Annotated in this window: 60 protein-coding genes and 4 tRNA genes (1 of these 64 running past the window's edge); 56 read left to right on the top strand and 8 right to left on the bottom strand. The window is 48.4% G+C overall.

Going from position 1 to position 56,563, the window contains the following annotated elements; translation table 11 throughout:
- Positions 1 to 121 precede the first annotated feature (121 nt).
- From BLU97_RS12980 to BLU97_RS12725, 52 genes are all read left to right on the top strand, one after another.
- Positions 122 to 204, top strand: a tRNA-Tyr gene (locus BLU97_RS12980).
- A gap of 15 nt (positions 205 to 219) precedes the next feature.
- Positions 220 to 292: transfer RNA gene (locus BLU97_RS12975), tRNA-Gly, on the top strand.
- 10 nt (positions 293 to 302) lie between these two features.
- A tRNA-Thr gene (locus BLU97_RS12970) sits at positions 303 to 374 on the top strand.
- A gap of 64 nt (positions 375 to 438) precedes the next feature.
- The gene (tuf, locus tag BLU97_RS12965) at positions 439 to 1,623 is read left to right on the top strand and encodes an elongation factor Tu (RefSeq protein WP_028906902.1); all 1,185 of its coding nucleotides are present in this window, start codon (positions 439 to 441) and stop codon (positions 1,621 to 1,623) included.
- 86 nt (positions 1,624 to 1,709) lie between these two features.
- Positions 1,710 to 1,782 (top strand) — tRNA-Trp (locus BLU97_RS12960).
- 16 nt (positions 1,783 to 1,798) lie between these two features.
- Positions 1,799 to 1,990: a preprotein translocase subunit SecE gene (secE, locus tag BLU97_RS12955; RefSeq protein WP_013063860.1), complete on the top strand. Its 192-nt coding sequence runs from the start codon at positions 1,799 to 1,801 to the stop codon at positions 1,988 to 1,990.
- A gap of 17 nt (positions 1,991 to 2,007) precedes the next feature.
- Positions 2,008 to 2,553, top strand: coding sequence for a transcription termination/antitermination protein NusG (nusG, locus tag BLU97_RS12950; protein WP_013064805.1), 546 nt, complete (start codon positions 2,008 to 2,010; stop codon positions 2,551 to 2,553).
- A gap of 95 nt (positions 2,554 to 2,648) precedes the next feature.
- Positions 2,649 to 3,089, top strand: coding sequence for a 50S ribosomal protein L11 (gene rplK, locus BLU97_RS12945; protein ID WP_013064963.1), 441 nt, complete (start codon positions 2,649 to 2,651; stop codon positions 3,087 to 3,089).
- Between the two features lie 22 nt (positions 3,090 to 3,111).
- Entirely contained in the window at positions 3,112 to 3,804 is a 693-nt protein-coding gene (gene rplA, locus BLU97_RS12940) for a 50S ribosomal protein L1 (RefSeq protein ID WP_074761928.1), read from the top strand.
- A gap of 20 nt (positions 3,805 to 3,824) precedes the next feature.
- Positions 3,825 to 4,340, top strand: a complete 516-nt coding sequence (gene rplJ / locus BLU97_RS12935; protein ID WP_074761927.1) for a 50S ribosomal protein L10 — start codon at positions 3,825 to 3,827, stop codon at positions 4,338 to 4,340.
- A gap of 48 nt (positions 4,341 to 4,388) precedes the next feature.
- Entirely contained in the window at positions 4,389 to 4,769 is a 381-nt protein-coding gene (gene rplL / locus BLU97_RS12930; RefSeq protein ID WP_013063286.1) for a 50S ribosomal protein L7/L12, read from the top strand.
- 77 nt (positions 4,770 to 4,846) lie between these two features.
- Complete coding sequence (rpoB, locus tag BLU97_RS12925; RefSeq protein ID WP_074761926.1) at positions 4,847 to 8,659, top strand: DNA-directed RNA polymerase subunit beta; 3,813 nt, start codon at positions 4,847 to 4,849, stop codon at positions 8,657 to 8,659.
- Positions 8,660 to 8,705: 46 nt separating this feature from the next.
- Positions 8,706 to 13,037 (top strand): DNA-directed RNA polymerase subunit beta', encoded by a 4,332-nt coding sequence (gene rpoC / locus BLU97_RS12920; protein ID WP_074761925.1) that lies wholly within the window; start codon positions 8,706 to 8,708, stop codon positions 13,035 to 13,037.
- 277 nt (positions 13,038 to 13,314) lie between these two features.
- A complete protein-coding gene (gene rpsL, locus BLU97_RS12915) occupies positions 13,315 to 13,695 on the top strand; it encodes a 30S ribosomal protein S12 (protein WP_013063973.1) in 381 nt (126 codons plus the stop codon).
- Positions 13,696 to 13,851: 156 nt separating this feature from the next.
- Positions 13,852 to 14,328, top strand: a complete 477-nt coding sequence (gene rpsG, locus BLU97_RS12910; RefSeq protein ID WP_013063135.1) for a 30S ribosomal protein S7 — start codon at positions 13,852 to 13,854, stop codon at positions 14,326 to 14,328.
- Between the two features lie 34 nt (positions 14,329 to 14,362).
- Complete coding sequence (gene fusA, locus BLU97_RS12905; RefSeq protein WP_074761924.1) at positions 14,363 to 16,489, top strand: elongation factor G; 2,127 nt, start codon at positions 14,363 to 14,365, stop codon at positions 16,487 to 16,489.
- An 81-nt stretch (positions 16,490 to 16,570) separates the two neighbouring features.
- Positions 16,571 to 16,876: a 30S ribosomal protein S10 gene (gene rpsJ / locus BLU97_RS12900; protein WP_013064715.1), complete on the top strand. Its 306-nt coding sequence runs from the start codon at positions 16,571 to 16,573 to the stop codon at positions 16,874 to 16,876.
- 220 nt (positions 16,877 to 17,096) lie between these two features.
- Positions 17,097 to 17,456 carry a BlaI/MecI/CopY family transcriptional regulator gene (locus tag BLU97_RS12895; protein ID WP_074762074.1) on the top strand — a complete coding sequence of 120 codons (360 nt, stop codon included), beginning with the start codon at positions 17,097 to 17,099 and terminating at the stop codon, positions 17,454 to 17,456.
- A 28-nt stretch (positions 17,457 to 17,484) separates the two neighbouring features.
- A complete protein-coding gene (locus tag BLU97_RS12890; protein ID WP_074761923.1) occupies positions 17,485 to 19,092 on the top strand; it encodes a TonB family protein in 1,608 nt (535 codons plus the stop codon).
- Between the two features lie 18 nt (positions 19,093 to 19,110).
- Entirely contained in the window at positions 19,111 to 20,214 is a 1,104-nt protein-coding gene (locus tag BLU97_RS12885) for a tetratricopeptide repeat protein (protein ID WP_074761922.1), read from the top strand.
- A gap of 24 nt (positions 20,215 to 20,238) precedes the next feature.
- Complete coding sequence (locus tag BLU97_RS12880) at positions 20,239 to 21,129, top strand: GLPGLI family protein (protein ID WP_074761921.1); 891 nt, start codon at positions 20,239 to 20,241, stop codon at positions 21,127 to 21,129.
- Complete coding sequence (locus tag BLU97_RS12875; protein WP_139209028.1) at positions 21,126 to 23,630, top strand: TonB-dependent receptor; 2,505 nt, start codon at positions 21,126 to 21,128, stop codon at positions 23,628 to 23,630. Before BLU97_RS12880 ends, BLU97_RS12875 begins: the two co-directional genes overlap by 4 nt.
- 730 nt (positions 23,631 to 24,360) lie before the next feature.
- A complete protein-coding gene (gene rplC / locus BLU97_RS12870) occupies positions 24,361 to 24,975 on the top strand; it encodes a 50S ribosomal protein L3 (RefSeq protein WP_013064246.1) in 615 nt (204 codons plus the stop codon).
- A 1-nt stretch (position 24,976) separates the two neighbouring features.
- Positions 24,977 to 25,606, top strand: coding sequence for a 50S ribosomal protein L4 (rplD, locus tag BLU97_RS12865; protein WP_033149488.1), 630 nt, complete (start codon positions 24,977 to 24,979; stop codon positions 25,604 to 25,606).
- 16 nt (positions 25,607 to 25,622) lie between these two features.
- Positions 25,623 to 25,970, top strand: coding sequence for a 50S ribosomal protein L23 (rplW, locus tag BLU97_RS12860; RefSeq protein ID WP_013065472.1), 348 nt, complete (start codon positions 25,623 to 25,625; stop codon positions 25,968 to 25,970).
- Positions 25,971 to 25,975: 5 nt separating this feature from the next.
- A complete protein-coding gene (rplB, locus tag BLU97_RS12855; protein ID WP_013064908.1) occupies positions 25,976 to 26,803 on the top strand; it encodes a 50S ribosomal protein L2 in 828 nt (275 codons plus the stop codon).
- A 21-nt stretch (positions 26,804 to 26,824) separates the two neighbouring features.
- Positions 26,825 to 27,091, top strand: coding sequence for a 30S ribosomal protein S19 (gene rpsS / locus BLU97_RS12850; protein WP_013065476.1), 267 nt, complete (start codon positions 26,825 to 26,827; stop codon positions 27,089 to 27,091).
- A 40-nt stretch (positions 27,092 to 27,131) separates the two neighbouring features.
- Complete coding sequence (gene rplV, locus BLU97_RS12845; protein ID WP_013064877.1) at positions 27,132 to 27,539, top strand: 50S ribosomal protein L22; 408 nt, start codon at positions 27,132 to 27,134, stop codon at positions 27,537 to 27,539.
- A 2-nt stretch (positions 27,540 to 27,541) separates the two neighbouring features.
- Positions 27,542 to 28,264 (top strand): 30S ribosomal protein S3, encoded by a 723-nt coding sequence (rpsC, locus tag BLU97_RS12840; RefSeq protein ID WP_013064542.1) that lies wholly within the window; start codon positions 27,542 to 27,544, stop codon positions 28,262 to 28,264.
- Between the two features lie 25 nt (positions 28,265 to 28,289).
- The gene (rplP, locus tag BLU97_RS12835) at positions 28,290 to 28,718 is read left to right on the top strand and encodes a 50S ribosomal protein L16 (protein ID WP_013065278.1); all 429 of its coding nucleotides are present in this window, start codon (positions 28,290 to 28,292) and stop codon (positions 28,716 to 28,718) included.
- A gap of 6 nt (positions 28,719 to 28,724) precedes the next feature.
- Positions 28,725 to 28,919 carry a 50S ribosomal protein L29 gene (gene rpmC, locus BLU97_RS12830; RefSeq protein ID WP_013065209.1) on the top strand — a complete coding sequence of 65 codons (195 nt, stop codon included), beginning with the start codon at positions 28,725 to 28,727 and terminating at the stop codon, positions 28,917 to 28,919.
- Between the two features lie 2 nt (positions 28,920 to 28,921).
- The gene (rpsQ, locus tag BLU97_RS12825) at positions 28,922 to 29,188 is read left to right on the top strand and encodes a 30S ribosomal protein S17 (protein WP_013063072.1); all 267 of its coding nucleotides are present in this window, start codon (positions 28,922 to 28,924) and stop codon (positions 29,186 to 29,188) included.
- A 2-nt stretch (positions 29,189 to 29,190) separates the two neighbouring features.
- Positions 29,191 to 29,556: a 50S ribosomal protein L14 gene (gene rplN / locus BLU97_RS12820; RefSeq protein WP_013065032.1), complete on the top strand. Its 366-nt coding sequence runs from the start codon at positions 29,191 to 29,193 to the stop codon at positions 29,554 to 29,556.
- Positions 29,557 to 29,587: 31 nt separating this feature from the next.
- Positions 29,588 to 29,905, top strand: a complete 318-nt coding sequence (gene rplX / locus BLU97_RS12815; RefSeq protein ID WP_013065652.1) for a 50S ribosomal protein L24 — start codon at positions 29,588 to 29,590, stop codon at positions 29,903 to 29,905.
- Positions 29,905 to 30,462, top strand: a complete 558-nt coding sequence (gene rplE / locus BLU97_RS12810; protein ID WP_013065667.1) for a 50S ribosomal protein L5 — start codon at positions 29,905 to 29,907, stop codon at positions 30,460 to 30,462. Before rplX ends, rplE begins: the two co-directional genes overlap by 1 nt.
- 5 nt (positions 30,463 to 30,467) lie before the next feature.
- Positions 30,468 to 30,770 (top strand): 30S ribosomal protein S14, encoded by a 303-nt coding sequence (gene rpsN / locus BLU97_RS12805; RefSeq protein ID WP_013063532.1) that lies wholly within the window; start codon positions 30,468 to 30,470, stop codon positions 30,768 to 30,770.
- Positions 30,771 to 30,849: 79 nt separating this feature from the next.
- Positions 30,850 to 31,245: a 30S ribosomal protein S8 gene (rpsH, locus tag BLU97_RS12800; protein WP_013064141.1), complete on the top strand. Its 396-nt coding sequence runs from the start codon at positions 30,850 to 30,852 to the stop codon at positions 31,243 to 31,245.
- Between the two features lie 14 nt (positions 31,246 to 31,259).
- The gene (rplF, locus tag BLU97_RS12795) at positions 31,260 to 31,829 is read left to right on the top strand and encodes a 50S ribosomal protein L6 (protein ID WP_028902368.1); all 570 of its coding nucleotides are present in this window, start codon (positions 31,260 to 31,262) and stop codon (positions 31,827 to 31,829) included.
- 34 nt (positions 31,830 to 31,863) lie between these two features.
- Positions 31,864 to 32,208, top strand: a complete 345-nt coding sequence (rplR, locus tag BLU97_RS12790; RefSeq protein WP_033149489.1) for a 50S ribosomal protein L18 — start codon at positions 31,864 to 31,866, stop codon at positions 32,206 to 32,208.
- Positions 32,209 to 32,214: 6 nt separating this feature from the next.
- A complete protein-coding gene (gene rpsE, locus BLU97_RS12785; RefSeq protein WP_028902366.1) occupies positions 32,215 to 32,727 on the top strand; it encodes a 30S ribosomal protein S5 in 513 nt (170 codons plus the stop codon).
- A gap of 14 nt (positions 32,728 to 32,741) precedes the next feature.
- On the top strand, positions 32,742 to 32,918 hold the full coding sequence (gene rpmD / locus BLU97_RS12780) for a 50S ribosomal protein L30 (RefSeq protein ID WP_013063208.1): 177 nt from the start codon (positions 32,742 to 32,744) through the stop codon (positions 32,916 to 32,918).
- Between the two features lie 26 nt (positions 32,919 to 32,944).
- Positions 32,945 to 33,391 (top strand): 50S ribosomal protein L15, encoded by a 447-nt coding sequence (gene rplO / locus BLU97_RS12775; RefSeq protein ID WP_074761920.1) that lies wholly within the window; start codon positions 32,945 to 32,947, stop codon positions 33,389 to 33,391.
- Between the two features lie 8 nt (positions 33,392 to 33,399).
- Positions 33,400 to 34,740, top strand: coding sequence for a preprotein translocase subunit SecY (gene secY, locus BLU97_RS12770; RefSeq protein ID WP_013063504.1), 1,341 nt, complete (start codon positions 33,400 to 33,402; stop codon positions 34,738 to 34,740).
- Between the two features lie 6 nt (positions 34,741 to 34,746).
- Positions 34,747 to 35,547 (top strand): type I methionyl aminopeptidase, encoded by an 801-nt coding sequence (gene map / locus BLU97_RS12765; RefSeq protein WP_013064374.1) that lies wholly within the window; start codon positions 34,747 to 34,749, stop codon positions 35,545 to 35,547.
- A 9-nt stretch (positions 35,548 to 35,556) separates the two neighbouring features.
- Positions 35,557 to 35,775, top strand: a complete 219-nt coding sequence (infA, locus tag BLU97_RS12760; protein WP_004341775.1) for a translation initiation factor IF-1 — start codon at positions 35,557 to 35,559, stop codon at positions 35,773 to 35,775.
- Positions 35,776 to 35,790: 15 nt separating this feature from the next.
- Complete coding sequence (gene rpmJ / locus BLU97_RS12755) at positions 35,791 to 35,907, top strand: 50S ribosomal protein L36 (protein ID WP_009160995.1); 117 nt, start codon at positions 35,791 to 35,793, stop codon at positions 35,905 to 35,907.
- A gap of 112 nt (positions 35,908 to 36,019) precedes the next feature.
- Entirely contained in the window at positions 36,020 to 36,400 is a 381-nt protein-coding gene (gene rpsM / locus BLU97_RS12750; protein WP_013065210.1) for a 30S ribosomal protein S13, read from the top strand.
- 32 nt (positions 36,401 to 36,432) lie between these two features.
- Complete coding sequence (gene rpsK / locus BLU97_RS12745; RefSeq protein ID WP_013063216.1) at positions 36,433 to 36,822, top strand: 30S ribosomal protein S11; 390 nt, start codon at positions 36,433 to 36,435, stop codon at positions 36,820 to 36,822.
- 40 nt (positions 36,823 to 36,862) lie between these two features.
- Positions 36,863 to 37,471, top strand: a complete 609-nt coding sequence (rpsD, locus tag BLU97_RS12740; protein WP_013064747.1) for a 30S ribosomal protein S4 — start codon at positions 36,863 to 36,865, stop codon at positions 37,469 to 37,471.
- A gap of 14 nt (positions 37,472 to 37,485) precedes the next feature.
- Positions 37,486 to 38,478, top strand: a complete 993-nt coding sequence (locus BLU97_RS12735) for a DNA-directed RNA polymerase subunit alpha (protein ID WP_013064365.1) — start codon at positions 37,486 to 37,488, stop codon at positions 38,476 to 38,478.
- A gap of 30 nt (positions 38,479 to 38,508) precedes the next feature.
- Positions 38,509 to 39,003, top strand: a complete 495-nt coding sequence (rplQ, locus tag BLU97_RS12730; RefSeq protein ID WP_013065636.1) for a 50S ribosomal protein L17 — start codon at positions 38,509 to 38,511, stop codon at positions 39,001 to 39,003.
- Positions 39,004 to 39,135: 132 nt separating this feature from the next.
- Positions 39,136 to 39,822: a glycine zipper domain-containing protein gene (locus tag BLU97_RS12725; protein WP_028906924.1), complete on the top strand. Its 687-nt coding sequence runs from the start codon at positions 39,136 to 39,138 to the stop codon at positions 39,820 to 39,822.
- Between the two features lie 8 nt (positions 39,823 to 39,830).
- On the opposite strand, the gene BLU97_RS12720 is transcribed toward BLU97_RS12725, so the two are convergent.
- From BLU97_RS12720 to BLU97_RS12695, 6 genes are all read right to left on the bottom strand, one after another.
- Entirely contained in the window at positions 39,831 to 40,343 is a 513-nt protein-coding gene (locus BLU97_RS12720; RefSeq protein ID WP_074761919.1) for a septal ring lytic transglycosylase RlpA family protein, read from the bottom strand.
- Between the two features lie 53 nt (positions 40,344 to 40,396).
- Positions 40,397 to 41,734: an NADP-specific glutamate dehydrogenase gene (gene gdhA / locus BLU97_RS12715; protein ID WP_074761918.1), complete on the bottom strand. Its 1,338-nt coding sequence runs from the start codon at positions 41,732 to 41,734 to the stop codon at positions 40,397 to 40,399.
- A gap of 106 nt (positions 41,735 to 41,840) precedes the next feature.
- Positions 41,841 to 42,578, bottom strand: coding sequence for a LytR/AlgR family response regulator transcription factor (locus tag BLU97_RS12710; RefSeq protein WP_028906927.1), 738 nt, complete (start codon positions 42,576 to 42,578; stop codon positions 41,841 to 41,843).
- Between the two features lie 2 nt (positions 42,579 to 42,580).
- Positions 42,581 to 43,630, bottom strand: coding sequence for a sensor histidine kinase (locus tag BLU97_RS12705; protein ID WP_074761917.1), 1,050 nt, complete (start codon positions 43,628 to 43,630; stop codon positions 42,581 to 42,583).
- 77 nt (positions 43,631 to 43,707) lie between these two features.
- Positions 43,708 to 46,164 (bottom strand): outer membrane beta-barrel family protein, encoded by a 2,457-nt coding sequence (locus tag BLU97_RS12700; protein WP_074761916.1) that lies wholly within the window; start codon positions 46,162 to 46,164, stop codon positions 43,708 to 43,710.
- A 130-nt stretch (positions 46,165 to 46,294) separates the two neighbouring features.
- Positions 46,295 to 47,578: an O-acetylhomoserine aminocarboxypropyltransferase/cysteine synthase family protein gene (locus BLU97_RS12695; RefSeq protein ID WP_074761915.1), complete on the bottom strand. Its 1,284-nt coding sequence runs from the start codon at positions 47,576 to 47,578 to the stop codon at positions 46,295 to 46,297.
- Positions 47,579 to 47,721: 143 nt separating this feature from the next.
- On the opposite strand from BLU97_RS12695, the gene BLU97_RS12690 reads away from it, so the two are divergent.
- Positions 47,722 to 48,696: an LD-carboxypeptidase gene (locus BLU97_RS12690; RefSeq protein ID WP_081353027.1), complete on the top strand. Its 975-nt coding sequence runs from the start codon at positions 47,722 to 47,724 to the stop codon at positions 48,694 to 48,696.
- Positions 48,697 to 48,700: 4 nt separating this feature from the next.
- Here the strand turns inward: BLU97_RS12690 and BLU97_RS12685 are convergent, their stop codons facing one another.
- Positions 48,701 to 49,117, bottom strand: coding sequence for a DUF6078 family protein (locus BLU97_RS12685; RefSeq protein WP_139209027.1), 417 nt, complete (start codon positions 49,115 to 49,117; stop codon positions 48,701 to 48,703).
- Between the two features lie 73 nt (positions 49,118 to 49,190).
- Between BLU97_RS12685 and BLU97_RS12680 the strand changes: the two genes are divergently transcribed.
- Positions 49,191 to 50,747: a carboxylesterase/lipase family protein gene (locus BLU97_RS12680; RefSeq protein WP_074762072.1), complete on the top strand. Its 1,557-nt coding sequence runs from the start codon at positions 49,191 to 49,193 to the stop codon at positions 50,745 to 50,747.
- Position 50,748: 1 nt separating this feature from the next.
- Here BLU97_RS12680 and BLU97_RS12675 read toward each other — a convergent pair whose 3' ends face one another.
- On the bottom strand, positions 50,749 to 54,732 hold the full coding sequence (locus BLU97_RS12675) for a hybrid sensor histidine kinase/response regulator transcription factor (RefSeq protein ID WP_074761912.1): 3,984 nt from the start codon (positions 54,730 to 54,732) through the stop codon (positions 50,749 to 50,751).
- Between the two features lie 180 nt (positions 54,733 to 54,912).
- Between BLU97_RS12675 and BLU97_RS12670 the strand changes: the two genes are divergently transcribed.
- On the top strand, positions 54,913 to 55,920 hold the full coding sequence (locus BLU97_RS12670) for a glycoside hydrolase family 43 protein (RefSeq protein WP_074761911.1): 1,008 nt from the start codon (positions 54,913 to 54,915) through the stop codon (positions 55,918 to 55,920).
- 32 nt (positions 55,921 to 55,952) lie between these two features.
- On the top strand, positions 55,953 to 56,563 hold the beginning of the coding sequence (locus tag BLU97_RS12665) for a hypothetical protein (protein WP_074761910.1). Its footprint extends 1,399 nt past the window's final position; only the first 611 of its 2,010 coding nucleotides appear in the window; its start codon is at positions 55,953 to 55,955; its stop codon lies beyond the right edge, outside the window.

Raw genomic sequence — 56,563 nt, 5'->3', positions numbered from 1 at the left:
AATCCGACAAGAGGCTCAAAGAGAATCGGAGGATAGGCGAAAGTCAATTATCCTCGGACTCAAAATGAAAGAAGGAAATAGGGAGTTGGTCCTCCTTCGCTCTCCAGAGCGTAAATGACATGGGTGTTTTCCAGAGTGGCCAAATGGGGCAGACTGTAAATCTGCTGTCTTTCGACTTCGGTGGTTCGAATCCATCAGCACCCACTTCAAGAGATGTTTGCGGAAATAGCTCAGTTGATAGAGCACTAGCCTTCCAAGCTGGGGGTCGCGGGTTTGAGCCCCGTTTTCCGCTCAAAGAACATGCTGTAATAGCTCAGTGGTAGAGCACTTCCTTGGTAAGGAAGAGGTCCTGAGTTCAACTCTCAGTTACAGCTCTCTTGCGATTAGAAGGAGGAAACTGAAAATTCGTAATAATTAACAAAATTAATAACAAGTAAAATGGCAAAAGAGAATTTTGTGCGCACCAAACCGCACGTAAACATCGGTACTATCGGTCACGTTGACCACGGTAAGACAACTCTGACAGCTGCTATCACAACTGTGCTGGCAAAGGCTGGTCTCTCTGAGGTTAAGTCATTCGATCAGATTGACAACGCTCCCGAGGAGAAGGAGCGTGGTATCACTATTAACACCGCTCACGTTGAGTACGAGACTGCTACTCGTCACTACGCTCACGTTGACTGCCCAGGACACGCTGACTATGTAAAGAACATGGTAACTGGTGCTGCTCAGATGGACGGTGCTATTCTTGTTGTAGCTGCTACTGACGGTCCTATGCCTCAGACTCGTGAGCACGTTCTGCTCGCTCGTCAGGTAAACGTTCCCCGTCTGGTTGTATTCCTGAACAAGTGCGATATGGTTGAGGATGAGGAGATGCTGGAGCTCGTTGAGATGGAGGTTCAGGAGATTCTCGCTCAGTACGAGTTCGAGGAGGATACTCCTATCATTCGTGGTTCTGCCCTTGGTGCACTGAACGGTGTTGCTAAGTGGGAGGAGAAGGTAATGGAGCTCATGAACACTTGTGATACATGGATCCAGGAGCCTCCTCGTGCAACTGACAAGCCATTCTTGATGCCTGTAGAGGACGTATTCTCAATCACAGGTCGTGGTACAGTTGCTACTGGTCGTATCGAGACTGGTGTTATCCACGTAGGTGATGAGGTTGAGCTGCTCGGTCTTGGTGAGGACAAGAAGTCAGTTGTAACTGGCGTTGAGATGTTCCGTAAGATTCTTGACGAGGGTCAGGCTGGTGATAACGTAGGTCTGCTGCTCCGCGGTATCGATAAGAACGAGATCAAGCGTGGTATGGTACTCTGCCACCCAGGTCAGATCAAGCCATTCAAGAAGTTCAAGGCTTCTATCTACGTTCTGAAGAAGGAAGAGGGTGGTCGTCACACTCCATTCGGAAACAAGTATCGTCCTCAGTTCTATCTCCGCACAATGGACTGCACAGGTGAGATTTCACTGCCCGCAGGTGTTGAGATGGTAATGCCTGGTGATAACGTAGAGATCACTGTTGAGCTTATCTACGCTGTAGCTCTGAACCCAGGTCTGCGCTTCGCTATCCGTGAGGGTGGTCGCACAGTAGGTTCTGGTCAGATCACAGAGGTTTACGAGGACTAATCCTCAGTAAGCTCTAGATAATCTAGAATTTTCTAGTAAACACTAGATAATCCAAGCCCCCGTTTTTAATGGGCGGGGGCTTACTTACGGGAATAGCTCAGTTGGTAGAGCATCGGTCTCCAAAACCGAGGGTCGTGGGTTCGAGTCCTCCTTCCCGTGCTAAATAAGAAATAATATGTTTAAGAAGTTTATCGATTATTGCAAAGCTTGTTACGACGAGTTGGCACATAAGACAACTTGGCCTTCTCGCAAAGAGTTGACTCATAGTGCAGTAGTGGTGCTTTCAGCATCGCTAATTATTGCATTGGTAGTATGGGCCATGGACTTTGTGTTCAAGTCGGTAATGAGTATGGTTTATCCCGGTTAATAAACGTTGTTTGAGAGATGGCTCAGTCAGGAATGAAATGGTACGTACTTCGCGCTGTTAGCGGTAAAGAGGCCAAGGTAAAGGAATACCTTGAGGCCTTGATGAAGCGTGACTCTTTCCTCCAAGCAAACGTTGGTCAGGTGTTACTGCCTACCGAGAAATATGCTCAGCTGCGTAATGGTAAGCGTGTGGTTAAGGAGAAGCTGTTCTTGCCAGGTTATGTGTTGGTAGAGGCCAACCTCCAGGGTGAGATGGCTCACACACTGCGCTTTATGCCTAATGTGTTAGGCTTCTTGGGTGGTTTGGATAATCCAACCCCTGTAAAGCAGAGTGATATTAACAGAATCCTTGGTACTGCCGAGGAGACGGAGATAAAGAGTGAAGAGATTGGTGTACCTTATGCTGTGGATGAAGCAGTTAAGGTAACAGATGGACCTTTCAGCGGATTCAGCGGAATTATCGAAGAGGTGAATGCCGAGAAACACAAGCTGAAAGTTATGGTTAAGATTTTCGGTCGCAAGACTCCTCTGGAGCTTGGATATAATCAGGTAGAAAAGGAATAGGGTGAATGTTACGGTTCGCCTGTTCTCTATATCGGTAGAGGGAGGCTTCCACTCCTGATGCTTATATAACAAAATTCAATTAATAACAAACAGAAATGGCTAAAGAAGTTGCTGGATTAATCAAATTACAGATTAAAGGTGGCGCTGCGAATCCCTCACCTCCAGTAGGACCTGCACTGGGTTCTAAGGGAATTAACATTATGGGATTCTGCAAAGAGTTCAACGCCAGAACCCAGGATAAGGCAGGAAAGATTATTCCTGTTGTTATCACCTACTACACTGACAAGTCATTCTCTTTCGAGCTGAAGACTCCTCCCGCAGCTGTACAGCTGAAGGAAGCTGCTAAGCTGAAGAGCGGTAGTGCTGAGCCAAACCGTAAGAAGGTAGCCAAGGTTACTTGGGATCAGGTTCGCGTTATCGCCGAGGATAAGCTGAAGGACTTGAACTGCTTTACCGTAGAGTCGGCTATGAAGCTGATCGCTGGTACAGCGCGTAGTATGGGTATCACTGTAGAAGGGGAGTTCCCTGGTAAATAATTAATAACTTCAATTAGAGACAATGAGTAAACTGACAAAAAATCAAAAGTTGGTCGCTGATAAGGTTGAAGCAGGGAAAGCATACTCTTTGAAGGAAGCCGCCGCACTGGTGAAGGAAATTACCACCACTAAGTTCGACGCTTCAGTTGATATCGATGTACGCTTGGGCGTTGATCCACGTAAGGCTAACCAGATGGTTCGTGGCGTTGTATCGCTGCCAAACGGAACTGGTAAGGTTACACGTGTGCTCGCTCTCTGTACTCCTGATCAGGAGGCTGCTGCTAAGGAAGCAGGTGCCGACTACGTTGGTCTTGACGAGTATATCGAGAAGATCAAGGGTGGTTGGACAGACGTTGATGTAATCATCACAATGCCTTCTTGCATGGGTAAGCTCGGTCCTTTGGGCCGTGTGCTCGGTCCCCGCGGACTGATGCCAAACCCCAAGAGTGGTACTGTTACTATGGATGTTGCTAAGGCAGTTAAGGAAGTTAAGCAGGGTAAGATTGACTTTAAGGTTGATAAGGCAGGTATTGTGCATACATCAATCGGTAAGATCAACTTCAGCGCAGATCAGATCTTTGAGAATGCTAAGGAGTTCATCTCTACCATTATCAAGCTGAAGCCCGCCGCTGCTAAGGGTACATACATTAAGAGTATCTTCCTCTCAAGCACTATGAGCATGGGTATCAAGGTAGATCCTAAATCAGTTGAATAACTCGTTAAAAGATTAGACAAATGAAAAAGGAAGTAAAAGATACTATCATCGTAGAACTTGGAGAGAAGCTGAAGGCATATCCTCATTTCTATCTTGTTGACCTTGCCGGTCTCGATGCCGCTAAGACAAGCGAGCTCCGTGAGAAGTGCTTCAAGAATGAGATTAAGTTGCTGATGGTGAAGAACACTCTTCTCCAGAAGGCATTTGAGGCTTCAGAAATTGATTTCACTCCACTTTATGAGTGCTTGAAGGGTAACACAGCTGTTATGTTCGCACAGACAGCTAACGTTCCTGCTAAGCTGATCAAGGAGTACAAGAAGGAAGGTATCCCCGCCCTGAAGGGTGCATATGCTGAGGAGAGCTTCTTCGTAGGTGCTGACAAGCTTGATGAGCTCGTAGCAATCAAGAGCAAGAACGAACTGATCGCCGAGGTTGTAGCTCTGCTGCAGTCTCCAATCAAGAATGTTGTTTCTGGCTTGAACGCTGGTGGCAAGGTTCACGGTCTGCTTGACGCTATCGCTGAGCGTAACAAATAAGCGAAATAAGTAACATTCAAATTAAAAACAATTAAAATTTTAAATAAAATGGCAGATATTAAAGCTATTGCAGAAGAGTTGGTAAACCTTACTGTAAAAGAAGTTAATGAGTTGGCAACTGTCCTGAAGGACGAGTATGGAATTGAGCCCGCCGCTGCAGCTGTTGCTGTTGCCGCTGGTCCTGCTGCAGCTGGTGCTGCTGATGCAGCTGAGGAGAAGACTTCATTCGACGTAGTTCTGAAGTCAGCCGGTGCTGCTAAGCTGCAGGTTGTAAAGGCCGTTAAGGAGGCTTGTGGTCTTGGTCTGAAAGAGGCTAAGGATCTCGTAGACGGTGCTCCTGCTACCGTTAAGGAGGGTCTGAGCAAGGAAGAGGCTGAGAACCTGAAGAAGACCATCGAGGCCGCTGGTGCCGAGGTTGAGCTGAAGTAATCAGTTACATACAAATAGCAATCGGTTAGGGACTCCCCAGTCGGGGGTTCCTAGCCTTTTTATTTAAATTATAATTTATGGCTTCAAAAATAATAGATAACAGAGTAAACTTTGGCAGCGTCAAAAATCCGATGCCATTCCCGGATTTCCTTGATGTGCAATTAAAGTCGTTCAAAGACTTCCTGCAGTTGGATACTCCGCCTGAGGAACGCAAGAATGACGGCTTGTATAAGGTGTTCGCTGAGAACTTCCCTATCACCGACACACGTAATAATTTCGTTCTTGAGTTCTTGGATTACTATATCGACCCACCTCGTTACAGCATCGATGAGTGCTTGGAGCGTGGTTTGACTTATAGCGTGCCCCTGAAGGCTAAGCTGAAACTGTATTGTACTGATCCGGATCATGAGGATTTCGGAACTGTGATTCAGGATGTATTCCTGGGTCCTATCCCTTACATGACCGCCAATGGTACATTCGTTATCAATGGAGCCGAGCGCGTAGTCGTTTCACAGTTGCACCGTTCACCTGGCGTATTCTTCGGCCAGAGCGTACACGCTAACGGTACCCTGCTGTATTCGGCTCGTGTTATCCCATTCAAGGGTTCATGGATCGAGTTTGCTACCGACATTAACAATGTCATGTACGCATACATCGACCGTAAGAAGAAGTTGCCCGTAACAACTCTGCTGCGTGCTATCGGTTTCGAGGCCGATAAGGACATCCTGCAGATCTTCAACCTGGCCGAGGAGGTTAAGGTTAACAAGAAGAGCCTGAAGGCTGTGGTTGGCTGCAAGCTTGCTGCCCGCGTACTGAAGAGCTGGAACGAGGACTTCGTTGATGAGGATACTGGTGAGGTTGTATCAATCGAGCGTAACCAGATGATTATGGAGCGTGAGACTGAGATTACCGAGGAGAACATGATGGATATCCTTGAGAGTGGCGCACAGACTATCCTGGTGCACAAGGACGCATCTGTTGCTTCGGATTACAGCATCATCTTCAACACACTGGCCAAAGACCCATCTAACTCTGAGAAGGAAGCTGTGCTCTACATCTATCGTCAGTTGCGTAATGCCGATCCTGCCGATGATGCCAGCGCACGTGAGGTTATCCAGAACCTGTTCTTCTCTGACAAGCGTTACGATCTGGGTGATGTTGGTCGTTACCGTATCAACAAGAAGCTTGGTTTGAACACCGATATGGATGTTCGCGTTCTGACCAAGGAAGATATTATCGAGATTATCAAGTATCTGATTCAGTTGGTTAACTCTAAGGCTACTGTCGACGATATCGACCACCTGTCGAACCGTCGCGTACGTACCGTAGGCGAGCAGCTGGCTAATCAGTTCTCTATAGGTCTGGCTCGTATGAGCCGTACCATCCGTGAGCGCATGAACGTTCGCGATAACGAGGTGTTCACACCAACCGATCTGATCAACGCCAAGACTATCTCTAGCGTTATCAACTCGTTCTTCGGTACCAACCCTCTGTCGCAGTTCATGGACCAGACCAACCCTCTGGCCGAGGTTACTCACAAGCGTCGTCTCTCAGCCCTGGGTCCTGGTGGTCTGAGCCGTGAGCGTGCCGGATTCGAGGTTCGTGACGTACACTATACACACTATGGTCGTCTGTGTCCTATCGAGAGCCCTGAGGGACCAAACATCGGTCTGATCTCATCTCTCTGTGTATATGCTAAGATCAACGAGCTCGGATTCATCCAGACTCCTTACCGTAAGGTAGAGAATGGTGTTGCCGACCTGAGCGACAATGGTATCGTTTACCTCACCGCTGAGGAGGAGGCTGAGCACATCATCGGTCAGGGTAACGCACCTCTGAACGACGATGGTACATTTATCCGCTCGGTTGTTAAGTGTCGTCAGGATGCCGACTTCCCTGTAGTTCCACCTACAGACGTTGACCTGATGGATGTATCACCACAGCAGATTGCCTCTATCGCTGCATCTCTGATTCCATTCCTGGAGCACGACGATGCTCACCGTGCGCTGATGGGATCTAACATGATGCGCCAGGCCGTACCTCTGTTGCACAACGAGGCACCTATCGTAGGTACCGGTATCGAGAAGCAGGTATGTGAGGATTCACGTACCATGGTTACTGCCGAGGGTGATGGTGTTATCGAGTACGTTGATGCTACAACCATCCGTATTCTGTACGATCGCACCGAGGACGAGGAGTTCGTAAGCTTCGAGCCCGCCCTGAAGGAGTACCGTATCGCTAAGTTCCGTCGTACCAACCAGAATATGACCATCGACCTGCGTCCTATCTGTGAGAAGGGACAGCGCGTAAAGGCCGGTGATATCCTGACTGAGGGTTACGCTACCGAGGACGGTGAGCTGGCTCTGGGCCGCAACCTGCTGGTAGCCTACATGCCTTGGAAGGGATACAACTATGAGGATGCTATCGTGCTTAACGAGCGCATTGTTCGCGACGACGTACTTACCTCTGTACACGTTGATGAGTACTCACTCGATGTACGTGAGACCAAGCGTGGTGTTGAGGAGTTCACAGCTGATATTCCTAACGTAAGCGAGGAAGCTACCAAGGATCTGGACGACAATGGTGTTATCCGTGTTGGTGCCCGTGTTGAGCCAGGCGATATCATGATTGGTAAGATTTCACCTAAGGGTGAGAGCGATCCTTCGCCTGAGGAGAAGCTGCTCCGTGCCATCTTCGGTGATAAGGCTGGTGATGTGAAGGATTCTTCACTCAAGGCTAACCCATCACTGAGTGGTGTCGTTATTGATAAGAAGATGTTCCAGCGTGCCATCAAGGACCGTAAGTCTAAGCAGCAGGATAAGCTCGTGCTTGCTAAGATCGACGAGGAGTACGAGGCAAAGGTTGAAGACCTGAAGGATATCCTGATCGACAAGCTCATGGAGCTCACTAAGGGTAAGACCTCACAGGGTGTTAAGGACTACACCGGTGCCGAGATCATCACCAAGGGTAGCAAGTTCACTGCTACAGCCCTGCGCAACCTTGAGTATGGCGACGTACAGATTAGCAACTGGACAACAGATGAGCATAAGAACGAGCTGATTGCCAAGCTGATTATCAACTTCATGAAGAAGTATAAGCTGCTTGATGCTGAGATGAAGCGTAAGAAGTTCGCTATTACCATCGGTGATGAGCTGCCAAACGGCATCCTGCAGATGGCTAAGGTTTACATTGCCAAGAAGCGTAAGATCGGCGTAGGTGATAAGCTGGCCGGACGTCACGGTAATAAGGGTATCGTATCTAAGATCGTACGTCAGGAGGATATGCCATTCCTCGAGGATGGTCGTCCAGTCGACCTGGTACTGAACCCTCTGGGTGTGCCTTCTCGAATGAACCTTGGTCAGATTTTCGAGGCTATCCTCGGTGCTGCCGGTAAGAAGCTCGGTGTTAAGTTCGCTACTCCTATCTTCGACGGTGCTAAGCTCGAAGACCTTGCTGAGTGGACTGACAAGGCAGGTCTGCCACGCCTGTGCTCTACCCACCTGTATGATGGTGAGACCGGTGAGCGTTTCGACCAGCCTGCTACAGTAGGTATCACCTACTTCCTTAAGCTCGGTCATATGGTTGAGGATAAGATGCACGCCCGTTCAATCGGTCCGTACAGCTTGATTACTCAGCAGCCTCTTGGTGGTAAGGCCCAGTTCGGTGGTCAGCGATTCGGAGAGATGGAGGTTTGGGCCCTCGAGGCCTTCGGCGCCAGCCATGTTCTTCAGGAGATCCTGACAATCAAGTCGGATGATACCGTAGGTCGCTCTAAGGCTTACGAGGCTATCGTTAAGGGCGAGCCAATGCCTACACCAGGTATCCCCGAGTCTCTCAATGTGCTGCTGCACGAGTTGCGTGGTCTTGGTTTGAGTATTACCCTCGACTAAGTGAGTTAAGTATTAAGAGTTAAGAATTAAGAGAAAGATAATATATATGGCTTTCAAGAAGGATTCAAAAATAAAGAATAATTTTACGAAGATTACCATCGGACTTGCTTCTCCTGAAGAGATTCTGGAGAGCAGCTTCGGTGAGGTTACCAAGCCAGAGACCATCAACTATCGTACCTATAAGCCTGAGCGCGATGGTTTGTTCTGCGAGCGCATCTTCGGTCCTACCAAGGATTACGAGTGTGCCTGCGGTAAGTACAAGCGCATCCGTTATAAGGGTATTGTCTGCGACCGTTGTGGTGTAGAGGTAACAGAGAAGAAGGTTCGTCGTGAGCGTTCTGGTCACATCGAGCTCGTTGTGCCCGTAGCACACATCTGGTACTTCCGTAGTCTTCCTAATAAGATAGGTTACCTGCTGGGTCTGCCCACCAAGAAGCTCGATGCAGTTATCTACTACGAGCGCTACGTGGTTATCCAGCCAGGTGTAATGGCAGGCCGTAAGGATGCCGAGGGTAACGATGCCCTGGGTTCTAACAAGTTCGACCTGCTCTCAGAGGATGAGTACTCAGAGATTGTAGAGAATCAGCTTTCACCCGATAACGAGTATCTCGACGATAGCGATCCTAACAAGTTCATCGCAAAGATGGGTGCCGAGGCTATCTACGACCTCCTGACACGTATCGACCTCGACTCACTGTCGTACGAACTGCGCGACCGTGCTAACAGCGACTCTTCAGTTCAGCGTAAGAACGAGGCTCTGAAGCGTCTGCAGGTAGTAGAGGCTTTCCGTACATCAGTTGAGAAGGGCATCAATCGCCCCGAGTGGATGATCATGAAGATTATCCCTGTTACTCCTCCTGAGCTTCGTCCTCTGGTACCACTGGATGGTGGACGTTTCGCTACATCTGACTTGAACGACCTCTATCGTCGTGTCATCATCCGTAACAACCGTCTGAAGCGTCTGATGGAGATTAAGGCTCCTGAGGTGATTCTCCGAAACGAGAAGCGTATGCTGCAGGAGGCTGTGGATTCACTCTTCGACAACAGCCGTAAGTCGTCTGCTGTTAAGAGCGATAGCAACCGTCCTCTGAAGTCACTCTCTGACTCACTGAAAGGTAAGCAGGGACGTTTCCGTCAGAACTTGCTGGGTAAGCGTGTTGACTATTCAGCCCGTTCGGTTATCGTTGTAGGTCCTGAGCTGAAGATGGGTGAGTGCGGTCTGCCAAAGCTGATGGCTGCCGAGCTGTATAAGCCATTCATCATCCGTAAACTCATCGAGCGCGGTATCGTGAAGACTGTTAAGAGCGCTAAGAAGATTGTTGACCGTCGTGAGCCAGTTATCTGGGATATCCTTGAGAACGTGATGAAGGGTCACCCTGTACTCCTGAACCGTGCACCAACACTGCACCGTCTGGGTATCCAGGCCTTCCAGCCAAAGATGATCGAGGGTAAGGCTATCCAGCTGCACCCACTGGCATGTACTGCGTTCAACGCCGACTTCGACGGTGACCAGATGGCTGTACACCTCCCATTGAGTAACGAGGCTATCCTCGAGGCTCAGCTGCTCATGCTGCAGAGCCATAACATTCTGAACCCTGCCAACGGTGCACCTATCACCGTGCCTTCACAGGATATGGTACTTGGTTTGTACTACATTACCAAGATCCGTCCAGGTGCTAAGGGTGAGGGACTTACCTTCTATGGTCCTGAAGAGGCTATCATCGCACACAACGAGGGTAAGTGCGAACTGCACGCCCAGGTTAAGGTTATCGTTGATGATATCGTCGACGGTCAGCCTGTTCGCCACATGGTAGAGACTTCAGTAGGTCGTGTAATCGTAAACGGCATCATTCCAAAGGAGGTTGGTTACGTTAATAAGATTATTTCTAAGAAGAGTCTGCGCGACATTATCGGTGCTGTAATTAAGAATGTAGGTTTCGCCGAGGCTTGTGAGTTCCTTGATGGAATCAAGAACCTGGGTTACCGCATGGCTTACGTGGCCGGTCTGTCGTTCAACCTCGATGATATCATTATTCCTAAGGAGAAGGCTGAGCTGATTGCCAAGGGTAATGAGGAGGTACAGCAGATTACCGACAACTATAACATGGGATTCATCACCGACAACGAGCGTTATAATCAGGTTATTGATACCTGGACCCACGTCAACAACGATATCGGTAACATCCTGCTGAAGCAGATGACCGAGGCCGACCAGGGATTCAACGCTGTATTCATGATGCTTGACTCAGGTGCCCGTGGTAGTAAGGACCAGATTAAGCAGCTTTCAGGTATCCGTGGTCTGATGGCTAAGCCTCAGAAGGCCGGTGCCGAGGGTCACCAGATTATTGAAAACCCAATCCTTTCTAACTTTAAGGAGGGTATGTCGGTGCTCGAGTACTTTATCTCTACTCACGGTGCTCGTAAGGGTCTGGCTGATACCGCTATGAAAACAGCCGACGCTGGTTACCTGACACGTCGATTGGTTGACGTATCGCACGATGTGATCATTACCGAGGAGGACTGCGGTACCCTGCGTGGTTTGCAGTGCACAGCCCTGAAGAGCGGCGACGAGATTATCTCAAGCCTGTCAGAGCGTATCTTAGGTCGTGTATCTGTTCACGATGTGATCAATCCTAAGACCGGTGAGGTGATTGTAGCCGCTGGTGAGGAGATCACCGAGTCAGTAGCCGAGGCTATCGAGGCATCTGATATCGAGATGGTCGAGATCCGTTCAGTGCTCACTTGTGAGTCGAAGAAGGGTGTCTGCATGAAGTGTTACGGACGTAACCTCGCTACCCGTCGTATGGTACAGAAGGGTGAGGCTGTTGGTGTGATTGCCGCTCAGGCTATCGGTGAGCCAGGTACACAGCTTACTCTGCGTACGTTCCACGCCGGTGGTGTGGCTGCCAACGCCGCAGCAAATGCAAGCATCGTATCTAAATATGATCGCGCTATGATCGAGTTTGAAGAGGTTCGTACCGTTCCATTCGATGAGGATGGCCGCGAGTGTCAGATGGTTGTAAGCCGTTTGGGTGAGATGCGTTTCGTTGATCCTAACACCAAGATCGTTCTCTCTACCGTTAACGTACCTTACGGTTCGTCACTCTACTTTGGTCACGGCGACGAGGTTGCCAAGGGCGACAAGATTGCTCAGTGGGACCCATTCAACGCCGTTATCGTTACCGAGTACGCTGGTACCCTGAAGTTCAACGATGTGATCGAGGGTGTTACCTTCCGTGCCGAGACCGACGAAACCACTGGTCTGACTGAAAAGATTGTTACCGAGTCGCGCGACCGTACTAAGGTTCCTACCTGTGATGTAATCGGTGCCGATGGCGAGGTAATCGGAACATATAGCTTCCCTGTAGGTGGACACGTTGTTGTTGAGGATGGCCAGACAGTTGCAACTGGTGAAACCCTCGTTAAGATTCCACGTGCTGCTGCCAAGGGTGGTGATATCACCGGAGGTCTGCCCCGTGTAACCGAGCTGTTCGAGGCTCGTAACCCATCTAACCCTGCTGTTGTATCCGAGATCGATGGTGAGGTAACCATGGGTAAGGTAAAGCGTGGTAACCGTGAGATTATCGTAACCTCTAAGACTGGTGAGCAGCGTCGTTATCTCGTATCGCTGTCGAAGCAGATCCTGGTACAGGAGCACGATGCCGTACGTGCTGGTACACCACTCTCTGATGGTGTTATCACTCCAGGCGACATCCTGGCCATTAAGGGTCCCACCGCTGTACAGGAGTACATCGTGAACGAGGTTCAGGACGTATACCGTCTGCAGGGTGTAAAGATTAACGATAAGCACTTCGAGATCATCGTTCGTCAGATGATGCGTAAGGTACAGATCAACGAACCTGGTGATACCTCGTTCCTCGAGCAGGAGATTGTCGACAAGCTCGACTTCGCTGAGGAGAACGATCGTATCTGGGGTAAGAAGGTTGTTACCGATGCCGGTGACTCCGAGAACCTGCAGAAGGGTCAGATTGTTACCGCCCGCAAGCTGCGCGACGAGAACTCTATGCTGAAGCGTCGTGACCTCCGTCTGGTACAGGTTCGTGATGCAGTGCCCGCTACATCTACTCAGATTCTGCAGGGTATCACACGTGCCGCTCTTCAGACCAAGTCGTTCATGTCGGCTGCATCGTTCCAGGAGACAACCAAGGTACTTAACGAGGCTGCTATCCGTGGTAAGGTAGATCACCTGGTAGGTATGAAGGAGAACGTTATCTGCGGACACCTGATTCCTGCTGGTACCGGTCTGCGTGAGTTCGAGAAGATTATCGTTGGTTCAAAGGAGGAGTATGAGCGCATTCAGGCTAACCGCAAGAACGTTCTCGACTTCGCTGATGAGACTATTCTCGAGGAGAAATAAGGCTATCTTTGATTAGCAAAATATGTTATGAGTGCTGCACGTATGTGCGGCACTCTTTTTTATTCATTTTGGGTATAATCTACTATTAATTAATTCAAAAAACGTTATTTCTTGTTAAATCGAAGGTTTAAACTTGCATTTTCTCCATATAAGTTAGGTGGAATCGGAAAATAGTTGTACCTTTGCAGCCCGAAACGCCCCTATTAAGCGAGATAGGGTGTGTAAAGCGCTGATTATAAATAAAATAACATATATATAAATTAAAAATTAAAGTATTATGCCTACAATTTCACAATTGGTAAGAAAAGGCAGAAAGGTAATTGTTGACAAGTCAAAGTCACCTGCTTTGGACAACTGTCCTCAGCGTCGTGGTGTCTGCGTACGTGTTTACACAACAACACCTAAGAAGCCTAATTCGGCTATGCGTAAGGTAGCCCGTGTTCGTCTGACAAATCAGAAGGAAGTTAACTCTTACATCCCTGGAGAGGGACACAACCTGCAGGAGCACTCAATCGTGCTTGTTCGCGGTGGTCGTGTAAAGGACCTGCCAGGTGTACGTTACCACATCGTTCGCGGTACTCTTGATACTGCTGGTGTAGCTAACCGTACACAGCGCCGTTCTAAGTATGGTGCTAAGCGTCCAAAGGCTAAGAAGTAAAATGACCGGAGATGGTCAGTCAGGCCAAAAAGAAACAAAAAATTTAATCCGTTTTGCTGGAGATAATGTTATAAAGGTTGAGTAAATGTCCGAGCGAAGTGACGTTGAAGAACAAGTAAGAACAGCCCTCAAGCAGAATTTTAATTCAAAAACAAAATGAGAAAAGCAAAACCAAAGAAGCGTGTGATCCTGCCAGATCCCGTATTCAACGATCAGAAGGTGTCTAAGTTTGTAAACCACCTGATGTTTGATGGTAAGAAGACCAAGTCTTATGAGATCTTCTACAATGCACTGGAGACAGTGAAGAGCAAAATGAACAACGAGGAGAAGTCTGCCCTGGAGATCTGGAAGCAGGCTCTCGACAACATTACCCCACAGGTTGAGGTAAAGAGTCGCCGTATCGGTGGTGCTACTTTCCAGGTACCTACTGAGATCCGTCCCGACCGTAAGGAGAGTATCTCAATGAAGAACATGATTCAGTTCGCTCGTAAGCGTTCTGGTAAGTCAATGGCCGATAAGCTGGCTGCTGAGATCATGGACGCCTTCAACAATCAGGGTGGTGCCTTCAAGCGTAAGGAGGATATGCATCGCATGGCCGAGGCTAACCGCGCATTTGCTCACTTCCGTTTCTAATAAATAAGGTAAGAAGTTAAAAGGATACAAAACAATGGCAAACCGCGATTTACATTTAACAAGAAATATCGGTATTATGGCTCACATCGATGCCGGTAAGACAACCACTTCTGAGCGTATCCTGTTCTACACAGGTAAGACTCATAAGATTGGTGAGGTACACGATGGAGCTGCTACCATGGACTGGATGGCTCAGGAGCAGGAGCGTGGTATTACTATCACATCTGCTGCTACTACCTGTAACTGGACATGGAATGGTAAGAACTTCAAGATCAACTTGATCGATACTCCGGGACACGTTGACTTTACCGCTGAGGTAGAGCGTTCACTCCGTGTATTGGATGGTGCTGTTGCTACTTACTCTGCTGCCGACGGTGTTCAGCCTCAGTCAGAGACTGTATGGCGCCAGGCCGACAAGTACAACGTACCTCGTATCGGTTACGTTAATAAGATGGACCGTTCAGGTGCTGACTTCTTCGAGACTGTTCAGCAGATGAAGGACATCCTGGGTGCTAACCCTGTTGTTATCCAGGTGCCCATCGGTGCTGAGGAGAACTTCAAGGGTCTGGTTGACCTGATCAAGATGAAGGCTATCCTGTGGCACGATGAGACCATGGGTGCTGAGTACGATGTTGAGGATATCCCCGCCGACCTGGAGGCTGAGTGCGACGAGTGGCGTAACAAGCTGCTTGAGGCTGCTGCTGAGTACGACGAGGCTCTGATGGAGAAGTACTTCGACGATCCTAACTCAATCACTGAGGACGAGATCATCGCTGCTATCCGTAAGGGTACTATCTCAATGCAGTGTACTCCTATGCTGCTCGGTTCTTCTTATAAGAACAAGGGTGTGCAGCCTCTGCTCGACTACGTATGTGCATTCCTGCCCGCACCTGTTGACGTAGAGGTTATTAAGGGTACCAACCCTGATACCGATGAGGAAGAGGATCGTAAGCCTTCTGAGGACGAGCCTACATCGGCTCTGGCCTTTAAGATTGCTACCGACCCATACATGGGTCGTCTGGTATTCTTCCGCGTTTACTCTGGTAAGATCACTGCCGGATCATACGTTTACAACCCACGTTCGGGTAAGAAGGAGCGTATCAGCCGTCTGTTCCAGATGAACTCAAACAAGGAAATTCCAATGGAGAGCATCGACGCTGGTGATATCGGCGCAGGTGTAGGTTTCAAGGATATCCGTACTGGTGATACCCTCTGCGCTGAGGATGCACCTATCGTACTGGAGTCAATGAGCTTCCCCGATACTGTAATCTCTATCGCAGTTGAGCCTAAGTCTCAGGCCGACGTTGCTAAGCTCGATAACGGTCTTGCTAAGCTGGCCGAAGAGGACCCAACATTCACCGTACGTACCGACGAGCAGAGTGGTCAGACCATTATCTCTGGTATGGGTGAGCTTCACCTCGATATCATTATCGACCGTCTGAAGCGTGAGTTCAAGGTTGAGTGTAACCAGGGTAAGCCTCAGGTTAACTACAAGGAGGCCATCACCAAGACTGTTAACCTCCGTGAGGTTTACAAGAAGCAGTCGGGTGGTCGCGGTAAGTTCGCTGATATCATCGTAAACGTTGGTCCTGTTGACGACGATTGGGATATCGCTAAGGACGGCGGTCTGCAGTTTGTTAACGAGGTTAAGGGTGGTAACATTCCTAAGGAGTTCATCCCATCTATCCAGAAGGGATTCGAGAACGCTATGAAGAATGGTATCCTCGGTGGTTACCCAATGGATTCACTGAAGGTTACTGTACTCGACGGTTCGTTCCACCCCGTTGACTCTGACCAGCTCTCATTCGAGATCGCTGCTCTGCAGGCATACAAGAACGCATGCGCTCAGGCTAAGCCCGTACTGATGGAGCCTATCATGAAGCTCGAGGTTGTAACACCTGAGGAGAACATGGGTGACGTTATCGGTGACCTGAACAAGCGTCGTGGCCAGGTAGAGGGTATGGAAGAGGCTCGTAGCGGTGCCCGTGTTGTTAAGGCTCAGGTGCCCCTGTCAGAGATGTTCGGTTATGTAACCGCTCTGCGTACCATCACTTCAGGTCGTGCTACCAGCTCAATGGAGTACGATCACCACGCTCCTCTGTCAAGCTCTATCGCTAAGGCAGTTCTGGAGGAGGTTAAGGGCCGTGCCGACCTCGTATAAAGATAACAAATGGGTGCTGCTGAGCAAATGACTCTTTAGCAGCACCCCCTTTTAAATAACAATTAAACAATTAAAACGACAATGAGTCAGAAAATTCGTATCAAGCTGAAGAGCTACGACCACAAACTCGTAGACAAGTCAGCCGAGAAGATTGTGAAGGCTGTTAAGGCCACAGGTGCTATCATCAGCGGTCCTATCCCCCTTCCTACACACAAGCGTATCTACACCGTTAACCGCTCTACCTTCGTTAACAAGAAGGCTCGTGAGCAGTTCCAGCTCTCAGACTACAAGCGTCTGATCGACATCTACAGCTCAACTGCTAAGACTGTTGACGCTCTGATGAAGCTCGAGCTCCCCAGCGGTGTTGAGGTTGAGATCAAGGTATAGTTTTATCTTTATCTGATTATAAAGCAGCGTATCCCCAAGGATGCGCTGTTTTTTTTGTTTTGATAGCCTGAATAATCGTTAAAACCAAACTTAACTAATTAATTTAGTTTAAAAACTATATCTTTTAGTTGTATATAACGAAAACTTTTAGTTACTTTGCATTCGGATATTGATTACAACGCGCAATTTGATTTTCGAACTTAAAGCAAACTGTAGTAAAATGAAAAAGTTAACAAACAAGGAAAAGGAGATCATGGATTTGTATTGGCAGCACGGTCCGATGTTCGTTAAGGAGCTCTTGGAGTACTACGACGAGCCGCGCCCGCACTTCAATACGCTATCTACGATGGTACGCATTCTGGAGAAGGAAGGCTATCTTGATCATAAGCAGTTTGGTAATACCTATCAGTACTACCCCCTCATCACCGAGGCGGAGTGCGGTCGTAAATCCATTGCCGGTGTTATCAAGAACTACTTCAATAACTCCTACCTCTCAGCAGTATCTGCTTTCGTTAAGGAAGAGAAGATTTCTGTTGAAGAACTCCGGGAGCTTCTCGATCAGATAGAAAAGAACCAATAGTCGAAATCGTAAATAACTAAATTGTCCAATGATAGATTTTCTGACCTACGATCTGAAAGTGGCAGCCATCTTGGCGGTATTCAATATGTTCTACCGTGTGTTGCTGGCCCGCGAAACGTTCCACCGTGTTAATCGTGTGGTGCTTCTGGCTACAGCTGTGGCATCGTTTGTACTGCCGCTGTGCGTTATCACCCTGCACAAAAACATCGTGGTAGAGTCGGCCCCCAGTGTGTCGTTTGGCGCCCTTGAGGCTGTGGCCGATATGTCGTCCGATGCCGGTATGTATCCGCTTTGGCAGTCTGTGGCCATTGTTCTGTTCTTCATCGGCATGGCAGCTACGCTTGGTCATACCCTCTGGTCGTTGTTCAGAATCGTAAAACTCATTAAGCATAGTCAAAAGTATCCGCAGTCTGATGGTACCGTGATCTGTGTGACCGGTAACCCCGATCTGGCGCCATTCAGTTGGATGCATTATATCGTGATGAACCGCAGCGATTACCTGGCTAACGATGCGGCAATTCTCACACATGAACGAGGGCATATCCGTTACCACCACTCGTGGGATCTGCTCTTTGTTGATACCCTCACCGCCCTCCAGTGGTTTAATCCCGCCATCTGGATGCTGCGCAGCGATCTGCGTGCCATCCATGAATACGAGGCCGATGGTGCAGTACTCTCTCAAGGGATCAATGCGCGTCAATATCAATACCTGTTAATCACAAAAGCCGCAAGCATTGGTGGGTACTCCCTTGCTAACGGTATCACCCACAGTACCCTCAAAAACCGAATTAATATGATGTTACATACTAAATCACCCCGTCAGCGCTACCTTAAACTGTTGGCACTCCTGCCTATCGTAGCTGTAGCGCTCGCTGTTAATGCCGAGACCGAGACGCATTATGTCTACACCCAGCCCCAGCAGCAAACACCCGTTAAGAAAGGTGTAAAGGCTGGTACCATTAAGATGGGTAGCCAGACGATCAAGGTTGTCAAGGCCGACGAACAGTCAAAGACCGATGCTTCAACCGCTCAGACCAGCAAGCCGCGCCCCTTCGATGTGGTAGAGTATATGCCGCAGTATCCTGGTGGCGCATCAGCTCTCTTCGAGTTCCTTTCTAAAACCGTTAAGTATCCTGCCGCAGCCGAAAAGGCTGGTACCCAGGGCCGTGTCATCGTTACCTTCGTCGTTGAGCAGGATGGCTCTATTGCCGAGCCAACGGTAGTTAAGTCGGTTAGTCCCGAACTCGATGCCGAGGCAGTGCGTGTTATCAACACCATGCCTAACTGGGAGCCTGGAACGCAGAATGGCAAGGCCGTACGTGTAAAATATACCGTGCCTATCACTTTTGCACTCCAGGGTGGTCAATCAACTTCATCGAATGTCGACAAGGGTAATCCTGAAGGAAAAAATGTGTTAGGCCCGCTGGTAATTGTAGGCTATGATAAGACCAGTGCTACTGAACTCGAAACGGCTCCGTTGGTGATTCTTGATGGTAAGACTGTGGATTACACAGCGATGAAAGCCCTCGATCCGGGCACCATCAGTCACATGGAGATCCTGAAGGATAAGACTGCCACCGATAAGTATGGCGATAAGGCCAAGAACGGTGTTATCCTGATTACTACTAAGAAATAAAATCTCTCTCTCTTTATCATGAAGATAGTGTTAACTATTGTAGCCCTCGCTCTCTTGGCGGTTTCTCCCGCCAAGGGCGAGGTTCTCGACTCGCTTACCATCTGCCTGCAGTCTGGCGACAGCTGCATGCAGCAGTATAATACTTTCGAAGCGCTGAAGTGCTATCAAAAAGCTTTTGGCCTGAGGGATACATTGATAACCCGCACCAAACTGGCCGACTGCTACTATAAGCGTGCTAATTATCGTCAGGCAGCCGAACTGCTCAAGAATATCCCCGAGGATAGTCTGTCGCACGAAGCCTTCCGTCAGTTGGCATTCAGCTATCAGAAACAAGGTGATAACGACTCCTTTGTGTATTGGGCTCAACAGTTGGTCGCTCGTTTTCCTATGGATGGTGAAGTGGTGGCTGGTTTGACGAATGGTTATACCAAAGCTAGTCAACCCGAAAAAGCCGTGATATGCGGTCTGAAATACTCGCTGAAAGACTCTACTAATGTCCTGGTCAACAGAGCATTGGCCGATGCCTGGTTTGTGAATCGTAGCTTCACTGCTGCAGCCATGATGTACGAGCATTTGTTAGAACAGGGTGATTCAACTTTTAATACCCTTTATTCGGCAGGCATGAGCTACTCGCAGTTAGATGATCTTGAGCGTGCCTACAAGTATCTGCAGCTGGCTTTCCTTGTGAGTGGCATGCAGCATGCAGGTTGTGCCTATCGCTTGGGCGTGGTGTGTGTTGATACCCAGCGCTATCCCGAAGGACTGAACTATCTGTCTTTAGCTAAGGAACTGATGCTTCCCGATACTACCATCATGAAAGCAATCACCTTGTCGGAGGGTGAGGGCTATTACCTCACTCATAAATACGAAGAGGCTGTAGCCGCTTGGAAGGAGCACCTGTTGTATAATCCCTCATCGGTAGCTACCTATTATAACATCGCTAATGCCTATGCCTATCTGTTAAAGGACGAGGAGCAGGGTAGGGCCTACTATCAGCAGTTTGTTGAGAAGGCCGCCGAGGTTGACAAACCAACCGAAAAGCTATCGGAGATGATAGAGAAAGCCAAGGAGATGCTGCGTGTCTATGACCTACGCGAGAAATTCAAAGCAAGAAAAAAATAATAACTTAAAAAACTGTTATAAACAATGAGAATATTCATGATTTCTATCCTGCTGGCTTTCAGTATGATGGCGCAGGCACAGCAGATTGGTGGCATGGTGATTGATAAGAGCCAGATGAAAATGCCAGCCAAGGAGGCTAAGAAGAAAGGTAAGAACGATACGTTGGCAGTTGCTAATGCAACCTATCGTATCACCTACCAGTCGAAGGCTGTTAACGATACCCTTACCAAACCCTATAAATATCGCGACGATGAGATGCGTCTTGATATCAGTGCCGATGGCGTGTCGAAGTTCTACAGCTATTCGGCTGCGGTTCGCATGAAGTTGATGCGTGAGAAGATAGAAAAGGGGGATTTTGACCTGAGAGACCTGCCCAAGGCTGGTATCCTGTCGATGGTGTTCTATAAGAACTATCCAGAGAAAGGTAAAACCTTGATGTTAGATGTGGCGGGTGAAGCAAAGTGTCAGATTGAGGAGAAGATGGAAACACCCGAATGGACCATACTGCCCGATTCTACGGCTGATATCATGGGTTATACCTGTCAGTTGGCTACCACCCATTTCAAAGGCCGCCAGTGGTACGCCTGGTACACCGAGGATATCCCTCTCGACGAGGGACCATGGAAACTGCGCGGTCTGCCTGGTCTCATTCTCAAGGCCTACGACAGCAGTCGTCAGTTCATCTTCGACGGACAGGGAATGGAACAGCCCGATGGCGAACCGATTACCTTCATCAAGATGAAACGTGAGAAAGTGAGTCAGAAGGACTTCCGTCGTTTGAAGGAGAGCTACGATCCGAATGATGTACTCAAGCAGATGGCGGGCACTGGGGCTAAGATTGTGATCATGAACTCCGACGGCTCGAAACTCGATAAGATTGATCGCCCCAAGTTTAATCTCATAGAGTTGCAGTGAAAAACGGTGTCATTCTGTTGATGCTGTTGCTGATGCAGGCGCTTGGTGCCTCTGCACAGGTAACGGTGCATGGCTTAGTCGAGGATTCTGCCACCCACGAGCGGTTGGTCAGTGCCAGTGTGATGTATCTGCGTAAGGGTAAGACCGTTAAGTTTGCCCGGACCAATGCTGATGGCGAGTTTGCCATCACGGTTGATCAGGTTGCCATGGGTGACCAGCTGCAGGCCACCATGCTCGGCTTTGGCAAACGCAGGCGTGGCGTGCCTATGAAAAGCGCTAACAAGCCTGTTGTACTCTCATTGCCATCCGAGGCCTTCGCCTTGAAAGAGGTAAAGGTACAGGGCAGTCGTATTACGGGGCGCGACACCATCACCTTCGACCTGACACGTTTTACCAGCGACCGCGACAACTCTCTGAAGGATGTGCTGAAAAAACTGCCAGGCGTGGATGTGGCATCGAACGGCAAGATATACTATAATAACCAACAGGTAAAGCGCTTTACCGTCGAAGGGCTCGATCTCACGGGTGGCCGCTATAACCAGCTCACGGAGAATATCCGTGCCAAGGATGTGGAGAAAGCCGAGATTGTAGAGCACGACCAGCCTATCAAGGCCTTGCGTGATAAGGTTTATACCGAAGATGTGGGTATGAACGTTACTTTGAAGGACGAGGCGCGCGACCGTTTGATGGCCACACTGATACCCTACCTGTTGGTAGGCGATCCAACGCATGTGGGAGGTACGGCCAATATCCGACAGATAGGCAAGAAGAAACAGCTGATGTACGATGTGGCCTACGACCGCAAGGGCATCGACCTCAGTGAGTCGTATCAGATCTTAGGCGGTAATTACAACCGTCTGGATGGTGGTCGCATTCCCTCGTGGTTCAGTGTGCCATCGCTCTCGGCACCACTCGACGAGGAGCGCCTGCGTTTCAATACCTCGCAGCGCTATGGCATCAACAGCGTCAGGAAAACAAAGAATGATGGCGAACTGCGCGTGGCTGCCCAGTACGACCGTAGTGTGATGCGGCAATCCACCGAGAACCGTACGGCCTACTATCTTGATGGCGAGTCACCCACCGTTACCACCGAACAGCAGCAGAAGACCATTATTACCGATAACTTCTCGGCTGAGGTAGAGCGTAAGGTAAATACCGAAAAAGCCTATGGCAACGAGATGCTTAGCATAGGTGCCCGCCAAGGCGATGGCCTGTCGCTATTCGGCACTAACGAGCCTGTGCAGCGCATCCGTGTGCCACAGCTCGCTCTCGAGGGCTCGCTGTATCGTATGTATTCGTTAAAGAGTGGGGCACAGCTCACCTGGAAATCTGTCCTCGACTACCATCATAGCGTGAGCGACCTCTATCTCGATGCTGATCGCAATCGTCTGCGCACCAACCTCTGGCACACCGCCCACCTGCTGGGCTGGCAGCGTAAGAGTGGTAAGATAACGCATACCTACAACCTGTTTGTCGAGGGTGAGGATGTTTATGTAAACCACACCGACAACCTGCACCTCACCATCGAGGCGCGCCCTCGCTGGCAGTATCGCACCGATAAAGTCACGTTCTCACTATCGCCCACGCTTACTTTCCAGCGTTACGTCCGTCAGCAGCAGTCTATGCTCTATCTGCATCCCGTGCTCTCTGCTTATTGGAACCCTGATACCCGTTCCGAAATTCATCTCGGTAGTGCCTACGTACAAACGATGGGTGGTATGCAGAACTATGCCCTCGACAGTTATCGCCGTGATTATCGCACGTGGTACAAAGCTGCCGACTTGATACCCGTCAACCGTCAGGTTTATGCCTCGTTGGGCTATCGGTATAAGCGTCCTATCCGCGAACTCTTTGCCACTGTCAATCTCACGGTGCAGCGCAGTTGGAACAACACCACCAACGATATGCAGATTATCGATGGCTGCTATTACTATACCCTGAAGGAGCTCCATAGTCAGAACGACTTTCTGAGTGGCGGTGCCAGCATACAGAAAGGCTTCTATGCCATCAAGACCAAGTTGAGCCTGGGCATCAATGGCTCGTTAAGCAAAGGTCGCCAGCTGTCGGCAGGTGAGTGGTACAGTTATACCACCCAGTCGCTTACGCTTACGCCGGGTGTTATTGTTTCGCCCGCTTGGTGCGAGTTCGACTACAGTGCCAGTTTCTCGCTCAATGGCAATAAAACGACTGGCAGTTCGCATACCACGCTGTTCAACTGGCGCCAGCAGCTGGTGCTCACTTCCACTATCGGCAAGGTTGATCTCTCGTGGAAGTTTGTGCATCACCGCAACGAGCTGCAGGCCGGCAACACCCTGAACACCCTGCTCAGCGATGCTTCGGTTACCTGGCGATTGAAGACTGTCCGACTGAAGGCCGCTCTCAATAACCTGTTCAACAAGCAAGCCTACGAGGAGACCATCTACACGGGTATCGCCACCTCAACCACCAACTACCTCCTCCGTCCCCGCGAGCTCATCCTCTCCGCCGAGTTCTCGTTGTAATTAATCTTTTTGATGTAAAATATGAAGAAGGTGTAATAGTCTAAGTTGTTGAACATCAGTAATTTAACGTGCTAATTTGATTAAAGTGTGATTTGGTGAATTTATAATATGCAACATTTTCTATTCAAAAATATTAATGTTATACATTTTCCTTTTTTCTATAATAAAAGTTATATATATCTAATTCACTAAATCACATATTATATGTAATGTATTAAATATCAGTAAGTTAGAGATAGTTTTATTTTTAATGGCGATTATGTTAGAAGCATATAGACTGTTGGGATGGCACTTATGCCTTGCTCAGACGTATCGAACGACTCGCTCGGATTATCTCTATACCCTTATAGGGATTATCCGAACAACTGATAGAGATTATCTGGACAGTTCACGCAGATTATCTGAACAACTCATACCTTACCTCGGCTTCCAAAAGTCAGAAATGTTGTGTTTTTGGAGGTGTAAAATATAAAAATACTTAAAAGTTACTACTAAGTGCTAACAAAGTTTGCGTATATTATATATTATTTGTACCTTTGCACCCGCAAAAGTGAGTATTGCGCTGGCCGTGGAGCTAACAATGCCCTGATAAATAGCGACTTAGCCTTCGAAAACGAAGTAGTTGAAGTTCCTTTTTAAGTGGGTGTTTTGTGTGCACGGAAGTTGCGAGAGCCACTTAAAAAGGAACATTTATTATATATTTTATAAACATTATTAATTTTAAACTGAAATGCCAGGATTAATTGGAAGAAAAATCGGAATGACATCCGTTTTCAGTGCCGACGGTAAGAATGTACCGTGCACTGTTATCGAAGCTGGTCCTTGTGTTGTAACTCAGGTTAAGTCTGTAGAGAAGGATGGCTATGAGGCTGTTCAGCTCGCCTTCGGTGAGAAGAAGGAGAAGAATACCACAAAAGCAATGATGGGTATCTTCAAGAAGGCTAACACTACACCAAAGGCCCACTTGGCCGAGTTCAAGTTTGATACCGAGTTGAATCTCGGTGACACCGTTACAGTCGACATCTTCGAGGGTGCCGAGTTTGTTGACGTTGTAGGAACTTCAAAAGGTAAAGGTTTTCAGGGCGTTGTGAAGCGTCATGGTTTTGGTGGCGTAGGCCAGGCTACTCACGGTCAGGACGACCGTCTGCGTAAGCCAGGTTCTATCGGTGCCTGTTCTTATCCCGCCAAGGTATTCAAGGGAATGCGCATGGGCGGCCAGATGGGAGGCGATCGAGTTACTACTCAGAACCTCAAAGTGTTAAAGGTAATTCCAGAGCACAATCTTATCCTTGTTAAGGGTAGCTGCGCTGGTTATAATGGTTCAACTGTTTTAATTAACAAGTAAGATGGAAGTTAGCGTATTGAATATCAAAGGTCAGGAGACCGGACGTAAGGTAACTCTGAACGAGGCTATCTTCGGTATTGAACCTAATGACCACGTTCTCTACCTGGACGTTAAGCAGTATCTCGCTAACCAGCGTCAGGGTACAGCTAAGTCAAAGGAGAGAAGCGAGATTTCTGGTTCTACTCGTAAGCTTGGACGTCAGAAGGGTGGCGGCGGTGCCCGTCACGGAGATATCAACTCACCTCTGCTGCGTGGTGGTGGTCGTGTGTTTGGTCCTACACCTCGTGACTACAGCTTCAAGCTGAATAAGAAGGTTAAGGCTCTTGCTCGTAAGTCAGCTCTGTCATACAAGGCTCAGGAGAATGCAATCGTAGTTGTTGAGGACTTCACCATGGAGGCTCCTAAGACTAAGGAGTTCATCAACATTGCAAAGAACCTGAAGGTTGACGGCAAGAAGACTCTCTTCGTAATGTCAGGTACTAATAACAATGTATATCTGTCGGCTCGCAATCTGCAGGGCACAGAGGTAATGGAGGCTTCACTGGTTAACACCTACAAGGTGCTGAACGCTGATGTACTCGTTATCACTGAGAAGTCGCTGGAGACAATCGACGGTATCTTAAACAAGTAAAAGGAGGACTAAGGATATGGCATTTATCATTAAACCCCTGGTCACTGAGAAGATGACCAAGATTACAGACAAGTCTTCTGTAGAGAAAACTTATAAGGTAAAGGGCGAGGAGCGTACCAAGAAGGCTGAGGCCAAGTATGGTTTCATCGTTCGTCCTGAGGCTAATAAGCTTGAGATTAAGAATGAGGTTGAGGCTCTGTACAATGTTACAGTAATCGACGTGAACACTGTTCGTTACGCCGGCAAGCGTAGCTCACGCTACACTAAGGCTGGTCTGATCAAGGGTCAGAAGAACGCGTTCAAGAAGGCAATCGTTACTCTTAAGGAGGGCGATGTAATTGATTTTTATAGCAATATTCAGTAATAAAAATGGCAGTACGTAAATTAAAGCCCGTAACTCCGGGTCAAAGACACAAGATTATTGGCACGTTCGAGGATATTACTGCATCCGTGCCAGAGAAGTCTCTCGTTTACGGTAAGCGTTCAACCGGTGGTCGAAACAACACCGGTAAGATGACTGTTCGCTACATGGGCGGTGGTCACAAGAAGAAGTATCGTCTGATCGACTTCAAGCGAGAGAAAGATGGTGTTCCAGCTGTAGTAAAGACAATCGAGTACGATCCTAACCGTTCAGCTCGCATTGCACTTCTTTTCTACGCTGATGGTGAAAAACGTTATATCATTGCTCCTAATGGACTGCAGGTTGGTGCAACTCTGATGTCGGGTGCTGATGCAGTACCCGAGGTTGGTAACGCCCTTCCTTTGGCAAACATCCCTGTAGGTACAGTCATCCACAACATTGAGATGCGTCCTGGTCAGGGGGCCAAGCTGGTTCGTTCGGCTGGTAATTTCGCTCAGTTGACTTCTCGTGAGGGTAGCTATTGTGTAATCAAGCTTCCTTCAGGCGAGACTCGTCAGATTCTCTCAGCTTGTAAAGCAACTGTAGGTAGTGTAGGTAACTCAGATCACGCTCTGGAGGCATCAGGTAAGGCTGGTCGCTCTCGCTGGTTGGGTCAGCGTCCTCACAACCGTGGTGTAGTTATGAACCCACATGATCACCCAATGGGTGGTGGTGAAGGACGTCAGTCTGGAGGTCACCCACGTTCACGTAAGGGCTTGTACGCTAAGGGTCTTAAGACTCGTGCACCTAAGAAGCTTTCAAACAAGTACATTATTGAAAGAGCTAACAAGAAGTAAACAAGTTAATTAGAGTAAATTATGAGTCGTTCATTAAAGAAGGGTCCATACATCAACGTATCACTCGAGAAGAAGATTCTCGCTATGAATGAGAGTGGTAAGAAGAATGTCGTTAAGACATGGGCCAGAGCATCAATGATCTCACCCGATTTCGTGGGACACACTGTTGCAGTTCATAACGGTAACAAATTTATCCCTGTTTACGTTACAGAAAACATGGTTGGTCACAAGCTCGGAGAGTTTGCACCTACACGTCGTTTCGGTGGTCACGCCGGTAACAAGAAGTAATCCCAGGGAGAATTAAGAATTAAAAAATTAAAGAATTAAAATGGGAGCAAGAAAACATATTAAGGCTGAAGAAAGAAAAGCAGCACTTAAGACACAGTATTTTGCCAAGCTCAACGGCTGCCCCTCTTCACCCCGCAAGATGCGCTATGTTGTGGACATGATCCGCGGCATGGAGGTAAATCGCGCTCTGGGTGTACTCCGTTTCTCGAAGAAGGCAGCTGCAGCTAATGTAGAGAAACTCCTCCGTTCGGCCATCGCTAACTGGGAAGCCAAGAACGATCGCAAGGCTGAGGATGGTGAGCTGTTCATCACTCGCGTATTCGTTGACGAGGGTGTTACAATGAAGAGAATGAGACCTGCACCACAGGGTCGCGGCTATCGTATCCGCAAGCGTTCTAATCACGTGACTCTGTTTGTTGATGCTAAAACTAATGATGTAAAAGAATAAGTATGGGACAGAAAGTTAATCCAATTAGCAACCGTCTTGGAATCGTAAGAGGTTGGGATTCAAATTGGTTCGGAGGCAAGGACTTCGGAGATAACCTGGTAGAGGATCAGAAAATCCGTAAGTACCTGAACGAGCGTCTGGCTAAGGCCAGCGTATCGAAGATTGTCATCGAGCGCACATTGAAGCTGGTTACCATTACTATTTGCACAGCCCGTCCAGGTCTCGTCATTGGTAAAGGTGGACAAGATGTCGACAAACTGAAGGAAGAACTGAAGAAGCTCTATGATAAGGAGATTCAGATTAATATCTTCGAGGTAAAGCGTCCTGAGCTCGATGCCACGATTGTTGCCAACAACATCGCTCGCCAGGTAGAGGGTAAGATCGCTTATCGCCGTGCCATCAAGATGGCTATCCAGAACACAATGCGTGCTGGTGCCGAGGGTATTAAGGTTCAGATTTCAGGTCGTCTTAATGGAGCTGAAATCGCACGTAGCGAGATGCTGAAGGAGGGTCGTACTCCTCTGCACACTTATCGTGCTGACATTGACTACTGCCACGCTGAGGCTCTGACCAAGGTTGGTATTCTGGGTATCAAGGTATGGATTTGCCGTGGTGAGATCTACGGAAACGTTGACCTCGCACCTAACTTCACTCAGGAGAAATCAAATGGTCGCTCTAACGGCGGTAATGGTCGTGACAGAAAGTTCCGTAATAAGAAGAAGTAATAACGATTTAAAGTAGAAACTTATTATGTTACAGCCCAAAAGAGTAAGATATAGAAGACCTCAGGATGGACGCGGCAACAAAGGCAACGCCCACAGAGGAACAACACTGGCTTTCGGATCTTTCGGTATCAAGACATTGGATGCCAAGTGGATCGACAGCCGCCAGATTGAGGCAGCCCGTGTTGCTATCAATCGTTATATGAACCGTGAAGGTCAGGTATGGATTCGCATCTTCCCTGATAAGCCAATCACTCGCAAGCCTGCTGACGTGCGAATGGGTAAAGGTAAGGGAGATCCCGCAGGATGGGTTGCACCTGTTACACCAGGCCGTATTCTCTTTGAAGTAGAGGGTGTACCTTTCGACATCGCTAAGGAGGCTCTTCGCCTCGGTGCTCAGAAGCTGCCCGTAAAGACTAAGTTTGTTGTAAGACGTGATTTCGATAAAAACGCTTAATTGAGTATGAAGATTAAAGAAGTAAGAGAGCTCGAGACCAAGGATCTGGCAGAGCGCATTGAGGCTGAGGTTGCAAAGTACAACCAGATGAAGTTGAACCACGCAATCACTCCACTTGAGAATCCATCTCAGATTAAGGCCGCTCGTCGCGATATCGCACGAATGAAATCAGAACTTCATCAGAGAGAACTTAATAAATAACAATGGTCCAGATGGAAACAAGAAATTTAAGAAAGACAAGACAGGGTGTCGTTATCAGCAACAAGATGGATAAAACCATTGTTATTGCAGCCAAGTTCAAGGAGAAGCACCCTATGTATGGTAAGTTTGTCCAGAAGACAAAGAAGTATCACGCACACGATGAGAATAACGAGTGCAATGTAGGTGATACAGTGCTCATTATGGAAACCCGTCCTCTGTCAAAGACAAAGAGATGGAGATTAGTTAACATCGTAGAAAAAGCTAAGTAATTATGATACAGACAGAATCAAGACTTACAGTAGCTGACAACAGCGGTGCACGCGAGGCTCTCTGCATCCGTGTATTGGGCGGTACCAAGCGCCGTTATGCCAGCGTAGGTGATATCATCGTTGTGTCTATCAAGAACGCGATCCCTACAAGTGATGTAAAGAAGGGTGCAGTATCAAAGGCTTTGGTTGTTCGCACTAAGAAGGAAATCCGTCGTGCTGATGGTTCTTACATCCGTTTCGACGACAATGCCTGCGTACTGCTGAACAATGCAGGTGAGCTCCGCGGTAGCCGTATCTTCGGCCCCGTTGCCCGTGAGCTCCGTGCCGTGAATATGAAGGTCGTTTCTTTGGCACCTGAGGTACTGTAAAAAGGTAAACAAGTAAAAAAGTAAAGAAGAAATGGCAAAGTTCAATATTAAGAAAAACGATACAGTCATCGTTCTGGCCGGTGAGGACAAGGGCAAGACTGGTAAGGTACTGAAGGTTCTGACCGACAAGCAGCGTGCTCTCGTAGAGGGTATCAACATGGTGAACAAGAGTGCCAAGCCAAGCGCCAAGAATCCTCAGGGAGGCTTTGTGAAGATGGAGGCTCCTATTCACATTTCGAATATTAGTTTGATTGATCCGAAGAGTGGCAAGGCTACCCGTGTTGCTATCAAGCGCGAGGGTAAGAATGTCGTTCGTATCGCTAAAAAGTCAGGAGAGGAGATTAAGTAATGGCAAATACAGCACAGTTAAAGAAAGAGTACAAGGAGAAGATTGCTCCTGCTCTTCAGAAGCAGTTCAACTACACTTCTGCAATGCAGATTCCTGTCCTGAAGAAGATCGTAGTAAACCAGGGTCTTGGTGATGCTACTCAGGATAAGAAGATCATCGAGGTTGCTATCAACGAGATTACCGCTATCTGTGGTCAGAAGGCAGTTGCTACATATTCTAAGAAGGATATCGCAAACTTCAAGCTTCGTAAGAAGATGCCTATCGGTGTGATGGTAACTCTTCGTCGTGAGCGCATGTACGAGTTCCTCGAGAAGCTCGTTCGCATCGCTCTCCCTCGTATCCGCGACTTCAAGGGTATCGAGAGCAAGTTCGACGGCCGTGGTAACTACACACTGGGTATCCAGGAGCAGATTATCTTCCCAGAGATCAATATCGATTCAGTTGACCGCATTCAGGGTATGAACATCACCTTCGTTACATCGGCTCAGACCGACGAGGAAGGTTTCGCACTGCTGAAGGCTTTCGGTCTTCCATTCAAGAACGCTAAAAACGATTAAGAGATATGGCAAAAGAATCAATGAAAGCCCGCGAGGTAAAGCGCGCTAAGCTCGTTGCTCGCTACGCTGAGAAACGTGCAACTCTGAAGAAGGTGATCGCTACTACTGAGGATCCCGCAGAGGCTTATGAGGCAGCTCGCAAGTTGCAGAGCATCCCTAAGAACGCTAACCCTATCCGTCTGCACAACCGTTGCAAGATCACAGGTCGTCCAAAGGGATATATGCGTCAGTTCGGTCTTTCTCGTATCCAGTTCCGTGAGATGGCATCAAACGGTCTGATTCCTGGAGTAAAGAAGGCCAGCTGGTAATCTACCTGATTTAAGCAAAAAAGAGATTTATTAATTTAATATTGTCGGGGTAGTCCCGATTAATTAAAACATTTATTTTATGACAGATCCAATAGCAGATTATCTGACAAGACTCAGAAACGCCATCATGGCACATCACCGTGTCGTTGAGGTTCCTGCGTCAAACTTGAAGAAAGAGATCACTAAGATCCTCTTCGAGAAGGGTTACATCCTGAACTACAAGTTCATCGAGGATGGTCCTCAGGGTACCATCAAGGTTGCTTTGAAGTACAACCCAGCTACTCGTGAGAACGCTATCAAGTGCTTGAAGCGAGTTTCAACCCCAGGTCTTCGCCAGTACACTGGCTACAAAGACATGCCGAGAGTAATTAACGGACTTGGAATTGCCATCCTTTCCACGTCTAAAGGTGTAATGACAGACAAAGAGGCCGCAGCCCTGAAGATCGGTGGTGAGGTTCTTTGCTATGTATATTAATTGGAGGATAGAATATGTCAAGAATAGGAAAATTGCCAATTAGTATCCCTGCAGGCGTTACTGTTGCTCAGGACAAGGACGGTGTTGTAACCGTTAAGGGTCCAAAGGGAGAGCTGACACAGAAGGTTGACCCCTCTATCAAGATGACTATCGAGGACGGTCAGATTAAGTTTGAGATCGACGAGAACAGCCCTGTTAACATCAAGCAGAAGCAGGCTTTCCACGGTCTGTATCGTGCGCTTGTTAACAACATGGTAGTAGGCGTAAGCGAAGGTTATAAGAAGGAGATGGAGCTCGTAGGTGTAGGTTACCGTGTTTCTAACCAGGGTAACATCATCGAGTTCGCTCTGGGTTATACTCACCCCATCTTCATCCAGCTTCCTCAGGAGGTTAAGGTTGAGACCAAGTCTGAGCGTAACCAGAATCCTCAGATTATCCTCGAGTCATGCGACAAGGCACTGCTCGGTCTGATTTGTGCTAAGATTCGTTCTTTCCGTATGCCTGAGCCTTACAAAGGAAAGGGTATTTTGTTCAAGGGTGAGGTTATCCGTCGTAAGTCGGGTAAGTCAGCTTCAGCTAAGTAATCTTGAAAATTAACATCATTAAAAATTGAAGATTATGACAACAAAGAAAGTAGAAAGACGAATTAAGATCAAATATAGAATTCGTAAGAACGTATTCGGCACAGCCGAGCGTCCTCGTCTGAGCGTTTTCCGCAGCAACAAGCAGATCTATGCTCAGGTGATCAATGATTTGGAAGGTAAAACACTTGCTTCTGCATCTTCACTGGGTCTCGAGGCTATGCCTAAGATCGAGCAGGCTGAGAAGGTAGGTGAGCTGGTAGCCAAGAAGGCTCAGGAGGCTGGCGTTAGCGCCGTTGTCTTCGACCGTAACGGTTATCTGTATCACGGCCGCGTAAAGTCGCTTGCAGACGCAGCTCGTAAAGGTGGACTTAAATTCTAAACGATTATGGCAATGAACAAAGTTAAAGTAAATAGTGACGTAGAGTTGAAAGACAGACTGGTTGCCATCAACCGTGTTACCAAGGTAACAAAGGGAGGTCGCACCTTTACATTCGCAGCCATTGTAGTTGTCGGCGACGGCAACGGCATCATCGGCTGGGGTCTTGGTAAGGCTGGTGAGGTTACAGCAGCTATCGCCAAGGGTGTTGAGGCAGCTAAGAAGAATCTTGTTAAAGTTCCCGTACTCAAGGGTACCATCCCTCATGAGATGGAGGCTCGCTTCGGCGGTGCTCAGGTATTCCTGAAGCCAGCTGCTGCTGGTACCGGTCTTGTTGCCGGTGGTGCTATGCGTGCCGTACTGGAGAGTGTTGGTATCAAGGATGTGCTCGCTAAGTCAAAGGGCTCATCTAACCCTCACAACCTGGTTAAGGCAACTATCGTAGCTCTGAGTCAGATGCGTGATGCCTATACTGTAGCAGGTACTCGTGGAATCAGTATGGATAAAGTATTTAGAGGTTAAAGGAGAAAATAACTATGGCAACAATTAAGGTAAAGCAGATTAAGAGTAAGATCGGTTATCCAGTTGATCAGAAGCGCACTCTCGAGGCTCTCGGCCTGCGCAAGATCTCTCAGGTTGTTGAGGTAGAGGATACTCCTTCAATCCGTGGCATGATCCGTAAGGTACACCACCTGGTAACAGTCGTTGAGTAATTAACATTTTAAAAGTAGATTCGATTATGAAACTGAATAATTTAAAGCCGGCTGAGGGTTCTACCCACTCAAGTCGTCGTATCGGTCGCGGACCTGGTTCAGGTCTGGGTGGTACTTCTACTCGTGGTCACAAGGGTGCCAAGGCTCGTTCTGGTTATAAGAGAAAGATTGGATTCGAAGGTGGTCAGATGCCACTCCAGCGTCGCGTTCCGAAGTCTGGTTTCAAGAACATCAACCACAAAGAGTACTTTGCAGTTAACCTCTCTACACTGCAGAAGCTTGCTGAGGAGAAGAACCTCACCAAGATCGGCATTGAGGAGTTGATCGCTGCTGGTCTTACCAATGGCAAGGAGCTGGTAAAGGTTCTTGGCAACGGTGAGCTCAAGGCTAAGGTTGACGTAGAAGCTAACGCTTTCTCAAAGACTGCTGAAGAGGCAATCAAGGCAGTAGGTGGTAACGCAACAAAAATCTAACATTAAAAATGAAGAAGTTAATAGAGACACTGAAGAACATCTGGAAGATTGAGGACTTGCGCCAGCGCATCCTCATCACTCTCCTGTTCGTAGCAATTTATCGTTTTGGTTCGTTCGTTGTACTTCCTGGTATCAACCCAGCCATGTTAAGCCAATTGCAGTCACAGACTGCCGGTGGTTTGATGTCATTGCTCGACATGTTCTCCGGTGGTGCATTCTCCAACGCATCTATCTTTGCGCTTGGAATCATGCCTTACATCTCTGCTTCTATCGTAATGCAGCTTCTTGCTGTCGCTGTTCCCTACGTGCAGAAAATGCAGCGCGAAGGTGAAAGCGGCCGCAAGAAGATCAGCATGTACACCCGTTGGCTCACCGTAGCCATCCTGATGTTCCAGGCACCGGGTTACCTGATGAACCTGAAGATGACTTCGGGAGCTGCTCTGGCAACAGGCATCTCATGGTCATACTTCATGGTTCCTGCTGTTATCATTCTGGCTGCAGGTAGCATGTTTATCCTGTGGTTGGGTGAGCGCATTACGGATAAGGGTATAGGTAATGGTATCTCGCTCATTATCATGATCGGTATTATCGCTCGTCTGCCTCAGGCTTTCATCCAGGAGGTTAGCTCGCGATTCACTGCCATCACTGGTGGTGGACTGGTTATGTTCTTGGTCGAGATCATCATTCTCTATGCAGTTGTTTGCGCATCAATTGTTCTGGTGCAGGGTGTTCGCAAAGTGCCCGTTCAGTACGCTAAGCGCCTCGTAGGTAACAAGCAGGTAGGTGGAGCACGTCAGTATATCCCCCTGAAGCTGTTCGCTGCCAATGTAATGCCTATCATCTTTGCTCAGGCTCTGATGTTCATTCCATTGACTATCGTACAGTATTCAGCTCCTGAGAATGCAAGTTGGTTCGTTCGCACGATGCTCGATCATCACAGCTGGACCTACAACATCATTTTCGCTATACTGATTATCGCTTTCACATACTTCTACACAGCCATCACTCTGAATCCTACTCAGATGGCTGAGGACATGAAGCGTAACAATGGTTTCATCCCCGGTGTTAAGCCCGGTAAGGAGACCGCTGAGTACATCGACACAGTAATGAGTCGCATTACTCTCCCCGGTTCATTGTTCATCGCATTCATCGCTATCATGCCTGCATTGGCAAGCTTGCTGAATGTTCAGGATGCGTTCTCTCAGTTCTTCGGTGGAACATCGTTGCTGATTCTGGTGGGCGTTGTGCTCGACACACTCGCTCAGATCGAGAGTCACCTGCTGATGCGTCATTACGACGGTCTGCTCAGTTCTGGTCGTATTCACGGACGTGGAATGGCCGCATACTAATCTTCTATGAAGATATATCTAAAGACTGAAGATGAGATAGAGCTGATGCGCCAGGCCAACCAACTTGTTGGCAAAACGCTTGGCGAATTGGCTAAACATATTAAGCCTGGTATAACGACCCTCCAGTTGGATAAGATAGCGGATGAGTTCATTAGAGATAATGGTGCTATCCCAACTTTCAAGGGTTTCCCCAATCCATATGGAGGGCCGTTTCCTGCCAGCATCTGCACATCGGTGAACGACGTAGTAGTTCATGGCGTGCCCAACGCTGAGACTGTTCTCAAAGAGGGCGACATCATTTCGATCGACTGCGGCACACTGTTGAACGGCTTTAATGGCGATTCGTGTTACACATTCTGTGTGGGCGAGGTTTCCGACGAGGTCAAGCAGCTGTTGAAGACTACCAAGGAGTCGCTTTACAAAGGTATCGAAAGTGCCGTTGCAGGCAAACACCTGGGGGATATCAGCGCTGCAGTGCAGGAGCATTGTGAGGCACAGAAGTACGGCATCGTACGTGAGTTGACCGGTCATGGTATCGGTCGCGAGATGCACGAAGACCCACAGGTGCCTAACTATGGTCGACGTGGCAACGGTATCATGCTGAAAGCTGGTATGTGCTTGGCTATCGAGCCTATGGTAACAATGGGTAACCGAGCCATCTGGATGGATGCTGATCGCTGGACTATCCGTACTCGTGACGGAAAACCTGCTGCTCATTTCGAGCATACCATTGCTGTAAGAAAAGGTCAGGCCGAGATCCTGTCTTCTTTTGAAGAAGTGGAGAAATTAGAAGGTAAGTTATATTAAACATTAAGTATGGCAAAGCAATCCGCTATTGAGCAGGACGGAACAATTGTAGAATCGCTGTCGAATGCGATGTTTCGTGTAGAACTTGAAAATGGGGTCCAGATTATTGCGCATATCTCTGGTAAGATGAGAATGCACTATATCAAGATCCTCCCCGGTGATAAGGTTAAGGTGGAAATGAGCCCCTATGACCTGACAAAGGGACGAATTGTATTCAGATACAAATAAACAATACGAATTAATATGAAGACAAGAGCATCATTGAAGAAGCGTACCCCAGACTGCAAAATCGTACGTCGTAAGGGCCGCCTGTTCGTTATCAACAAGAAGAACCCTAAGTATAAAATGCGTCAGGGTTAATGTTAAAAATGCATAAAATGGCGGAGAATTGAAAAATTCTTCGTACCTTTGCATGCTTTTTAGCAAGAAATGTAATTTTTAGAGTAATTTATTTTTATCTTTTTAATTAACAATGGCAATAAGAATTGTTGGAGTAGATTTGCCCCAGAATAAGCGTGGCGAAATCGCATTGACCTATATCTACGGTATTGGTCGAAGTAGTTCAGCAAAGATATTGGATAAGGCAGGTGTCAGCCGTGACCTGAAGGTTAACGAGTGGACTGACGACCAGGCAGCCAAAATCCGTGAAATTATCGGCGCTGAATTCAAAGTAGAAGGTGATCTCCGTTCAGAGATCCAGTTGAATATCAAGCGACTGATGGATATTGGTTGCTATCGTGGCGTCCGTCATCGTAACGGTCTTCCCGTTCGCGGTCAGAGCACTAAGAATAATGCTCGTACTCGTAAGGGCAAGAAGAAGACTGTTGCTAACAAGAAGAAGGCTACGAAGTAATTCAAAGTTGAACATTTAAGAAATTAGGAATTATGGCAAAGAAAACAGTCACTTCAAAGAAGAGAAACGTGAGAGTAAACGCTATCGGCCAGCTCCACGTACACAGTTCTTTTAATAATATTATTGTATCGCTGGCTAACGACGAGGGTCAGATCATCTCTTGGTCATCAGCTGGTAAGATGGGCTTCCGTGGCTCAAAGAAGAATACTCCTTATGCTGCCCAGATGGCTGCTGAGGATTGCGCTAAGGTTGCTTACGACCTGGGTCTTCGTAAGGTTAAGGCTTATGTTAAGGGTCCTGGTAACGGTCGTGAGTCAGCTATCCGTGCCATTCATGGTGCTGGTATCGAGGTAATGGAGATCATCGATGTAACTCCACTGCCACACAACGGATGTCGTCCTCCAAAGCGTCGTCGCGTATAATTATTAGAAGGATTATTAAGAAGAAACATATTTTATTATTATGGCAAGATATTTAGGACCGAAATCAAAAATTGCGCGTCGTTTTGGTGAGCCCATCTTCGGCGCAGACAAAGTTTTGTCTAGGAGAAACTTCCCTCCTGGACAGCATGGCAACAACCGTCGTCGTAAGATGTCGGAGTATGCAGTCATGCTGGCAGAGAAGCAGAAAGCCAAGTATACCTATGGTGTACTCGAGCGTCAGTTCCGTAATATGTTTGAGAAGGCAGCTAAGGCTGAGGGTATCACTGGTGAGGTTCTGCTGCAGAACCTCGAGAGTCGTCTCGACAACGTAGTATTCCGTCTTGGTATTGCTCCAACTCGCGCTGCTGCTCGTCAGCTCGTAGGTCACAAGCACATTACAGTTGATGGTCAGGTTGTTAATATTCCTTCTTATGCTGTTAAGCCTGGTCAGGTTGTAGCTGTTCGTGAGAAGTCTAAGTCACTTGAGGTTATTGAGGCTGCTCTCGCAGGTTTCAATCACAGCAAGTATCCTTGGATTGAGTGGGATGAGAATGTAAAGGGCGGTAAGTTCCTGCACAAGCCTGAGCGCGCCGACATCCCCGAGAATATTAAGGAGCAGTTAATCGTTGAGTTGTACTCTAAGAACTAAAATCATTTAAATTAATGGCGATATTAGCATTTCAAAAACCCGATAAAGTCGTAATGTTGGAGGCCAACGACAAGTTCGGCAAGTTCGAATTCCGTCCTTTGGAGCCTGGCTTTGGTGTAACCATTGGTAACGCCCTTCGCCGCATTCTGCTTTCATCACTCGAGGGTTATGCTATCAACACCATCCGTATTGCTGGTGTTGAGCATGAATTCTCATCAGTTCCCGGTGTAAAGGAAGATGTAACCAACATTATCTTGAATCTGAAGCAAGTTCGATTCAAGCAAATAGTAGAAGAATTCGAGAACGAGAAAGTAAGTATCACGGTCGAGAATTCTACAGAATTCAAGGCTGGTGATATCAGCAAGTATCTTTCTGGATTTGAAGTGTTAAATCCCGATTTGGTGATTTGTCATTTAGATTCCAAAGCATCGATGCAGATTGATATTACAATCAACAAAGGTCGTGGATATGTACCCGCCGATGAGAATCGCGAATTCTGCACCGACGTGAATGTAATTGCAATCGATTCTATTTACACTCCGATCCGTAACGTCAAGTACGCTGTTGAGCCATATCGTGTTGAACAGAAGACCGACTATGACAAGCTGGTACTCGAAGTTACTACGGACGGTTCCATCCACCCAAAGGATGCACTGAAAGAGGCTGCTAAGATCCTCATCTACCACTTCATGCTGTTCTCTGACGAGAAGATCTCTCTCGAGAGTTCTGAGACTGAGAGCAACCAGGAGTTCGACGAGGAGATCCTGCACATGCGCCAGCTGCTTAAGACTCGTCTCGTTGACATGAACCTCTCGGTTCGTGCACTCAACTGCCTCAAGGCCGCTGATGTTGAGACACTTGGCGATCTGGTACAGTACAACAAGACAGACCTCCTGAAGTTCCGTAACTTTGGTAAGAAATCGCTCACTGAGCTTGATGATTTGCTCGAGAGTCTGAATCTGTCGTTTGGAACTGATATTTCAAAATACAAACTGGACAGAGAGTAATCTCTTGCCCAATAAAAGCAAAAAATAATTATGAGACATAATAAGAAATTTAATCATCTCGGTCGTACTGCATCTCACCGCAGTGCCATGCTCGCTAACATGGCTATCTCGCTGATCATGCACAAAAGAATCACTACGACCGTAGCAAAGGCTAAGGCCCTGAAGAAGTATGTAGAGCCCCTGATCACTAAGGCTAAGGAGGATTCTACCAACTCTCGTCGTGTAGTATTCAGCTACCTCCAGAACAAGGAGGCTATCAAGGAGCTCTTCTCTACTGTAAGTGAGAAGGTTGGCGATCGTCCCGGTGGATACACTCGTATCATCAAGCTCGGTACTCGTCAGGGTGACGCTGCTCAGGTTTGCTTCATCGAGCTCGTTGACTTTGATCCAGAGATGGCAAAGGATACTAAGAAGAAGTCAACCCGTCGTTCACGCAAGGCTGCTCCTAAGGCAGAGGCTGCTGAGGCTCCTGTAGCTGAGGCTCCCGCTACCGAGGCTCCTGCTGAAGAGGCTAAGGCTGAGTAATCGTTAGAATTTTATATTCTAATTATAAAGAATAGGGATTCCCCTACCACAGTGTGGGGGAATTCCTTTTCTTTTTTTCGTATATATGCCTATCTTTGCACCGAAATAATTAATTAGTTAGTTAGATAGGTTATGAAGAAGTTGTTTGTTATGTCGCTTGGTGCCATGCTGCTGCTGAGCAGTTGTGGCACCTACACGGAGACAGGGGCTACCACAGGTGCCTGGTTCGGATCTATCATTGGTTCGGCTATCGGTGGCATTTCGGGCGGTCCACGTGGCAGTGATGTCGGTACGCTGATTGGCATGGCCGGCGGTGCAATTGTTGGTGCAGCTGTAGGACAAGCAGCCGATGAAGCACACCAAAAGAAGATGGAGGAGTATCAGCAGCGCCGTATGGAGCGTGGCAGCGTTCAACGCCAGTCGGATTATGATTACCCGGATGACCGTATCTATATCGACCGCACCCCCGAGGTGTTAGAGATTCGCAGACCGATGCTGATTGACAGTAGTCGCGACCAGGTACTGACACGCGGTGAGGAGGCCAGAATCGTGTTCGAGGTTTTCAATACTACGGATAAGATTCTATACCGCGTACGTCCCAATGTAACAGAAATAAGCGGAAATAAGCATATAGAGGTCTCTGATAACGTTATGATAGAGAGTATAGCCCCAGGCAAGGGCATCAGATATACAGCGCTCGTACGGGCTGATAATGGCTTAAGAGACGGCGAGGCTGTTTTCCGTATAGGTGTTTTTCTAGGTCGTAATGAGATTGTTTCCCAGACAAGGGAGTTCAGGATTCAAACAAGTAAGCGATAGGGTTAATCCTATCGCTTCTTTTTTTCTTTATGCTCCTGCTGTTTCTTTAGTTTCATCTGCTGGTTTAGTTCAACCCAGATTGGTGTGGCGGCATCGCCATCGCTGGTACTTAAGTCGAGCTCTGGCTTGCTGAATACCTCGGCAGGTTTGAACGGGATGACCGACTCGTTAAACTCCTCGACAATCACAGGGGCTATGCCCTGGGCGATGATGCCTAACTCTTTGGCGGCACGATGCGAGAGGTCGATAACGCGACCTTTAACGTACGGACCACGGTCGATGACCTTTACGATAACATGGTTACCATTGGCTGGGTTGGTTACTAGCAGCAGTGTACCGAAAGGGTAGGTGCGGTGGGCGCATGTAAGACTGTCGTGATGCAGTCGCTCACCACTGGCCGTTCGGCGGCCGCTGGAACTCTTAGAATAAAACGAAGCCTTACCGCTCTCGGTTTGCGCCTGAGCGGTAAAGCTTATTATTAGTGTTAGTGTCGTTGCGACTATCTTTATGAATTTGATCATACAATGCCTTCATGCCGAAGCATGGCAGTATAGACCTTGGCTATCGCCGAGCTCTACACGATGCCCTGAGCGAGCATAGCCTTAGCGACCTTCATGAAGCCGGCTACGTTGGCACCCTTTACATAGTTAATGTAGTTGCCTTCCTTACCGTACTTCACGCACTGCTCGTGGATACCACTCATAATCTGGTGCAGACGCTGGTCAACCTCCTCAGCGGTCCAGCTCATGCGCATTGAGTTCTGAGTCATCTCCAAGCCTGATGTGGCTACACCACCGGCGTTAACGGCCTTACCAGGAGCGAACAGCTGACCAGCAGCGATGAACTTGTTGACAGCCTCGGCTGTGCAACCCATGTTAGATACCTCGGCTACGCAGAGTGGCTTGTTGGCCAGGATCATGTCGGCATCAGCACCATTCAACTCGTTCTGAGTAGCACATGGCAGATAGATGTCGGCCTTCTGCTCCCAAGGCTTCTTGCCTGCGAAGAACTTAGAACCCTCGAACTCCTCCTCGTATGGCTGACATACGTCGTTGCCGCTGGCACGGAGCTCCAGCATGTACTCAATCTTCTCGTCGTCGAGACCTGCAGGATCGTAGATGTATCCGTCGGGACCTGAGATGGTGATCACCTTGGCACCCAGCTCGGTAGCCTTCTTGGCGGCACCCCATGCAACGTTACCGAAACCTGACAGAGCTACGGTCTTACCCTTGATGTCGAGTCCGTGAGTCTCCATCATGTGGTGTACAAAGTAGAGTGCACCGTAACCTGTGGCCTCAGGACGCAGGATAGAGCCGCCCCATTCCATACCCTTACCAGTGAGGGTAGCACCATGGAACTGGCTGGTGAGCTTCTTGTACATTCCGAACAGATAACCAATCTCACGACCACCAACGCCGATATCACCGGCAGGTACGTCCATGTCGGGACCAATCACCTTGTACAGCTCGGTCATGAAGGCCTGGCAGAAACGCATAATCTCGGCATCGCTCTTACCGCGGGGAGCAAAGTCAGAACCGCCCTTACCACCACCCATAGGAAGTGTGGTGAGTGCATTCTTGAAGGTCTGCTCGAAACCGAGGAACTTCAGGATACTGAGGTTTACTGATGGGTGGAAACGCAAACCGCCTTTGTAGGGACCGATGGCGCTGTTGAACTGCACACGGTAACCGATGTTTACCTGTACCTCGCCCTTGTCGTCGACCCAGGGCACACGGAAGGTTGTGATACGCTCTGGTTCCACGATGCGCTCTATGATTTTGGCTTTTTCAAACTCGGGGTGCTGGTTGTACACATCCTTAATGCTTTCCAACACCTCTCTTACTGCCTGTAAGTACTCCATTTCGCCTGGATGTTTCTGCTCCAAGGCCTGCATAATTTTCTCAACTTCCATTGTCGTTAAAACGTTTTAAGTTTACATTTTGTTACTAATTGTACTGCAAAAGTAGGAAAATTACCGATACCATCCAAGTAAAAACTCGAAAATTTTTATCGCAAAGTTACATTTTGTTAATTGTGCGCGTTCCCAGGAATTTATGGAAGGCATCTTGGTAGCCATCGGGCACGTGAATAATCTCGTTTCCGATGTAAATACAGTCGTTGCGGTCAACCTTTCTTATTTTGTCAACCGCTATGATATATGATCGGTGTACACGCAGAAATTTTTCGGGGGGTAGCATCTCCTCAACGGCTTTCATCGTGAGGTGGGTGATGAGAGGCTTGCTCTCGCCGTCGAGATAGAACATCACATAATCCTTCATACCATTCACATAGATGATATCGTTGATGGTGATATTACGCAACTCACCATCTACGCGCACGAAGAGGGCGGATGGTTGATGCGTGATGGCTGATGACTGAGGCATGGGCGATTCGCTTTTGGCAAACCACTCCTTGGCCTTCTCTACGGCCACCATGAACTTGTTATAGCGGATGGGCTTGAGCAGGAAATCGAGAGCGCTCACTTCGTAACTCTCAAAGGCATACTCCTTGAAGGCAGTGGTGAACACCACGCGGGTTTCGGCTGGAATCATGTGGGCCAGCTCCATGCCGTTCAGGTCGGGCATCTGTATGTCGAGGAACAGCAGGTTGGGCTTCTGCTCCTTGACGGCGTTGATGGCCTCTACCGAGTCGGTGAAACTACCCAGCAGTTCCAAGTCGGGGGTCTTCGCTACAAACGATTCCATCAGCTTTACGGCCAGTGGCTCATCGTCGACGATAATACAGGTTAATGGCATATCTAATGTTCAATTTTCAATGTTATCTTCACGTGATAGATGTCGCCTTCGAGTGATTGCTCCCAGGTATAATGGCCTTTGTACATCAGGTCGAGGCGGCGACGGGTGTTTTCCAATCCGATACCCGAACCGCTACGGTCGGCATCATCCTTGGGGAAGTTGGTGTTGTCGCAGTTGAATATCAGTTCGTCAGTGTTCTGCAGCAGTCGGATGTCGATCTTCGACGGACGGTTACTGCTCACACCATGTTTAAAGGCATTCTCAACCAACGAGATAAACAGCAGTGGGGCTATCTCCATGGTCTGTTTTACATCGAACGAAGTGGTTACCTCGGTCTTCTCGTTACAGCGCAGCTTCATCAGTTCGATGTAGTTACGCATAAACTCCACCTCGCCCTCGATAGGTACCATTTTTTTGTTCGTCTCGTACATGGCGTAGCGCAGCAGGTCGCTCAGCTGTGCAATGGCATCTTGTGCAGCATCGGCATCAATCTGGCAGAGACTGGAGATGTTGTTGAGTGTATTAAATAAGAAATGTGGGTTTATCTGATTCTTCAACCATGCCAGTTCGGCCTCGGTGTTCTTTGCTTTCTCTTCCTTGAGCTGCTGCTTGATCTGTCGGATACGCATAAAGTGACGGATGCCGATGGCAATGGCGCCTACGAAGCAGTTGAGCAGCATAAACATCAACATGCCAGCAAAGATACCTATCCACATGTTTGGTGTCATCGTTATCTCATGCGGAATACGGTCACGATGGAACCATAGCATGAAGAACTGACTGTTCATCAGTAGGATAGTGAGCAGGTTGCACAGTGCGAACCACCAGAACCTGCGGCGGAAAAACAGGAATGGACCGAACAGGTAGAAGTTGATGAAATAGATTACGAAGGGCGAGTGTAGAATGCCCCAAACCACAAAGAACGATGTCTTTGTGGCGTGTAGATCTTGCGTGCTAAGGAATGTGGCCAGTGGCATTGCCAATACGATGATGGCCCATACGCCAAGCTGTGTCAGTAGTAACCAGATGTCTTTTTTCTCTATCTTCTTCATAACGCTTGCAAATATATGAAATAATTTAGAATAAAGCGCCCTTTTTTGTAAAAAGAACGCTTTATTCCATCTTTTTCTTACATATCGCTGCCAATGCTGTTCAACATCTCACCCTGCGACTGCTGCTCGATGAAGTCGTTCTGTACGCGGCTCTGGTGCTGCTTCTGCGACATTCTTGAGTTACCGAAGGTGTAGCTAACGGTGAAGGTTACGCCGTAGATGGGCACCTTGATGCTGGTGTTGCTGGTGAAGTCCTTACCGCGGCTTGAGGTATTAATATTGATGTTTCCGCCCTTGTTCAGGCCCATCATACCCGATACACTCAGGTTCAGCTTATCTTTGAGCAGCGACTTTGACAGGCTGGCTGTTACCAGATTGAATCCGCCACTGTAGCCCTGCAGTGTGTAGCTCTTGGTAGAGGTGATGGCAAAGGCACTCAGCTTCAGGTTCCAAGGCAGTGTCTGCTGTATGCCGGCCATGATGTTGGCTGTCCATCCGCTATTTTTCTGGTCGAGGGCTGTACTGCGCAGGTCGGTGTAGTTCAGACCGCCGTTGAAGAAGATACGGGTATCCTTTGTGAGCAGGTAGTTAACATAGCCGCTCAAACCAGTCTGATGACTCTTTACAACGTTGCCGTAGGTGGTGTTCAACAGGTTGTCGTTATCGTAGAAGCTGTACTGCGAGATGGCGTTATCTACAAAGTTGTGATGCAGGTTCAGGTTCACCATCAGCTTAGATGTAAAGGCATTGTAAACCAGCGATACGTTATGAGCCTTCTCTACATCCAGGTCGGGGTTACCGTAGCTTAGAGCAATGGGGTTGGTCTTATCAACGTATGGGTTCAGGTAAGAGATACCGGGGCGCGAGATGCGCATGTTGTAGGTAAGACCGAGGTTAGAACCCTGCGAGATGGTGTACTGCATGCTGGCTGTAGGAACCAGACTACCATAACTGGTACTGAAGTCCTGACCGTTGCCCAGGTGATACTCTACATCCTGCCAGGTGTACTCGTAGCGCAGACCAGCCTTGAGACCGAACTTACCAAAGTTGCCTACATACTCGCCGTAACCGGCCAGGATGGAGTTCTTGTACTCGTAGTCGGAGCTTGAATTGGGATCGTAGGTGCCCTTCAGATAGTACTTGGCATCCGATGTGGCATCGTGCAGCTGCAGTTTGCTACCCACACTCAGTGTCTGACCCTGTGCCAGCGGCATGGTGTAGTCGAGCTGGAAGATGTGGTTGGTGGTCTTGTCCTTATTCTCCGAGTAGCGGTTGGTCAGGTCGATGATGCTCGATGTAGTACCAAAGTTGTTGGTCATCTCGGTGGTGGCTGGACTGTAGTTCAGTTGGTAGGTGAGTGCCAGACTCTGGGTGTGCTCCTTGTTGAAGAAGCGCTGGTAGTCGATGCTTCCACTGAACGAGGTGCGCGAGTTCTTCATATCGGTGGTACTTCCGTAGCTGAATCCATCGCCATATGCTGCGCCACCCATGGTGGTGTAAGTAGTACCTGTACTTTTCATGTTCATGGTGTTTACCTGTGCAGTCAGGTTCAGAACACTCATCGAGTCGAGCTGATAACCTAAGGTCAGACTTCCCATGGTGAATGGGGTCTTCACGTCGTTGCTCGACGTCATCAGTTGTGTGGTACCATTATCCTGTATCTGCTCCATCTCGGTGGTGGTATTACCAGGCTTGTTGTAGCTGGTCATCACGTTGGCGCTATAACTCAACTTTCCCTGCTGTCCGTTCAGGAACAGACTTCCGCCCAACTGCTTGTTGCCAGCCGATGCACGTACTGTTCCGTTATAGCCGTTCATGCTCTGTGCGGCCTGTAGGTTCTGCTTGTTCATTACAATGTTCAGTACACCTGCGGCACCCTCGGCATCGTACTTGGCGCCAGGGTTGGTCATCACCTCGATGCTCTTAACGGCTGAGGCTGGCATGCTCTTGAATACCATCGATGGATTGCTCGAGAACATTACGTTGGGCATACCATCTACATATACCTTGAATGATGACGAGCCGTTTACGGTGATGTTATCCTGTCCGTCGACAGTTACCATGGGCACCTTACGCAGCATATCCAGTACGGTATTCGATTTTGAATCCTCGTCCTCGGCTACGTTGTAACTCATCTTGTCAACCTCCATTTTTACCAATGGCTTCTGGGCTACTACCTCAACGCCTTTCAGCATGGTCTCGTTCTCCTTCATAAAAATGGTGCCCAGATCGAGTGGTGTTTCTTTTCCCAGTTCGATGCTCTGGCGCAGCTCTTCCTTACCTACGCTGCTGAATACGATGTCGAACTTACCCTTACCTTTTACCTCCTGCTGGAAGCGACCGTTCTCGTCGGTGATAAACATGGCGATAGGCTTATCGCTCTTGCCTGCCTTAAACACGCGTACGGTGGCAAATGGTTCGCCCTCGTTCAGGGTCTTGTCCATCAGCACACCACTTACGGTGGTCTTCTGTGCCATTACTACTGCTGAGAGTGTCAGCATCATTGTTACCAGGAAAAATCTAATCTGTTTCATACCTTTTATATTTTTAATTTTTACATTCTTGAATTTTTAAATTTTTCTGCTGCAAAGGTATGAAAAATGGGGGCAAGCGTGAAATCTCTTTCGACGTTTACCCCCATGTGTTTCGACGTTTGCCGTCGGCTTATATCTTTTCGAGTGCCTGCTTGATGTCGTCCAGGATATCCTCTACATCCTCGATACCTACTGAAAGACGGATCAAGTCAGGTGCTACACCAGCCTCGCGCAGCTGCTCATCGCTGAGCTGACGGTGGGTGTGACTGGCGGGATGCAGCACACAGGTGCGGGCATCGGCCACGTGGGTCACGATGTTGATCATCTCCAGCGAGTCCATCCATTTAATGGCTGTCTCGCGAGTACCCTTCAGTCCGAAGGCGATTACGCCGCAGCTGCCGTTGGGCAGATACTTCTGTCCGCGCTCATAGTTGGCATCGGTGGGCAGTCCGCAGTAGTGTACCCAAGCCACTTTGTCGTTGGCGTTCAGGAACTCGGCTACCTTCTGTGCATTCTTGCAGTGCTGGGCCATGCGCAGGTGCAATGTCTGCAAGCCCATGTTCAGCAGGAACGAGTTCTGTGGGGCTGGGATAGAGCCCAGGTCGCGCATCAGCTGAGCCACCAGTTTGGTCGTGTAGCCCATCTTGCCAAAGGCCTTTACGTAGGTAAGTCCGTGGTAGCTCTCATCAGGTGTACATAGTCCAGGGAACTTCTCGGCATGAGCCAACCAGTCGAAGTTACCGCTGTCCACTACACAACCGCCAACCTGTGTGGCCAGTCCATCCATATACTTGGTAGTGCTGTGGGTTACGATATCGGCACCCCACTCAAAGGGACGGCAGTTTACTGGTGTGGCAAAAGTGTTATCCACAATCAGGGGGACACCGTTCTTGTGGGCAATCTTAGCGAATTTTTCGATATCCAATACGGCACAGCCAGGGTTCGAGATAGTCTCGCCAAACAGCGCTTTGGTGTTGGGGCGGAAAGCAGCCTGAATCTCCTCTTCGCTGGCATCGGGACTAACAAAGGTGCACTCGATACCAAGCTTCTTCAGTGTTACGCCAAACAGGTTAAAGGTGCCACCGTATATCTCGTTCGATGTGACGATGTGGTCGCCAGCCTCGCAGATGTTGAATACAGCGTAGAAGTTAGCTGCCTGCCCTGATGAGGTGAGCACAGCGCCTACACCGCCTTCGAGTGTGCAGATCTTAGCTGCTACCGCATCGTTGGTGGGATTCTGCAGGCGGGTATAGAAATAGCCCTCCTTCTCCAGGTCGAACAACTTTGCCATCTCCTCAGAGTCGTCGTACTTAAATGTAGTGCTCTGAATGATGGGCAACTCAATTGGTTCTCCGTTCTTGGCCTTGTAGCCGGCCTGTACACAAAGCGTACCTTGTCTTAATTTCTTAGCCATTTTAATGTTTTGTTTTACAATTTGCCGGCAAAAGTACAAAAAAGATGGCAATATGCCAAATTTTGGGCGTTTTTCTTGCGTAAATTGAAAGAATTGTTTATCTTTGCAACAGAAACATGTCCCCGTGACTATCTATTAACTCTATGACGAAAACAATTGTACCACCACCGTTTCTAATACCGGGTGATAAGGTCGCATTGGTGTCGCCTGCCTATAGGGTAGATGAGGCAGTGATAGCCGAAGCCGCAGCTGTTATCGAGAGCTGGGGCTTACAACCTGTTGTCGGTCCTCATACCAACTGTTTGAATGCAGATGTGTATGCAGGTACAGCCGATGAACGTGCAGCCGATATGATGTGGGCACTGCAGGATGATAGCATCAAAGCCATCATCTGTAGTCGGGGAGGTTACGGCTCTATCCATCTGCTTAACCGTATCAGTAGGGAGAGTTATCGAAAGCACCCCAAGTGGCTGGTGGGGCATGGCGATATTACCACATTGCTATATGCTGAGGCTGGGGCAGGGGTAATGAGCATGCACGGACCGATGGCATTCCAGTTGGCTGGTAATTTGGAACCCTGCTCTACGCTGATGCGCAATATGCTGTTTGGAATGGTTCCGCTTTTTAAGGTGCCCGGTAATCCACACAACCAGTGCGGTCATGGCGAAGGTATATTGATAGGTGGAAATCTATCAAGCTATTCGGCCATCGCAGGTTCAAAGTTCAACCTGCCCGATGATCAGGATATTATTTTGTTTCTTGAGGAGATGGAGGAGTCGTTGCATGATATCGACCGTTTGTTCTATATGTTGCGATTGCAGTTAGATTTTTCGCGTGTAAAAGGTATTATTTTTGGTACCTTCAGTTCTATTAGGTTCGATATTCAGTACGATAGCGTTGAGCAGATGCTTATTGCGCATCTTAATGATCTTGATATTCCTATCGCCTGCGGACTGCCCTTTGGTGCTAACAGTTGCATGCCGCTGTATGTAGGAGCTACTTGTACGCTTGATGTAACCCCCGATGGAACCATTCTTGCCTTTGATGTTGAGGGCGACGTACAAACTGTTGAAGTGGCACCTGCCGCTCAACAACTTGTGAAATCACAGAAAGATTAAACTATTACCACAGGTAGTCTTCAACCTCCCCGTCGTACTTGATGGGGCCTTCCCAGTTGTTGGCACGCATAACCTGTTCTATCACTTTTTGCTGGTCGGGCGTAATCAGGCGTTCGCCTTTACGCATCTGGAAATACTGCTTGCGTCCGAACTTGGCAATTAGCTGTCGGCGTATCTTAAACTCCAGGTGCCAAGGCATGTCGTAATACATGTTGGTAAAGCCTTTCTTCTTGATAACACGTATATCTTCGCGATACAACGGACAACTGTCGCTTCCCATCAGTGGGTTATGCGGGTTAACTGCCAGATATGTTTCTCTACTGGTATCGGCATAACGGCCTACCATCCATCTTAAACAGTGCCTGTGCAACGGGCAACTGTCGATAAAACATATAGTATAGTGGTCAACTTTATCTTTCATGTGGCAAATATACAAATAAATACCGAATGTGCACCACTTTTTGCAATTATTTTTCTATCTTTGCGGCATGATTATGAAAAAAATAACTATAAACCTAATGGTTTTGCTGTTGTGCGCGGTTACGGCAACGGCACAAGAGAGTAGTGAACTGGTGGTTAGCACCAAGAGTGGAAAGGTGAGCGGCATTGTGCAGGAGGGTACGATGGCGTGGCTGGGTATTCCCTATGCCAAGGTGGAACGACTGATGCCGCCACTGCCTGTGGATAAGTGGAAGGGCATACGTGAGTGCGACCACTGGGGACCGCAGGTGATGCAGCAGACGTGGGGGCAGCACCTCTCTGAGAATGAGATGTCGGAGAAGAACTCCTGCGTGCTGAATGTTTGGAGCACCGACCTGAAAGCTCGTAAGCCTGTGATGCTGTGGCTGCATGGCGGCGGTTTCGATTCGGGCACGTCGGCCTGGAATCCAGGTATGCAGTTGGCTAAGAAGGATGTGGTAGTGGTAAGCATCAACCACCGTTTGAACATCCTGGGCTTTCTCGACCTCTCGGCAGTATCCAAGAAATACGAATACTCGGGTAATGTAGGCATGCTGGATGTGGTGCAGGCCTTGGAGTGGATTCGTGATAATATATCCAATTTTGGTGGCGACCCTAAGAACGTAACCGTGTTCGGTGAGTCGGGTGGTGGCGGTAAGGTAGGCACGCTGATGTGTATGCCTCAGGCCAAAGGCTTATTCCACAAAGCCATTATTATGAGTGGTACCATCCTGAACGTGAACAACCACGAGATAACACAGACACTCGGCAAGGCTGTGCTGAAGGAGCTTGGCATCAGCGAGGACGAAGTGGATAAAATAAAAGATGTGCCTTACCAGCAGTTATATGATGCCGGTCAACGTGCGATGGCTGCCAGTATCGGTACCCGTAAACCGGGCACACCTATGATGTGGGGCTTCGGTCCAACACCCGATGGAAAGGTGTTGTTGCAGCAACCTTTCCAGCCTACATTCGCCCAGATATCAGACGATATCCCCGTAATGATTGGTACCACCTTTAACGAGTTGCAGCGTCTGCGTTACGATCAGCCCATGACCGAGGATGAGGCTCGTGAGCAGTTGAAGGCTACCTTTGGCGATGATACCGATGCTTATATCGCAGCCTTTGCCAAGGCACATCCCGACTATGTGCCACAGGATTTGCTGTGTATCGACTGGCTGTTCCGTCCTAAAACACTGATTACCGCCGACGCCATGACCAAGAGTCGCAAGGCGCCTACCTATATGTATATGTTTACCTGGCGATCGCCTGTAAACAAGGGTTCGGTACATGGTCACGAGTTGAAGTTCTGTTTCAACACCCTGCACCAGTCGCCTAATGAGTTGCCACAGCCATCGGCTCAGGATCTGCAGTTAGCTGATAAGATGAGCAGTGCTTGGGCACAGTTTGCCCATACTGGTAATCCAAATATCAAAGGCTTACCAGGCTGGCATCCTTATTCGGCTGTGAATGGCGAGCTGATGGTGTTCGATTATCGTTGCTATATCCGCAACAATCCCGACCGCCAGTTGCAGCAAATAATCAACCGCCACTGCTTTAAGCAGTTAGACGCGTTTAAACAATCGCACTAAATTATTGTTTAGTATATTCGGATGGTGCCACACCAACTACTTTCTTGAATACCTTTGAGAAGTAGTTGGGGTCGGCAAAGCCGCAGCTGTAGGCCGTCTCCGAAACATTATGTCCGTCGGTAATCATCTGGCAGGCCTTTTGTATGCGCTTGTGGCGGATGTAGTCGCCAGCCGAGGTGTTCATCAGATTCTTCATCTTGGTGTGTAACAAACTGCGACTCATACCTAATTCGGTAGTGATATCGGTAACCGAGAAGTTTGCATTGCCAATGTTGCTATCCACCAGTTCCATCAGTCGCTGGATAAAGTCGCGGTCGAGCTGCGTCAGACTGTCGTTCTGTTTCAGCGATTCCTCGCCGTCATTAAAGATGGCTTGCTGACGGCTCTGTATCAGTTTGAGCAGGTTACTGATCTGTAGCGACAGCGATTCTGGATCGAAGGGCTTCAGTACATAGGCGTCGGCACCATTGCGATAACCGTCCTTCACGTCCTCGGGGTCGCCCTTGGCTGTGAGCAGAATCACGGGTATATGACTGGTGCTCATGTTACCCTTTATCATGTTGCATAGTTCGGCACCGGTCATCACAGGCATCATCACATCCGATACCACCAGGTTGATATCCGTTCGACTGATGGCGATATCCCATGCCTGCTGTCCGTCGGGCGCTGTTATCACGTTGTAATCGGCAGCAAACAGCTGCTCCAGAAATTTCAGCATGTCCTCATTATCCTCAACCACCAGCAAGGTATGTTTATGTGTTGCTGAGGCCGATGGGGTAGTGGTGGTTGGAACGGCACTGCCCGCAATGGTAACGGGTGTGGCATCGAGCTTATTGAGATAGCTGCTTACCGTTGCCTGTTCGCTGTCGCCTGCAATCTTGTTCTTATCTGAGAATGCGTTGCCCGAGATGTTCAGCAATACCGTAAATGTGCTACCCTTGCCCAGTTCGCTCTCTACCGATACCGAGCCTTTGTGTATCTCAACCAATCGGCGAATGAGTGCCAGACCGATACCCCAGCCACTGCTATTGGTGCTGTAGCCGCGTTTGGTTTGGTAGAAACGCTCAAATATATTCTTCTGTTCATCTTTGATAATGCCGATACCGGTATCGGTTACTTGCATCTTCAGATACAGGTCGGGCGAATCCGCTGTCTGCGTAATCTCGGCATGGATGGTGATAGCGCCACCGTTTCCTGTAAATTTGATGGCGTTCGACATGAGATTGTTCAGTATGTGCTCGATATATGATGGCGAGAACCAACCGTCTTCGCCGTTATCGATACAATTTACGGTGAGGTGTAAGCCCTTGGCCTGAACGGCCTCGTTAAAGTTATCGGCCACCACACCCACAAACTCTACAGGGTTGCCCTGTTGTACGTAGAACGGGAAGTTATCCGATTCAATCTTGTTGAAGGTCACCAACTCGTTAATCAGGTGTTCCATCTTCGAGCAGTTGCGAATGGCTAGGTTTAGCGATTCGCCCACCTCCTTATCCACCTCGCTGGCGCTGATACTCTTCAGTGGTGCGATGATGAGCGAGAGAGGTGTCTTGAGTTCGTGCGACACCATCGTGAAGAAGTTCGATTTCATGCGGTCGATCTCCTCAACCTTGGCTTTCTCCATGTTGGCATAGCGCACCTTGGCCTGCTCTTTCATGCGGATATTGTAGAGCGTGAGTCCGCCCCACACCAGTGCGGCAAAACAAATAAAGTATATCATGTACGCGAGGGTGGAGAGATAGAACGGTGCCTTGATAACGATGGTAAGCATGCGTTCAGGACATTTATCCCAGTCGCTGTCGCAGGTGTTTGCCCTTACGTGCAGCTGGTAGGTGCCCGGACTGAGCAGATAACCATAGAACCGACGTTCGGTACCTACACTGCGCCATTCCTTATCAATACCATCCACCTTTATCTGATACTGTATGCCCTGCACATTCTCGGGCATCACTACACCATACTCGATGTGGAACGAGTGCGACTCTTCGTAGGTGAGTGTGATGCAGTCGGTATAGTCGATCTGCGAGCGTACCTGATCGTTTACAAACAGTTTCTTGAAATGCACATACATGTTCCTGGCCTCGGTGTGCATCTGTTTGGGCTGGAAGGCTATCAGACCGTCGAAGGTACCCATCAGCACGCGTCCGTCGGTGGCCAGATAGGTTGATGTAAAGTTGAACTGGTTGACGGGCAGTTCGGCACCTGCCGAGAAACAGCGGGTATGCCCATCGCTCAGTCGGTGGCTGAACAAACCTTGGTCGGTACCAATCCACAAGCTACCCGTTTTATCCTCAACAATGCTGCATACCGTACATTGGCGGGGTATCCATGTACCTGCCTGATGAATTTTGCCGTTCTTGTTGTCGAGCCAGAACAAGCCGTTATTGTTAGTGCCTATCCACAGGCGACCTTTCGAGTCCTCGAATGACGATATGATGTAATTATCGGTCAGTCCGCTGCCGTTATCCCTACTGTAACTTGTTACCTTGCCGTTGCTGATGCAATACAAGCCGCAAGCCACCGTGCTGGCCCATAACTGGTTGTGGCGATCCACGAACAGCGAGTAGATGAATGTGCGGTCCAACAGGTCGTCGCCTATCGTACAGAAGGTATCCGATTGCTCGTCGTAATAGCGCAATCCTTCCATTGTGGCTATCCACAAGCGTCCGTTCTTATCGCGGGTCAGGTAAAAAATACCCTCCGATGTAAGTCCCTTGGTACGATAATACTGGGTGGTTTTGCGGGTTTGCAGGTTGTAGCGGTACAACCCTTTGAATCGCGTACCAATCCAGATGTCGGCAGTCTTGGCGTCGTAGTAGATACTGTGCGTATTCGAGTCGAGCCCAGGAATCTCGGTAAAAGGCGAGAATTGTCCTGTAACAGAGTTGTAGATGTTTACGCCCTGATCTTCGCTGGCAATCCAGAAGATGCCAGGCGATGTCTCGGTTATCATGCGTGGTATGCGGGCCTTTAACTCGCCTTTGGCGGCACTGGGCTCAAAATGACGGAACTGCGGTTTCTGAATCGACAGATAATCTACGCCACCGAAGTATGAACCTATCCATATGTTGTTCTGACGGTCGGCCAGAATGGTGTACACCGCATTGTCCGACAGTCCGTCACTACCATAGTGTTTCTGTGTGAGTATGCTGCTGCCATCGGGATTCAATGTCAGGATGCCGTTCTCGGTTCCAAACCAGATGCGGTGCTGCTTGTCCTCGATAATTACACGGATAATGCCGCCTGTTAGTTGGTTGGCTGTATAACGTTGCTGGGTATGACTCTTCAGATTGTAGCAGATGGCACTGCCATCGTTACAACCCACCCAGAGGCGCTGCTTTGAATCAACCAGCAAGGGGAGGATGGCGTTATGACTTACGGGCTGTCCATCGTTAATACTGATGTTTAGCGGTAGTATCTTGGTGAGGTTAGCGCTCATCGAGAATATCATCTGACTGGCCGACACATAGATGTTGCCAGTCCGATCCTTAGCCAACGAGGCAATGGTTCCGGCATTGAGTGATGGGATAACTACAAATGAGTCGGTCTTGGCGTCGTAAGCATACAACTGTCCTGAGCCGGTGAGTATTCTGCCGTCGTTGGTCTCTACAAAACTGGTGCAGTAGCCCCGTACGTTGAAATAGTTTCGAAAGTCGTCGCTTTCGGGGCGATACATACTCACACCATTCTCGGTACTAATCCATAGGCGCTGTTTGCTATCCACAAACAATCCATGTACGAAGTTATGCACCAATGAGTGTGGCTGTCCCTCAACATGGTAGTAGGTGTCAACATTATAACCATCATATCTGGCCAGTCCGTTACGCGTACCTATCCATATATAGCCGTTGTTATCCTGCACCATGCTCTCAACCTGCTGGTTGGGTAAACCGCACGAGGTGTTCAGATGCTGGAACTTAAAGTCGGCAGCATTTACCATGATACTGGCAAATATCCAAGTAAGGAGTAACGTTATATATCGCATAGCTTCGTTTTTATCTGTGTGCAAATTTAGCGATTAATTCTGATATTACCCCTATTTTTGTGCAGTAATTCTGTACTTTTGACGATATTACCCGTTTTGAGAACAATATTACCCGTGCCTAATAATCCTTTTTATTACTTTTGCCGCCGAAATCTTTATTACCAACCCAATTGTAACTAAATGTATAAGAAAACCAATTTAAGATTAGCGATGACTCTGATGGCTGTGCTTACAGTTTTGCCTTCATGTAGTTCGAACGACACGGGTAGCGCAGTAGCACCTGTGCCCGAGAAACCATCTGTACCCCAACAGGAAGTGTTGACCGAAGCCGACCCCACCATTTTTGTTGATACCGATGGTACCTATTATTTATATGGTACAGGTAGCAATTCGGGTACGGGATTCTATGTATATCGTTCTGTCGATATGAAAACCTGGCAGGGACCGGTTGGTAAAGCCAATGGATTCTGCTTAACAGGAGCTACCTCGTATGGTACTACAGGTTTCTGGGCACCACAGGTAGTGAAGCGTGGTGATGCCTATTATATGTTCTATACAGCCAACGAGCAGATTGCTGTAGCAACAGCCACCTCGCCCATGGGGCCTTTTACCCAGCAGGAAAAGAAGTGTATTGCTACCCCTGGAAAAGCGATCGATCCTTTCGTACTGTTTGATACCGATGGCAAGGTTTATCTGTATCATGTACGATTGCAGGATGGCAACCGTATCTTTGTGGCTGAGATGACCGACGATCTGATGGATATTAAGGAAGAAACAGCCCAGGAGTGTATCCATGCCTCGGAACAGTGGGAGAATACGGCACAGGCCAGTTGGGGCGTAACCGAAGGTCCTACCGTACTCCATCTTAGCGATACCTATTATATGTTCTACTCGGCTAACGATTTCCGTAATATCGACTATGCCGTTGGTATGGCTACGGCCTCATCGCCTTACGGTCCATGGGCCAAATCGCCAGAGTCGGTCATTAATCGTGCCAACATAGGCTATTATGGCACCGGTCATGGCGATATGTTCAAGGATGCTCAGGGCCAGTGGAACTACGTGTTCCATACCCACAACAGCTTTACCGAGGTGAGCCCCCGTAAAACAGCCGTTGTAGGATTAACCCAGAACAGTCATGGTTTTGGAGTTACCGATGGCACGTTCCATTACTTATATAAAGAGTAAATACTCAAGAACCCAACAAAAACTTATATTATATGTTCAACAAAACTTATTTATTAGCAGCCTTTGCTGCTTTGTCGATGAATGCTTTTGCTATCAACATCCAGACGCAGATCAGTATCAAGCAGCCAGGCAACGAGGCAAGAGTTATTCAACTGCAGGCTGATGGCAATCAGCTAAAGCCTGCCGATGGTAAGGCATTGCCTTTGCACATCAGTGCACAGTTGGCAAACGATGGCAACGATCAGGTTTATACCGTTACCATCAAGGCCGATGCCACAACGTATTACAACTTCGGCGCACAACTTGCCACAGGCATCCTGTCGGCCAATAGTGAGTTCTATCTGCCGGGTTTCTGGTACCACCGCAACCTGCGTTCGCCAAAGGAGGCACCTGCTTTTCATACATCCAAGAGCTGGAACTTTCGTGAGGACCGTCTGTCGTCGCCTATGACCAGTGTTTACGATGAGGCTAACGGTAAGTCGGTGGCTGTTATCCGCCAGCTTGACACCCCACAGGAGTGTATGACTACCCACCAGGCAGGTGAGATTATCCTGAGTGGTGAGACATCTCTGGGTTACCTGGGACTTGATTGTGAGCAGCAGGAGGCCAAGCTTACTTTTGGCTATCCTTACATTGAGACTCC

The sequence above is a fragment of the Xylanibacter ruminicola genome (assembly GCF_900107775.1).
Taxonomy (GTDB): Bacteria; Bacteroidota; Bacteroidia; order Bacteroidales; family Bacteroidaceae; genus Prevotella; species Prevotella ruminicola_C.
The sequence above is the reverse complement of the archived record's forward strand: the minus strand, read 5'-3'. Positions and strand labels throughout refer to the sequence as shown.

Bases quoted from the DNA above. Each gene is read 5' to 3' on its own strand.
- tuf (WP_028906902.1), top strand. From the start codon at position 439: ATGGCAAAAGAGAATTTTGTGCGCACCAAACCGCACGTAAACATCGGT.
- secE (WP_013063860.1), top strand. From the start codon at position 1,799: ATGTTTAAGAAGTTTATCGATTATTGCAAAGCTTGTTACGACGAGTTG.
- nusG (WP_013064805.1), top strand. From the start codon at position 2,008: ATGGCTCAGTCAGGAATGAAATGGTACGTACTTCGCGCTGTTAGCGGT.
- rplK (WP_013064963.1), top strand. From the start codon at position 2,649: ATGGCTAAAGAAGTTGCTGGATTAATCAAATTACAGATTAAAGGTGGC.
- rplA (WP_074761928.1), top strand. From the start codon at position 3,112: ATGAGTAAACTGACAAAAAATCAAAAGTTGGTCGCTGATAAGGTTGAA.
- rplJ (WP_074761927.1), top strand. From the start codon at position 3,825: ATGAAAAAGGAAGTAAAAGATACTATCATCGTAGAACTTGGAGAGAAG.
- rplL (WP_013063286.1), top strand. From the start codon at position 4,389: ATGGCAGATATTAAAGCTATTGCAGAAGAGTTGGTAAACCTTACTGTA.
- rpoB (WP_074761926.1), top strand. From the start codon at position 4,847: ATGGCTTCAAAAATAATAGATAACAGAGTAAACTTTGGCAGCGTCAAA.
- rpoC (WP_074761925.1), top strand. From the start codon at position 8,706: ATGGCTTTCAAGAAGGATTCAAAAATAAAGAATAATTTTACGAAGATT.
- rpsL (WP_013063973.1), top strand. From the start codon at position 13,315: ATGCCTACAATTTCACAATTGGTAAGAAAAGGCAGAAAGGTAATTGTT.
- rpsG (WP_013063135.1), top strand. From the start codon at position 13,852: ATGAGAAAAGCAAAACCAAAGAAGCGTGTGATCCTGCCAGATCCCGTA.
- fusA (WP_074761924.1), top strand. From the start codon at position 14,363: ATGGCAAACCGCGATTTACATTTAACAAGAAATATCGGTATTATGGCT.
- rpsJ (WP_013064715.1), top strand. From the start codon at position 16,571: ATGAGTCAGAAAATTCGTATCAAGCTGAAGAGCTACGACCACAAACTC.
- BLU97_RS12895 (WP_074762074.1), top strand. From the start codon at position 17,097: ATGAAAAAGTTAACAAACAAGGAAAAGGAGATCATGGATTTGTATTGG.
- BLU97_RS12890 (WP_074761923.1), top strand. From the start codon at position 17,485: ATGATAGATTTTCTGACCTACGATCTGAAAGTGGCAGCCATCTTGGCG.
- BLU97_RS12885 (WP_074761922.1), top strand. From the start codon at position 19,111: ATGAAGATAGTGTTAACTATTGTAGCCCTCGCTCTCTTGGCGGTTTCT.
- BLU97_RS12880 (WP_074761921.1), top strand. From the start codon at position 20,239: ATGAGAATATTCATGATTTCTATCCTGCTGGCTTTCAGTATGATGGCG.
- rplC (WP_013064246.1), top strand. From the start codon at position 24,361: ATGCCAGGATTAATTGGAAGAAAAATCGGAATGACATCCGTTTTCAGT.
- rplD (WP_033149488.1), top strand. From the start codon at position 24,977: ATGGAAGTTAGCGTATTGAATATCAAAGGTCAGGAGACCGGACGTAAG.
- rplW (WP_013065472.1), top strand. From the start codon at position 25,623: ATGGCATTTATCATTAAACCCCTGGTCACTGAGAAGATGACCAAGATT.
- rplB (WP_013064908.1), top strand. From the start codon at position 25,976: ATGGCAGTACGTAAATTAAAGCCCGTAACTCCGGGTCAAAGACACAAG.
- rpsS (WP_013065476.1), top strand. From the start codon at position 26,825: ATGAGTCGTTCATTAAAGAAGGGTCCATACATCAACGTATCACTCGAG.
- rplV (WP_013064877.1), top strand. From the start codon at position 27,132: ATGGGAGCAAGAAAACATATTAAGGCTGAAGAAAGAAAAGCAGCACTT.
- rpsC (WP_013064542.1), top strand. From the start codon at position 27,542: ATGGGACAGAAAGTTAATCCAATTAGCAACCGTCTTGGAATCGTAAGA.
- rplP (WP_013065278.1), top strand. From the start codon at position 28,290: ATGTTACAGCCCAAAAGAGTAAGATATAGAAGACCTCAGGATGGACGC.
- rpmC (WP_013065209.1), top strand. From the start codon at position 28,725: ATGAAGATTAAAGAAGTAAGAGAGCTCGAGACCAAGGATCTGGCAGAG.
- rpsQ (WP_013063072.1), top strand. From the start codon at position 28,922: ATGGTCCAGATGGAAACAAGAAATTTAAGAAAGACAAGACAGGGTGTC.
- rplN (WP_013065032.1), top strand. From the start codon at position 29,191: ATGATACAGACAGAATCAAGACTTACAGTAGCTGACAACAGCGGTGCA.
- rplX (WP_013065652.1), top strand. From the start codon at position 29,588: ATGGCAAAGTTCAATATTAAGAAAAACGATACAGTCATCGTTCTGGCC.
- rplE (WP_013065667.1), top strand. From the start codon at position 29,905: ATGGCAAATACAGCACAGTTAAAGAAAGAGTACAAGGAGAAGATTGCT.
- rpsN (WP_013063532.1), top strand. From the start codon at position 30,468: ATGGCAAAAGAATCAATGAAAGCCCGCGAGGTAAAGCGCGCTAAGCTC.
- rpsH (WP_013064141.1), top strand. From the start codon at position 30,850: ATGACAGATCCAATAGCAGATTATCTGACAAGACTCAGAAACGCCATC.
- rplF (WP_028902368.1), top strand. From the start codon at position 31,260: ATGTCAAGAATAGGAAAATTGCCAATTAGTATCCCTGCAGGCGTTACT.
- rplR (WP_033149489.1), top strand. From the start codon at position 31,864: ATGACAACAAAGAAAGTAGAAAGACGAATTAAGATCAAATATAGAATT.
- rpsE (WP_028902366.1), top strand. From the start codon at position 32,215: ATGGCAATGAACAAAGTTAAAGTAAATAGTGACGTAGAGTTGAAAGAC.
- rpmD (WP_013063208.1), top strand. From the start codon at position 32,742: ATGGCAACAATTAAGGTAAAGCAGATTAAGAGTAAGATCGGTTATCCA.
- rplO (WP_074761920.1), top strand. From the start codon at position 32,945: ATGAAACTGAATAATTTAAAGCCGGCTGAGGGTTCTACCCACTCAAGT.
- secY (WP_013063504.1), top strand. From the start codon at position 33,400: ATGAAGAAGTTAATAGAGACACTGAAGAACATCTGGAAGATTGAGGAC.
- map (WP_013064374.1), top strand. From the start codon at position 34,747: ATGAAGATATATCTAAAGACTGAAGATGAGATAGAGCTGATGCGCCAG.
- infA (WP_004341775.1), top strand. From the start codon at position 35,557: ATGGCAAAGCAATCCGCTATTGAGCAGGACGGAACAATTGTAGAATCG.
- rpmJ (WP_009160995.1), top strand. From the start codon at position 35,791: ATGAAGACAAGAGCATCATTGAAGAAGCGTACCCCAGACTGCAAAATC.
- rpsM (WP_013065210.1), top strand. From the start codon at position 36,020: ATGGCAATAAGAATTGTTGGAGTAGATTTGCCCCAGAATAAGCGTGGC.
- rpsK (WP_013063216.1), top strand. From the start codon at position 36,433: ATGGCAAAGAAAACAGTCACTTCAAAGAAGAGAAACGTGAGAGTAAAC.
- rpsD (WP_013064747.1), top strand. From the start codon at position 36,863: ATGGCAAGATATTTAGGACCGAAATCAAAAATTGCGCGTCGTTTTGGT.
- BLU97_RS12735 (WP_013064365.1), top strand. From the start codon at position 37,486: ATGGCGATATTAGCATTTCAAAAACCCGATAAAGTCGTAATGTTGGAG.
- rplQ (WP_013065636.1), top strand. From the start codon at position 38,509: ATGAGACATAATAAGAAATTTAATCATCTCGGTCGTACTGCATCTCAC.
- BLU97_RS12725 (WP_028906924.1), top strand. From the start codon at position 39,136: ATGAAGAAGTTGTTTGTTATGTCGCTTGGTGCCATGCTGCTGCTGAGC.
- BLU97_RS12720 (WP_074761919.1), bottom strand. From the start codon at position 40,343: ATGATCAAATTCATAAAGATAGTCGCAACGACACTAACACTAATAATA.
- gdhA (WP_074761918.1), bottom strand. From the start codon at position 41,734: ATGGAAGTTGAGAAAATTATGCAGGCCTTGGAGCAGAAACATCCAGGC.
- BLU97_RS12710 (WP_028906927.1), bottom strand. From the start codon at position 42,578: ATGCCATTAACCTGTATTATCGTCGACGATGAGCCACTGGCCGTAAAG.
- BLU97_RS12705 (WP_074761917.1), bottom strand. From the start codon at position 43,630: ATGAAGAAGATAGAGAAAAAAGACATCTGGTTACTACTGACACAGCTT.
- BLU97_RS12700 (WP_074761916.1), bottom strand. From the start codon at position 46,164: ATGAAACAGATTAGATTTTTCCTGGTAACAATGATGCTGACACTCTCA.
- BLU97_RS12695 (WP_074761915.1), bottom strand. From the start codon at position 47,578: ATGGCTAAGAAATTAAGACAAGGTACGCTTTGTGTACAGGCCGGCTAC.
- BLU97_RS12690 (WP_081353027.1), top strand. From the start codon at position 47,722: ATGACGAAAACAATTGTACCACCACCGTTTCTAATACCGGGTGATAAG.
- BLU97_RS12685 (WP_139209027.1), bottom strand. From the start codon at position 49,117: ATGAAAGATAAAGTTGACCACTATACTATATGTTTTATCGACAGTTGC.
- BLU97_RS12680 (WP_074762072.1), top strand. From the start codon at position 49,191: ATGAAAAAAATAACTATAAACCTAATGGTTTTGCTGTTGTGCGCGGTT.
- BLU97_RS12675 (WP_074761912.1), bottom strand. From the start codon at position 54,732: ATGCGATATATAACGTTACTCCTTACTTGGATATTTGCCAGTATCATG.
- BLU97_RS12670 (WP_074761911.1), top strand. From the start codon at position 54,913: ATGTATAAGAAAACCAATTTAAGATTAGCGATGACTCTGATGGCTGTG.